Origin of the sequence: Labrenzia sp. THAF187b (assembly GCF_009363375.1) — a bacterium.
Lineage (GTDB): Bacteria > Pseudomonadota > Alphaproteobacteria > Rhizobiales > Stappiaceae > Roseibium > Roseibium algicola.
On the sequence record NZ_CP045344.1, the window covers coordinates 5,683,453 to 5,740,668 of the forward strand.

Consider the following 57,216-nt stretch of genomic DNA (forward strand, 5'->3'; position numbering starts at 1 on the left):
TAACGCCGACACGCTGGCGTTCACCGCCTGAAAGTTCGTCCGCGCGCTTGTTGGCGTAATGGGCGATCCCGACCCGCTCCATGAGCTCATAGGCCCGGCGGATGTCTTCCTTGGGGTAACGCCTCGAAAGCGCTGCCCAGGTCGAGATGTAACCGAGGCGCCCGCTCTGGACATTTTCCATGACGGTCAGGCGGTCGACCAGATTGAAGCTCTGGAACACCATGCCGATGCGGCGGCGGCCGACGCGCAGCTCGCGCTTGCCCAGGCTGGTGAAATCGGTGCCATTCAGGAAGATCTTGCCGGAGGTCGGCTCGACCAACCGGTTGATGCAGCGAAGCAGTGTACTCTTGCCCGCGCCCGAAGAGCCGATCACGGAGACGACTTCTTCACCGGGAACCTCGAGGTCCAGGTCTTTGAGCACAGGATCCCCGGCCCCGTAACGTTTCACAAGGCTTGTTATCTTTAGCATGTTTTACCTCGATTGAACCGGCCCGCCGGAGTTCGACTCACGGCGGGCCGTCAAAGCCAGTTGTCTTACTTGGCAAGACCTTGCGGTGTGTATTCAACACCGTTGCTGGCCTGGATCTGCCGGATGACAGCCCACTGATCCTTGTAGGTGATGGGGACGAACTTGCTTACGCCCTCGAATTCCTCACCCAGTTTGTTGCCCTTGAAGTCGAAGCTGAAGAACGCTTCCTTGATTTTTTCAACGAGGGCCGGGTCCAGGTCGTGGGCATAGTTGAAGGAGGTTGTCGGGAACGGATCGCTTTCCCAGACAATGCGCACTTCCTCCGGATCGTAAAGGCCACGTTCCGCCATGCGGTCAACAACTTCGGAAGCGACCGGTGCGGCGTCATAGTCGCCGGCAACCACACCCAGCATCGACTGGTCATGGGATCCGGAATAGATGACTTCATAGTCCTGATCCGGCACGACACCGAGGTCCGGGAACAGGGCACGTGGCGCCTGGTTGCCCGAGTTGGACGTCGGAGACGTGTGCGCGATGCGCTTGCCCTTCATATCGGCAGGCGTTTTGATATCGCTGTCGGCCTGGGTGTAGATCTGAAGGCGGTAGCCGAACTGACCATCTTCGCTGCCCATGATCGCAAACGGCACGGCACCGGCGAGATTGACGGCAAAAGGCGTCGGGCCGGTCGAGAAGCCCGCGATATGCAGACGGCCGGACCGCATGGCTTCCACTTCAGCCGAATTCGACTGCACGGCGAAGAACTGCACGTCCTTGCCGGTAACGGTTTCCAGATGCTCGATGAAAGGTGCCCAGATGTCGGCGTAAACGGCCGGATCTTCAACCGGTGTATAGGCGAAGACCAGCGTGTCCGGGTTGCTCAGTTTGGCCGGATCGGACGGAGCATCGGCGACAAGATCGCCATTGGCATCGCAATAGATGCTATCAAGTGCACCCTGGTTCGCGCATTCAGCTGCATAAGCGGACGAAAGGGCAAAACCGGTCACAAAAGCCACGGAACCGAGCCGGGCCAGCATATTTCTCATATTTTCCTCCCATTACAGATCACTCGCGCCTCACAGCGCATCGCACCGCAAGGCTCTTGAAAGATCGACTTCAGCCTAGCGGGATGTGGCGAGGGAAAACGAGCGGCGAAGTGTTAACAGAAGCCGTTGGACAGCCCTATTTTGTTAACAGTGTTACAACCACCCATGGGCGGGTGAAACAATTGTAACGAGATTCTGGTCTCGCAACCTGGTCCTTGTGTTAGACAGCTCATGAAGGTGCAAGAGAGCGACGGCATGGATGCAAGCGCGACAAGACCGGTGATTGCCATCATCGATGATGACGCGGATGTGCGCGAAACCCTGTCTGCTCTCATGGAGGCAAGCGGGTTCGAACCGGTTGCGTTTCAGGACAGCGACGGCTTCAAGGCGGCCGGCAGCCCCCAGGATTTCGATCTCGCGCTGATTGACCTGCGCCTCAAGGGCGAATCCGGTCTGACCCTTGCCATTCACATCCGCGAAACCAGCGAGCTTCCAATCGTCATGCTGACCGGTGTCGGCGACGAGATCGACAAGATCATCGGCCTTGAGACAGGCGCTGACGACTACCTGATGAAGCCGTTCAATCCGCGAGAACTCGTCGCCCGCATCCGCGCGGTTCTGCGACGCTACGGGCATGGCGTTTCAGCTGCGAAAGCCGGCAAGGATCAGGAAATCATCTTCGGCGACAAGAGGGTGAACCTGAAACGCAGGGAACTGCTTGACGGTAACGGCGACGAGATTCCGCTGACCAATGCGGAATATGTCCTCCTGGAATATTTCGTGAAGAACCCGGACCGGATCATTCCCCGTACGGACCTGATGCGCGAGATCGGCAGCGACATGCAGCGCTATGTGGACCGGACCATCGATGTCCTGATCCTGAGGCTGCGCCGCAAGATCGAGAATGTCCCGTCCAAGCCCGTTCATCTGCAGACCCGCCGGGCACAGGGATACATCTTCGTCCTTCAGGCGGACGGACCATGAGCACGTCCCGGCTCCGCCAGCCCAGCATCCGCTCGCTGCTGCTTTCCTCCATCGGCCTGCTTCTTGTCGTGGTCATGGTTGTCGGGGCCATTGCCCTCATCACACTCAACAGCGCCGAAGAGCAGCTCGGCACATTTCACGACCAGACCTTGAGCGACGTTTCCGACGCCCTGGAGCTTTCCGGCAACGCGTCGAAACTGGCCGCCTCCGCGCCCTTTCTGATGACACTCAGCCCCAGCTTCCAACTGGAAAGCGAGGCCGAACGAATTCTCGCAACGCTTGATCACATCGAGACACTGGGCGGCGGCGATCCCGACCTCATCAGGCCTCTTGCCCGCATCCGGGTCGCGATCACCGATCTGGCCCGCGCAATGGTTCCGCAAGGCAGGAACGCTGCAGAACTCGCACTGATCGATCAGGATCTGGAGCGCCTTCAAAAACGCTTTAGGAGGCTCGCACAATCTCGAGACCTGTCGCCTGTAGACCGTCAGAACTGGTCAGCCCTGCAGCAGCTGGTCATGGCGGCCATCGGTGCGTTGCGCAGTCAGGAGCTGATCAAGGTCGGTGAGCAGCAAAGCAGCTTCCGGCGTATCCGTCAGGACATTGCTTCCAATGCCCCTGCCGCCGTACGCACAGCCTTGGCAGAGGTCGATGACGCCGTAATGCGGCGGGGCGACCTGTTCTCACTGCGCTACGCCAGCCTCGCTGCCAAGCTCGATGCCGAAAACGCGCTCTTCCGCATTCGCACCGAGCTCGCGCAGGTGAACGCCTACGCCCTTCAGAAGGTGACGGACACAAAGCTGCGGCTTCGCGATTCACGCGACAAGACAACGACCAGCATTACCTTTGCAAAGGCCGTCATTCTTGTCCTGACCGGCATCAGTCTGATTGTTGCCATCGGCTCCGCCCTGTTTGTTTCCCGCTACGTGGTTCGCAACCTGCACCAGATCACCGCAGTCATGCGGCGGTTGGCGGCAGGAGATCTGAAGGCGCGGCTCCCAAAGAAGGCAAGTTCGTCGGACGAAATCGGGCAGTTGTCAGAGGCATTCCGCAAGTTCCGGTCCAACGCGCTGCGCCTGGAACGGAAAACCAGGGAAGTCTGGCGGCGGAACGAGCTTTTCATCACCGTTTTCCAGAACATAAGCGACGGTGTCGCGGTCCTGTCGCCAACCGGACAGATCCTGGCCGAAAATGATCGTGTCCGGGAGTTGTTGCGCCTTGAAAGGGCTGGCCGCGGCAAACGCATGACTTTGCCGGAACTTCTGGAAAAGTCACCGTTCGAACGCCGCGCCAATGAAAACGACCGCGCCGGATTTGGCGAATACGCAGACACCACCGGCCGGGTGCTGGAAGTGCGCCAGTCGGCCTTGCCCGACGGCGGCTCGGTTTGGCTGTTTTCCGAAACAACGGAACGCAAAAGGATCGACGAGCGGCTGGAAGAAATCCGGCGAGTGGAAAGCCTCGGCAAAGTAACAGGCGAAGTTGCCCATGACTTCGGCAACATTCTGTCCACGATCTCCGGAAATCTTCACATGCTGGAGGGCGAACTTACCCCCAGGGCCTCCGTGCTGAAGGCAAGGATCAATGACGCTGTCGAACTCGGTGTTTCACTGATCGAGAGGCTTCTGGCCTTCGCCCGCAAACAGCACCTCGCCCCCATCGAAACCGATATCGCCGTGATTGCGGAAGGCATGGAAGACCTGTTGTCGATGGCCCTGCCAGAAACCGTAACACTGACGATCAGGTGCGACGAAGGCCCGATGCATGCGCGGATCGACCCCGGCCAGTTGGAGAGCGCCATCTTGAACCTGTGCGTCAATGCAGGACAGGCCATCGAAGACGTAGGCCATATCGAAATTGCCGTGACGCGGCAGACAGACGGGACGATCTCGCTATCGGTGAAGGATGATGGCTGCGGTATGGATGCAGATACGTTGCGCCAGGCCGCAGAGCCTTTCTTCAGCGCCCGCGCGAATGGCGAAGGCACGGGCCTGGGGCTGTCCATGGTGCACGGGTTCGCGCACCAGTCAGGCGGCACCATCCACATTGCATCGCAGCCGGGGCACGGAACCTGCGTAACGTTGACCTTTCCCCGGCAGCCTGGCGGACAAACCACCCATTCTGTGGAGACCGTGGCCGGGAACGGAAACGGGAACGGGATCAGGCACGCTCTTGTGGTTGATGACGACCGGAGGTCGGCGGCTGCAATATCAGACCTCATGACAAGGTTCGGGTACAAGGTGACGACTGAGCATTGTTTTGAGGATGCCAATGTCAGGATTGGCCGCGACATGCCTTATTCGATCTTGGTGACGGACTTGCAGCTCGACAATGGTTACTCGGGCTGGGACCTTGTGGCGAAAGCTCTTGATGCGCACCCCGATTGCCGGGTCGTTGCCGTTTCGGGGCATCTGCCACAGGACGACCTGTTTTCAGACAGATTTCCGGAACGTTTTTCGAAGCTGCCCAAGCCGGTGGATGCGGAAGCACTGGCCGAAAAGATCGGGATGAAGCTGCACGTGCCTGCCTGAGCAAGGCGCGAACCGAAGCGAAGGATCGCTTCAGATCAAACGAAGACCCGTGCCAGTGTCGCGACCGCGAGCGCAGTTGCGGCCCGCTTCGGACCTGCAAGATCCGACGTGGTGCCGCCAGGCACCATCAGGTTGATCCGGTTGAGGTCCGTTGCATCCAGATGATCGAGATCGGCCGATTTGGCGGCTTCCTCGGCCGACAGGCGGATTTCGTCGAGCATGCGCACAAGGCCCTGCCAGATATGGATAGGAGGAGCCTCGCTCGTATTGCACCAGCGAAGAATTTCATCTTCAGATACATTGAGCACCATCGCAGCCTCACTCGTATCGAGACCGAGATATGTCATCATATCACTGAAGTTACTCATTCTTTTCCCCAAGACGCTCTGCGCCCCAAACACCAGAACTTACATTTTGCACTGCAATATGGCAAAAATCCAGTTCTTTACGGGAATTGAGTTAACCAATGCGCCGGCAAAGCAGGCGGGCAGCAATGCAATGCTGCGATTCTTGGCGGTTCTCTTGGTATTTTTGGCAAGAGGGGCCCATTGCAATTGACCAGCGCACTTGGTGGAAGAGCCAATTATCTGAAATATCTGATGAAAATTGATATCGGTGGAAAACGGTCGCCTGCCCGATTGTCCGGTTCGGTTAATGATAGGTTTATCCGACCAAATCAACCTGACCAATTGTGCCGCCGGACTCTTTGATGAAGTTCAAGGGAAAATCCTTCATTGCCATCGTTCTGAGCCCGGAGCCGCCCTTTGCGGACTGGTTCCGTGAAATCGATCGGATCATCGAACGCTCGCCGGGATTTTTCATCGACCGGCCCATCATACTGGACGTTCGGGGAACCAAGATTCCCATTGAAGAGCTGGAACAGCTTCTTGCCGAACTTGCCGAACGCTCGATCCGGGTGATGGGAATTGACGGTGTCGCCGGAACACGCCTGAAAGCCGGCATGCCGCCGAGCTTTTCCGGTGGCCGTCTGGCGTCCGATGTGGACGTCCCGACCCCTGCGAACGCTTCGGCCGTGGCTGGAAACGGTTCTGAAACCGAAGAGCGGGACACCAAGGACGCCGGTGGCTCGGCCAAGAACACAACTGCAAAGTCCAAGAAGACAGCCGCTGAACCCAAAACCAAGGTGAGCAAGGCAAACGGTGACAGCGATTTCGAACCAGAAGCGTGGGAAACCTCGCCGGCCAGCATCGCAAGCGGATCTTCCATCGTGATTACCGAACCGGTGCGCTCGGGCCAGAGCATCCTGCATCCAGAAGGCGACGTCACTGTCATCGGCTCCGTGAGTTCCGGCGCCGAAATAATCGCCGGTGGCTCGATACACGTTTACGGCGCCCTGCGCGGACGTGCATTGGCCGGTGTCGCAGGGAAAGACAGCGCCCGTATCTTCTGTTCCAAGCTGGATGCGGAGCTGGTTTCCATCAACGGGCTCTACAAGGTCGCGGACGATTTCGATGGCGCCCTGCGCAACGCACCTGCGCAGATCCGCTTCGAAAACGAGACCCTCGTCTTTGAAGAGCTGAACTAACCACAGGGCCGGCTGCAGAAGGCCGCCGGACTGACAACAAAAACAGGACGAACACCATGAGCAACGCTACTGTCGTTGTGGTCACGTCAGGCAAGGGCGGCGTGGGCAAAACCACCACCACCGCAGCTATCGCCTCGGCGCTTGCCAAAGAAGGCTACCAGGTCTGCGCCATCGACTTCGACGTCGGACTGCGCAACCTCGACCTGATCATGGGTGCGGAACGGCGGGTCGTGTTCGACCTCGTCAACGTGGTGCGCGGCGAAGCTTCGATCAAACAGGCGCTGGTGCGCGACAAGAAGCTGAACAACCTCTACCTGCTGCCGGCCTCCCAGACCCGGGACAAGGACGCATTGACCGAAGAGGGCGTTGCCAGCGTCATCAGCGAATTGCGGATGTATTTCGACTGGGTGATCTGCGACAGCCCTGCGGGCATCGAACGCGGCGCGACGCTGGCCATGCGCCATGCGGATGAGGCCATCATCGTGTCCAACCCGGAAGTGTCGTCGGTACGCGACTGCGACCGGATCATCGGCCTGCTCGACGCGAAGACAAAGATCGCCGAAGACGGCGGCCGGATGCCGAAGCACCTGATGATCACCCGTTACGACACCGAGCGTGCCAAGACCGGTGACATGCTGGCAACCGACGATGTCGTCGACATTCTCTCCGTTCCACTCATTGGCGTCGTGCCGGAAAGCAAGGACGTGCTGAAAGCGTCGAACGTCGGTCTGCCGATCACGCTGTCGGACGAAAATTCGCCAGCCGCAAAGGCCTATACCGAGGCCGTGCGCCGTCTGCTGGGTGAAAATATCCCGGTCACCATCCCCGAGGAAAAGAAGGGCCTGTTCGGCAAGTTCTTCAAGGGGAGGGCCGCATGAACATCCTGAGCCTCTTTGGCAAAAGAGGTGAAAGTGCCTCTGTTGCCAAGAACCGGCTGCAAATTCTGCTGGCGCACGAACGGGCCGACGACGGCTCCGACGCGGTCCTGATCTCAAGTCTGCGGGAAGACATCCTGGCCGTCGTGGCAAAGCGCGTTGCGATCGACCCGGACTCCGTACGTCTCGAAATGGACAGGACCGGTGACGTCACCACGCTCGGCATTGATATCGAATTGCCGCCGGCGAAAGCCTCCTGACGTTCAAGACCGGCCTTCTGGCCGGTCTTTTCCTGTCAGCCCGGCTGAGCTGCCGACTGAATGGGGACATGCCGGAAATCCAGCAGGTCGGAAGAATAGACCGCAACCTGTGCCCTGCCCCGCCGTTTCGCCGAATAAAGTGCAACATCCGCCTGGCGAAGCAGTTCCGAAGGCTTGTGCGAAAAAGCGACGCCGACACTGGCCCCGAACGTATAGGTGGCGCCGTCAAGGTTCACCGGCCGGCTGAGTTGTTCCACGATTGCCCGGCTTGCCGAAAGCACCCGCTCGCGCCGTGCCCTGCCGAACACAATGACGAACTCATCCCCGCCCAGCCGGACCACCGTGTCGTCCGCATTGACAAGGCCGGTCAAAGCTTCCGCGACATGCAAAAGCACCAGGTCCCCTGTTTCATGGCCGTAGGTGTCGTTTATTTCCTTGAACCGATCGAGGTCGACATAGAGCAGCGCGTGACCGTCCGCCAACGGTTTGACGTCCTGCAGGAGCGCCAGCTTTTCATCCAGCAATCGCCTGTTGCCCAGCCCCGTCAGAGGGTCGCTCCTGACCTGATTGGCCAGCAGTTCCTTGACCTTGTCCGCCTGATGCTTGGCTTCCGCAAGCGCCCGGACCGTATCTGTTGCACGGTGGAAGAACATGCGCGCGGACAGGTACATTCCGAGATAGACCACCAGCACCCCGATGGCCAGAAGAGGTAACATCCGGAACCCGGCCAGCTCCGGGTTCCACACGAAATAACCGAGGTGCCGCCTGTCCACGGTCTCGATGTCATATCCAGCCTGCCAGAAGGCCGGGGGGATTTGTGCCAATCCCAGACCGGGCAAGTGATATTTCTCCGCCATATCCGCCAGGACTGCGGCATTGATCGGCCGCGCGAAGACCAGCACGTGATCGGTACTGGTGTCGCTGTCCTCAGTGTATGACGTCAGCAAAACAGCGCTCGCGAGATAAAGCGTCTCAAGGTTTCCAACCAGACCCGTTGCCGGGACGGGCGATTCGTCCCGCGGCGTATTCCGGGCATCGGCAATCAGAACGCTCATCGAAGGCCCATAGCGAAGTCGCAAATCCGTATTGGCGACCTTGCCTTCCACCACATGAACCTTGGGCTGGTTGTTGCCATCCAGCAGGTGGATCCCGTCGATCTGCAGTTCTTCCTGCATGTAGTCGACAAAGGTTTCCCGTATCCAGGTCATGTCAAAGGATTCGACAAGGTTTTCGACCGCGTCGTTCCAATAGCCGTACTCAAGTGTGATGTCCGCCAGATGATCGGAGCGATCGCCAAGCATGGCCGTGAAAATATGTTCCGAAGATCGGATGGAATTTCGGTCGAGGGTCCAGGACAGGAAAGACACAAACGCCATCAGGCTCACCGCGCTGATGATCACGGTTATCCAGAACGGCTTGGACAGACGGCGGATTTCTACCGCTTGCGCTTCGCCCTTGGCCTTTTGAAGCGGCGGCGAACCATGCCCGACAGGCTCGTATCGCACTTGCTTATTCGCTCTCTTAGCTGCATTCCAGCTGGAATTACCTAAATTCCGGCAGCCACAAGTATCCTAGACAAGCGTTTCAGCACTATCAACACAAGAAATATTATTTAAAATCAATACTTAGCCAAATATTTCACAAATACTCGACCCGAAAGACAATCACCGTTAAAAATTACGATAAATTATCCTCAAAACAACTTTCATGAATACGCATTAGTCACGAGCCAACTTCTGAAACTCGAATTCGTTTCTTGTGAAAAACCCAAGCGAGATAACATCCCCCTGCGGACAGCGCGCGGCTCGTCGGGCGCGGCGAAAGAACTGGAAAAAGGCTGAGGCAAGCCAGGCGGCCCGGCTCTCATGCTCATTCCATCCAGCTCTTGAGTAACCTCATATCAAAGATACTGGGGCGCTCAGTGAACGGAGAAAGGCTGGAGCCGGGTTTTCCGGTTACGCCTCGTAGACGATCTCGCGGGTTTCGCGGAATTTCACGTCCGGGAACTTTTCGGTTACGTGACCGATTTCCCAGGCGTTCTTGAACAGGAACACCGGCTTGTCGTCACGGTCGTTGGCGATCGACATGCGGTGGCCTTCCAGCATATTCTGCAGGGTCTGGCTGTCGGTTTCGATCCAGCGGGCGGTGGTGTAAGGCACTGCTTCGAAGCCGATTTCAGTGCCATATTCCGCCTTCAGCCGATCCACCACGACATCAAGCTGCAGTGCGCCGACCACGCCGACGATCCAGTTGGAACCGAGATCCGGTTTGAAGATCTGAACAAGGCCTTCTTCGGCCAGGTCCTGAAGGCCCTGACGCATCTGTTTGACGCGCATGGTGTCGGACAGGCGTACGCGGCGCAGGATTTCCGGTGCGAACGCCGGCAGGCCGGTGACGTGGATGTTCTCGCCCTCGGTCAATGTGTCGCCAACACGCAACTGGCCATGGTTGGGAACACCGATGACATCGCCCGGATAGGCAAGGTCGGCGATTTCCCGTTCCTCGGCAAAGAAGAAGATCGGTGCGGAAACGGCAATCTGCTTGTCGGCGCGCACGTGCTTCAGCTTCATGCCGCGCTTGAAGGTGCCGGAGCACAGGCGCACGAAGGCAATGCGGTCGCGGTGCTTGGGGTCCATGTTTGCCTGCACCTTGAAGACGAAGCCGGTGACCTTGTCTTCCTGCGGCATGATTGTGCGCCCGCCGGTTGCCGGTTGCGAATGCGGCGGCGGGGCGAAGTCGGCGATGAAATCGAGCACTTCCTCGATGCCGTAGTCGCGCAGCGCCGAGCCAAAGAAAACCGGCGTCAGGTGCCCTTCCAGGAAGCTTTCCTTGTCGAATTCGGCGTAGCCTTCGGCGCCCAGTTCGACGTTCTCGGTCAGTTCATCCATGATCCGGTCGAACACGGTGCCGGTCAGGACCTCGTCATCAAGACCGGAAACGTCCTTGGTCTGGGTAAAGGCACCACCGCGCTCGCCATCGGAGGTGTGGAATTTCTTCTTCTGCCAGTCATAGACACCGAAAAAGTCCGAGCCCATGCCGACCGGCCAGGTCTGCGGAGAGACGTCGAGAGCCAGCGCCTCCTGTACCTCGTCCAGGATTTCAAGTGCATGCCGGCCTTCACGGTCGATCTTGTTGACGAAGGTGATGATCGGAATGTCACGCAGGCGGCAGACTTCGAACAGCTTGCGGGTCTGTGTTTCGATACCCTTTGCAGCGTCGATCACCATGATGGCCGCATCGACCGCGGTCAGCGTGCGATAGGTATCCTCGGAGAAGTCCTCGTGGCCAGGCGTGTCGAGCAGATTGTAGACGATGCCCTTGCGCTCGAACGTCATGACGGAGGACGAGACGGAAATGCCGCGTTCCTGCTCGATCTTCATCCAGTCGGACCTTGCGCGGCGGCGCTCGCCGCGAGCACGCACCTGACCGGCTGCCCGGATCGCGCCGCCTGAAAGCAGCAGCTTTTCGGTCAGGGTCGTCTTACCGGCATCCGGGTGTGAAATGATCGCAAAGGTGCGCCGGGACTGATAAGGCGCCGTGCCGTTTAGGCCAGTCATGAAGATCTCCTGATCCCAAATCCGGCGGGGCCGCGCAAACACGCCGGGAAAACCGGGGCGCAACCTTCCACTCAGGGCCGGACGGATTGATGTTTCGTTGGCGGAAGGTCATAGAGAGAATTCTTGAAGATTTCCAGCGCGAATATGACAAGTGGCATTGAAGGGAATAAAATCCTTTGTTTGGTATTTGGTTAGGGCAACAAATGAGATTTCACTTTGCTAGGTGTTCGGTCGCCATCTCAGTATTTTCGTTTGTTGTCGGACTATGGATAGCACTGGGCATTTTATCAAAACCTGCTTTCAGCCAAACGATCGCAAGTTCGACGTGCCCCTTAACGTGGATCAACACTATTGAAATGGTGGCAAAAGCCCGTGCGAGCCAACCGATTGCCTCCAAGGGTGTGCTTGTGTCCGGTATCGATGGCGAGGTTTACAACTGCCTTGACGAGAAAGTACCTGCAAGAGAATTGAAGGAAATAGCACGCGCTCAGAGGTCGCTTGCGCAGGTCATGGCAGAAACTCGTGCTGAAGATCCGAACGAGCACCTTGGGTTATGCGATTGCGGTTTATACAAAAGTCAAACGGGCTTCAAAATTAATATCTGTAACCTGCCGTATGACGAAATCGAACTCAAGACCGTACGTTGCACCAAGCGGCTCGAAATATATTTGAAAAATCTTCAATAGAAGCGAGCAAAGTTTCCGCTCTCCCAATCCCTCTTTTCATTCCGCCTAGGAACTCAGCCCTGTGAGCAAACGCAAATGCCTGATCGTCGGCATCGCGATGATCGCCGTCACCGCCGCCATCCTTCTCGCCATGGGGCGGATCCCGATCTGTGATTGCGGCTATGTCTTGTTGTGGACACCGGCCAGCGATGTCGCCGGTTCCTCGCAACATGTAGCCGACTGGTACACGCCCTCGCATATCATCCACGGCTTCCTGTTCTATCTGTTCCTGTGGCTGGTTTTCAGACGCTGTTCCGTCGGTGAGCGCGCGCTCGGAGCGATCTTCATCGAAGCAGCCTGGGAAATTGTCGAGAACAGCCCGTGGATCATCGACCGGTACCGTGAAGCGACCATTGCCGTTGGCTACACCGGCGACAGCGTCCTGAATTCCGTCTTCGATATTCTCTGGATGCTCGCCGGCTTCTTCTTTGCCTGGCGCATGCCGGTCTGGGTCACGATCCTGGTCGGGATTGCCTTCGAACTGCTTGCGCTCTGGGTGATAAAGGACAATCTCACGCTGAATGTTCTGATGCTGGTCTACCCGGTCGAGGCGATCAAGGTCTGGCAAGGCGGGTAAAAGCTTACGCTGCTGAACACTCCCGCTGCACCGACGAGCAAGGTCTACTGCTTCCGGGAAGGCTCAACCGTGCCTTCTTGATGGAGTTTCGTTGCCCCTCTCCTCATGAATTGGGGCGGCGCTTTGCGAATGCTCCAGCCCCCTCCGCAGAAGATGGTCACTTCAGCTTGCGGGAAATGCCACCACAGCTCTCGCGCACGATGAGATCCCCGTGGAGCAGATGAGTGCGCGTTTCCAACGACCGGTTCGCAAGGCGATCAAGCAGGATCGTCATGGCCTTTTCGCCGATATGTTGCCGGGGTTGGCGAATTGTCGTCAATCCGGGCGTGAAATTGTTGGCAAAGGGAATGTCGTCGAAACCAAGCACGGAGAAATCTTCCGGGACGCGGTAGCCACGCAGTTGAAGCGCCGAGATGACCCCGATGGCGGTGTTGTCGTTGAAACAGAAGAAAGCGGTTGGCAGGTCGTCCTTGATGAACAGCCGTTCGACGGCGGCGCGCCCGCTCTCGCTGGAGCCGTCGCCCTCCACGCGCCAGTCGCGCAGTGCCTCGGGTGATTCTCTCAACCCTTGCAGATATCCGGAATGGCGAAGATCGCTACGGATGTCGGCTGGCCCGCCGGAAATATAGGTGATCCGCCGGTGCCCCAGGGAGATCAGATATTCGGTCGCCACCTTGGAGGCCGCGACATCATCCACGCCGACGTAGCTGATTTCGGGGTTCGAGACCGGACGCTCGGTCGCAACGATCGGCGGCAGGTTGATGAGCGGTGTTTGTGGCTGCCCGGCAACCGGAATATGCCCTGTCAGCAAGACAAGCCCGTCGGCCATGCCCGTCGACAGGAAACGCAGGTAGTTCTGCTCCAGTCCGCTGGTACCTTCGGTGTTGCCGATGAGAACACCATAACCACGGTCGTTTGCCGCTTTTTCCAGCCCTGTCAGAATGCCGGCAAAGTTTGGATCAGCAATGGAAGACGCCAGCACCAGCACCATCTGCGAGCGCTGCATGCGCAGGTTCTGCGCCATGGCATTGGCGGTGTAACCGGTTCGGGCAATAGCGGCCGTAACCTTCTTGCGCGTGCTCTCGGCAACCTTCTCCGGCGAGCGCAAGGCCCTGCTGACGGTCGCGATGGAAACGCCCGCCAGTTTCGCAACGTCTTCAATGGTCGCCGGCCGCTCGCCCGGTTCGCTCATTTTCTATTTCCAGACATGCTGCGGTGCGGCCTCGTGGTAAGTCCATGAATCGCAACGCCATCTACGCTGTATAGAACGCATTGCACATAATGAAAAGGTTTACAGAGGCCAATGTAAAGGTTTACACGATCCATGAAAACGTTTACATCAAACGCATGGTGCCATTGAGGAAGAGGGCTTTGGCGCCTTGGGAGGAACAAGAATGAGCGTGGACACCACTGCTCCGGCAGCGGTCATCGAGGCCGTGAACATCAGCAAATCCTTTGGGCCGGTTCCCGTGCTGTTCAGTGTCAGCATGGACGTCCGCCCTGGCGAGGTTCATGCCCTGATCGGCGAGAACGGCGCCGGCAAGTCGACGCTGATGAAAATCCTCTCCGGTTTTCACGATCCGACCTCCGGCCAGATCCGTCTCGACGGCAAGCAGACCGACCTGCCCGCCAACGGCGGCGCAGAGAAACTCGGCGTCGTGCTGATCCACCAGGAGCTCAATCTCGCCGAACAGATGACGGTAGAGGAAAACGTGTTCCTCGGCCGCGAGATCAAATCCAACGGCTTTCTGGACAAGGCGGCCATGCAGGCAACCGTCCGGAAGTATCTGGACGAGATCGGCCTCGACATTTCCCCCACCGACCGCATTTCCGACCTTACCATCGCCCAGAAGCAGATGGTCGAGATCGTCAAGGCCGTCAGTCGGAACGCCCGCATCCTGATCATGGACGAACCAACCGCCGTTCTGACCGAGGAGGAAACACAGGTTTTCTTCCGTCAGGTGGAAAAGCTGAAAGAAAGCGGCGTCGGCATCGTTTTCGTTTCGCACAAGCTCAACGAGGTGAAGGAGATTGCCGACCGCGTCACCATCCTGCGTGACGGTCAGTGGATCGACACGCGTGCCTCCAGCGACCTGACCCCGGACATGATGGCCCAGATGATGGTTGGACGGGAGCTTTCCGATCTCTACCCGCCCATGCATGAGGCAGACGTCGATGCGGAGCTCGTTCTGGAAGTCCAGAACCTGTGTGCGCCGTCCGTCGACAACGTCAGCTTCAGCCTGCGCAAGGGCGAGATATTGGGCTTTTCGGGTCTGATCGGCTCCGGCAGGACCGCAGTCTTCGAGACGATTTGCGGCCTTGCGCCGTTTGAAGCAGGAACGATCAGGCTTTTTGGACGCGACACCGGCCCCATGACCGTCGCGCAGGCACGGGACCTTGGTTTGGCCTATCTCACCAAGGACCGGAAAGAAAAAGGACTGCTTCTCGAAAAGAAGATGCGGCCAAACCTGACCCTGTTCGCCCTGCCGAAATTCGTCCGCAATTTCGGTCTCGACAGCAAGGCGGAAGAAGACGCGCTCAACCGTGCGATCCGCCGCTTCGACGTTCGGGCCCGCGACAAGGAAATCACGGTCGGCAAGCTGTCGGGCGGCAACCAGCAGAAGCTGCTGCTCGCCAAGATCATGGAATGCGATCCGAAGATCGTCATCATCGATGAACCGACCCGGGGTATCGATGTCGGCACGAAACAACAGATCTACCACTTCATCGCAGCCCTTGCCGCCGAAGGGGTTTCGGTCGTGGTCATCTCTTCGGAGATGCCGGAAATCATCGGTATTTGCCATCGGGTGGTGGTTATGCGCGAAGGCCATATCACCGGCGTTCTGACCGGCGATCACATCAACGAAAACGAAATCATGCGCTACGCCGCCGGGCTGAAACGGGAGGAACTCCATTGACCATGATGACCGCGTCTGACGATACAGCGGCCAAGCCGGCCAAGAGGTCTTCCATAGACTTCAAGACGATTGGCCCCGCAGTTGCCCTTCTGATCCTTTGCATCATCGGCTTTCTGCTGAACCCTGCCTTCGTCAGCGAAGGCAATCTGACCAACCTTCTGACCCGCTCTGCCTTCATCGGCATAATTGCTGTCGGGGCGACCTTCGTCATCACCGCCGGCGGCATCGATCTGTCTGTAGGGTCCATGGCGGCAGCCATTTCTGGTGTCATGATCATCATCATGAACAACGCCGTCGAGACCATGGGCAGCGGCGTTCCGACAGTTCTGCTCGGCTGCGGCCTAGCCATCGTGCTGGGCATCGGGGCCGGCTGGGTGAACGGTGCCCTGACCACCAAGGGCAAGATTGAAGCCTTCATCGTAACGCTCGGCACCATGGGCATCTATCGCTCGCTGGTGACCTACTTTGCCGATGGCGGCACCCTGTCGCTCAACTTCGATATTCGCGGAACCTACAGGCCTGTCTATTACGACACGTTTCTGGGCCTGCCCTTCCCTGTCTGGGTGTTCATCGCGGTTGCCATCTGCGGCTGGCTGCTGCTGAACCGCACCGCGTTCGGCCGCTATTGCACGGCCATCGGTTCGAACGAGGCTGTCGCCAGATATTCGGCGATCAACGTGGACCGTGTGAAGACGCTTACCTATGTCATCCAAGGCCTGTGCGTTTCCTTTGCCACCATCATTTACGTGCCCCGACTCGGCTCGGCGTCCGCGTCCACCGGCGTGTTGTGGGAACTTGAGGCGATCGCCGCGGTCATCATCGGCGGTACGGTCCTGAAGGGTGGGTATGGCCGGATCGGTGGCACCATCCTTGGTGCGCTCATTCTCACCACCATCGGCAACATTTTGAACTTCACCGATGTGATCTCGAATTACCTGAATGGAACCATGCAGGGCCTGATCATCATCGTCGCAGTGTTTCTTCAGCGCAGTGACTGGAAGCTCCGCAAGAGCAAGTAAGCCCCTGAGCTGATTTCAACCGAACCGGGACCCGTCCCCAATTCAAATACCGGATCGCACCGGACGGGAGAGGTGCGTCCAGATGGCAGCATTGAAGGAGGAAGCAATGCTCATGAAGAAAGCTTTGGGAGTGATCGCGGTAACCGGTGCGCTGGCCTTTGCGGGCGCTGCGGTTGCACAGGAAAAAATCAAGATCGGCGTCAGCTATCCGACCCCGACCCATGCCTGGGCAGCCGGCATGAACTGGCACGCGGAACAAGCGGAAAAGCGGCTTGAGGCGCTTTATCCGGATGTCGATCTCATCCTGGTGAACTCGCCGGATCCGGAAGCACAGGCAAGTGCCCTGGAAGACCTGGTCTCCGTTCACCAGATCAAAGCCCTGGTGGTTCTGCCGTTCGAATCCGAACCGCTGACCGACCCGGTGCTGAACGTCAAGAAATCCGGTGCATGGATCACGGTCGTCGACCGCGGCCTCAGCCAGCCGGGCATCGAAGACCTTTATGTGGCCGGCAACAACCCGGAACTGGGCCGTGTTTCCGCCCAGTACATGAAGACCCGTCTGAAGGACGGCGACAACATCGTCATCCTGCGCGGTATTCCGACGGTCATCGACAATGAGCGCTTCGACGCGTTCATGGCCGAGATTGAAGGCTCCGGCATCAACGTGCTCGACCACAAGCACGCCAACTGGAACCGCGACGACGGCTTTGAAGTGATGCAGGACTTCCTGTCCCGCTTCCCGGACATCGACGCGGTCTGGGCCCAGGACGACGACATCGCCATTGGCGTGGTTGCCGCCCTGAAACAGGCTGGCCGTGACGGCGACGGCATGTTCGTCGTTGGCGGTGCCGGCATGAAGGAAACCATCAAGGCAATCATGGACGGCGACACCCTTATTCCGGTCGACGTTCTCTATCCGCCGGCGATGATCGCCACCGCAATGGACCAGACGGTTGCCGCCTTCAAGTCCAACGGTCCGGTTGCTGGCCGCTACATTCTCGGTGCGACGCTGATCACGCCGGAAAATGCTGAAAACTACTACTTCCCGGATTCGCCCTTCTAAGGCTTCGGGACGTAGCAGGCCGGGGTCTTTCGCGATGGGACCCCGGCCCTTTCCACCTCACCTTCCCCGATTTCTGGAGAATGTCATGAAAACAATAAAGGGTCCGGCGTTGTTTCTCGCCCAGTTTGCGGGGGACGAAGCGCCGTTCAATTCCTGGGCGTCGATCACGAAATGGGCCGCGGACTGCGGCTATCTTGGCGTTCAGGTACCCAGTTGGGACAGCAGGCTGATCGACCTTGAAAAGGCCGCCAGTTCCAAGACCTATTGCGACGAATTCATTGGAACGGCGCGCGAGAACGGTGTCGAGATCACCGAGCTTTCGACCCACTTGCAGGGCCAGCTCGTTGCCGCGCACCCGGCCTATGACACGGCTTTCGACGGCTTTGCCGCGCCGCATGTCCATGGCAATCCTGCTGCCCGTCAGGCCTGGGCGGTCGACCAGGTCAAACTGGCCCTGGCCGCAAGCCGCAATCTCGGCATTTCAGCCCACGCCACCTTTTCCGGCGCGCTTGCCTGGCCCTATGTCTATCCGTGGCCGCAGCGCCCTGCCGGACTGATCGAAACCGCATTTGACGAACTTGCCAGACGCTGGCGTCCGATCCTCGACTATGCCGAGGAAATGGGGGTTGATGTCTGTTACGAAATTCACCCGGGTGAGGATCTGCATGACGGCATCACCTTCGAGATGTTCCTGGAGCGCGTCAACGGTCACGACCGCTGCAAGATGCTCTACGATCCGTCCCATTATGTGCTGCAGTGCCTGGATTATCTGGACAATATCGACATCTACAAAGACCGGATCGGCATGTTCCACGTCAAGGATGCGGAGTTCAACCCGACCGGACGTCAGGGTGTTTATGGCGGCTACCAGTCGTGGGTTGACCGCGCCGGCCGCTTCCGCTCCCTTGGCGATGGTCAGGTCGATTTCGGAGCCGTCTTTTCCAAGATGGCCGCGAATGATTTCGATGGCTGGGCCGTGGTTGAGTGGGAATGCTGCCTGAAGCACCCTGAAGACGGGGCTCGGGAAGGCGCGGACTTCGTAAAGGCTCACATCATCCGCGTGACCGAAAAGGCCTTTGACGATTTTGCCGACGGCGGCAGTGACGAGGCAGCCAACCGGAAGATGCTGGGGATCAACTAGAGTTTTGACTTCGACGAGGCAACAATTGAACGGGTCGGCGACGACGCTCGCCACCTCTCACTCTCGTCATGAGGAGGACCGCCCGGTCCGTTTCGAAGGGTGGGCTGCAATTTTGAAAACAAGTGGCCCCTCCCTCGAAAAAGCGCATCCGCGCTTCCTCAGCATGGGGTTTCTATGTATGTAAACAACGCGTGTAATCGATTACAGCGCGCGGCACGATAGAACAGAAACAGTTTCAGGAGGAGCGATATGGCCATCGAAGGAAAAGACACCGTGCAGACGCGCCCGATCCGGCTCGGCATGGTCGGCGGCGGCAAGGATGCCTTTATCGGCGCCGTTCACCGAATTGCCGCGCGCATCGACGGCGCCTACGACCTGGTGGCGGGGGCCCTGTCTTCCACCCCGGAGAAAGCTCTTGAATCTGGCCGCGCGCTCGGCCTCAAGGAAGATCGCATCTATGGCTCTTTCGAGGAAATGGCCAAGCGTGAAGCCCGGCTGAAAGACGGCATAGAAGCCGTTGCGATCGTGACGCCGAACCACATGCACTATCCCGCGGCGAAGGAATTCCTGAAACGCGGGATCCATGTCATCTGCGACAAGCCTCTGACTTCGACCCTGGCCGATGCCAAGAAATTCGTGAAGGCTGCGGAAAGCTCCGATGCCCTCTTCTTCCTGACCCACAACTACACCGGTTATCCGATGGTTCGGCAGGCACGCGAGATGGTGGCCAGTGGCGACCTTGGCACGATCCGCGTCGTTCAGGTGGAGTATCCCCAGGACTGGCTGACGGTGGAACAGCACAACAAGCAGGCTGATTGGCGTACCGACCCTGCGCGCACGGGCCTTGGCGGCTCCACGGGCGATATCGGCACTCACGCCTATAATCTTGCCTGCTTCATCACAGGCCAGTCGGCGGAAAGCCTTGCAGCCGACCTGCAGTCCTTCGTTCCGGGCCGTCAGGTGGATGACAACGGCCACGTGATGCTGCGCTACGCCAGCGGCGCGCGCGGCATGCTGTGGTGTTCGCAGGTGGCACCGGGCAACGAGAACAATCTCAAGATCCGGATCTATGGCGACAAGGCCGGGCTCGAGTGGCACCAGGAAGACCCGAACTATCTCCACTACACGCCTTTCGGAAAGCCGAAGCAGCTGCTGACACGGGGTGGTGCGGGCATGCTCGACAGCATCGCCTCGGCCACACGTGTGCCGCCAGGACATCCGGAAGGCTATCTGGAAGGCTTCGCCAACCTCTACAAGGACGCTGCCGATGCCATCCGTGCCCACCAGTCCGGCAAGGACGCCAGCTCTCTGGTTCCGGGAATCACAGACGGGCTTGCCGGCGTGCGCTTTGTCGACGCCTGCGTCCGCTCTTCGGCGAAAAACGCTGCCTGGGTGAAGCTGGACGGATAGTCTTGCCCATCGTCGCACTTCACGAAGCCCGGGCCCTGTTGCCCGGGCTTTTGTCGTTTTCAGGGCAGCTCCCTCGAGAAAGCAGGGCCACAGAACAACATCCTTGCCGCTCTCGGCAATTCCACACGGTGGTGTGTACTGTACCCTGGATCTTGACTTGGAGCGGGAGGACCAATGGCGAGCCACATACCTTCCTCGTTGCCCCATGGCTTGACCGTGGTTTCCATGCCGATTCCTGACCTCTGTCACGCCTCCCGGAAATGGCCCCGCATCGGCGTGGATTGCCGGATCAGGTCCGGGAACGACGAAGGAAAGATGCAATCCAGATCGTTATTTTTTTCATTATTACAGATACTTACCTATCCCGTTCGCACCGCACAACGCTACTCGCTTTACAAAAGTAATAAAGTATTACTTAATGATTTTTGTGAGGAGAATATACCTTGTGGAGGAGACCCTATGAAACTCAAGGCAATGCTTATTGCCGGGGCAATGTCGTTTGTCCCGATGACCGCCATGGCTGCCGATCTGACCATCGGTTTTTCGCAGATCGGATCTGAATCCGGTTGGCGTGCAGCTGAAACAACTGTCACCAAGCAGGAAGCTGAAAAGCGCGGCATTGATCTGAAATTCGCCGATGCCCAGCAGAAGCAGGAAAACCAGATCAAGGCGATCCGGTCCTTCATCGCACAGGGTGTCGATGCGATCCTGCTCGCTCCTGTGGTTGCCACCGGTTGGGACGAAGTCCTGGAAGAAGCCAAGGATGCAGAGATCCCGGTCGTGCTGCTTGACCGGACTGTCGACGCACCGGAAGATCTCTACATGACCGCCGTCACGTCGGACCTTGTTCACGAAGGCAGCGTCGCCGGCCAGTGGCTGGTTGATGAAACTGCCGGCGAGAAGTGCGACATCGTCGAACTTCAGGGAACAACCGGTTCCAGCCCCGCCATCGACCGCAAGAAGGGTTTCGAGCAGGCGATTTCCGGTCATGACAATCTGAACATTGTCCGCAGCCAGACCGGCGACTTCACCCGAAGCCAGGGCAAGGTCGTCATGGAAAGCTTCCTGAAGGCCGTTGGCGGCGCCAACATCTGTGCCCTTTATGCTCACAACGACGACATGGCTGTCGGTGCCATCCAGGCGATCAAGGAAGCCGGCCTGAAGCCCGGTGAGGACATCAAGATCGTCTCGATCGACAGTGTTCCGGACATCCACCTGGCGATGGCAAACGGCGAAGCCAATGCCACGATCGAACTGACCCCGAACATGGCTGGCCCGGCGCTGGACGCGCTTGAAGCCTTCCTTGCAGATGGCACGATGCCGCCGAAGTGGATCCAGACCGAGTCCAAACTCTACACGCTCAAAGATGATAACATGGCCATCTACGAGATGAAGAAAGACCTGGGATACTAAGAACGATCCCGATGCCGGGTGGCCTGCCGCCCGGCATCTCAAGGTTCAGGAAGTCCGACTTCGGGGGAAGCCGATACATGGCGAGCGTAACCGACCCTGTGCTCGAATGCCGGGGCATATCCAAATTCTTTCCGGGAGCCATAGCGCTGGATGCAGTGGACCTGACCCTTTATCCGGGTGAAGTGCATGCGCTGCTCGGCGAAAACGGGGCCGGAAAATCCACCCTGATCAAATGCCTGACCGGCGCCTATCGGCGCGATGCCGGCACCATCCTCCTGAACAACCGGGAAATCTCGCCCAACAGCACTCAGGACAGCCAGAAACTGGGTATCGGCACCGTCTACCAGGAAGTGAACCTGCTACCGAACCTGACCGTTGCGGAGAACCTTTTTCTCGGCCGTCAGCCGATGTGGCACGGGTTCATTTCCCAGCGCAAGATGATGAAGATGGCGCGGGACCTGCTTGCCGAATTCGGCCTCTCCGTCAATCCGGCCGAACCGCTGTCGGCCTATTCCGTCGCCGTACAACAGGTGGTCGCGATTGCCCGCGCCGTCGAGCTTTCCGGCAAGGTTCTGATCCTTGACGAACCGACAGCCAGCCTCGACCGGGACGAAGTCGACCTTGTTTTTTCGGTCATTGAAAAACTGAAGGCGCGTGGCCTTGCCATTGTCTTCATCACGCATTTTCTCGACCAGGTGTTCGAGATCTCCGACCGGGCAACAGTGCTGAGAAACGGCCGTGTGGTTGGCACCCGTCAGCTTGCAGACGCAACCCAGACCGAGATCGTGACGCTGATGCTCGGCCGGCAGCTGGAAGATCGCATCCACGACCGCGCCCCGTCGGCAACCGGCGACACATTGATCGAGCTGACGAACTTCGGCAAACGCGGCATGATCACGCCGTTTGACCTGACCGTGCGCAAGGGCGAAGTCGTCGGCCTTGCCGGGCTTCTGGGGTCCGGACGTACCGAAACTGCCGAAATCATCTTTGGTGCCGTGCAGGCTGACCAGGGCGAAGCGCTGCTGGAAGGCAAGAAGGTCACCATCAAGAACCCGCGTGAGGCCGTCGCGCACCGGTTTGCGCTCTGTCCGGAAGACCGGAAGAGCGACGGTATCGTCGGCGATCTTTCCGTACGGGAGAACATCATTCTGGCTCTGCAGGCCCGCCAGGGCTGGTTCCGGCCACTACCGAAAGCAAAGGTCAATGAACTGGCGGAAGCCTATGTCAAGGCCCTCGACATTCGCCTCGCCAGCCTGGACATGCCAATCCGCCTGCTTTCTGGCGGTAACCAGCAGAAGGCACTGCTGGCAAGATGGCTGGCGACCAATCCGGCCTTCCTGATCCTGGATGAACCGACACGCGGCATTGATGTCGGCGCCCACGCGGAAATCATCGCCCTTATCGAGAAGCTGCGCGAAGACGGCATGGCGCTTCTTGTGGCCTCGTCCGAACTGGAGGAGCTCGTCGCCTATTCCACCAGGGTGATCGTGCTGCGTGACCGGCGTCAGGTTTGCGAACTTGCCGGTGACGACATCACGACTTCCAACATTGTCGCGGCCATTGCCGACGAACCCATGGCGGAGGCCGTTTGATGACCGCACATGTTCACAACACCCTCCGTCGGATCACCCCGCAGCTGATCATCCTGGCTGCCGTTCTGATGCTGAACTTCATGGTATTCCCGGATTTCTTCCGGATAGAATTCCAGAACGGGCGCCTCTTCGGCAATCTGATTGACGTGCTCAATCGTGCCGCGCCAACCGCCCTTCTGTGTATCGGCATGACACTGGTCATCGCGACCAGAGGCATCGATCTGTCGGTTGGTGCTGTCATGGCAATTGCCGGTGCGGTTGCCGCTTCCCTTGCCGTGGATGGACATGGCTGGCACGTCGCCCTTACCGGTGCGCTTGCCGTCGGTGCGATCTGCGGCCTGTGGAACGGCGTGCTGGTTGCTGTCCTGCGCATTCAGCCGATCGTCGCAACGCTTGTGCTGATGGTGGCCGGCCGGGGCATTGCCCAGTTGGTGACGGAGGGAACGATCCTGACCTTCCTGGATCCCGGCCTCATCCACCTGGGCGCCGGCACGATCCTGGGCATTCCGACCCCGATCCTGATCTGGATCGGGCTTGGGCTCGCGGTTGCGGCAGTCGTCCGCAAGACCGCGCTTGGCATGCTGATCGAGGCAATCGGCATCAACGAGAGCTCTTCGCGCCTTGCGGGCATCAACAGCCGTGTGCTGATCATCTCGGTCTATCTGATTTCCGGTGTCTGCGCGGCCCTGGCCGGTGTCATCGTCGCGGCGGACATCAAGGGGGCAGACGCCAACAATGCCGGTCTCTGGCTGGAACTTGATGCCATCCTTGCGGTGGTCATTGGTGGCAACTCGCTGCTTGGCGGGCGTTTTTCGATCATGGCGTCACTGCTCGGAGCCCTGATCATCCAGTCGGTCAATTCGGTGATCCTGCTGTCCGGCATGCCGCCTGAATTCAACCTGGTCATCAAGGCACTTATCATCATCGCGATCCTGGTCATCCAGTCTCCGACCGTGAAACACGCGCTTTACATCTTGCGGGCTTCCGCGGAGCCCCAGCCGTCCGACCCCATCAAGGAAGCGAAAGAAAGCCCGCAATGATCCGCTCCACTCATCTGCCGCTTCTGATCACCATCGCGACTTTCGTGCTGGCCTACACGCTGTGCGCGTCGCAATACCCGGCGATGCTGTCGACACGGGTCGTCGCGAACCTTCTGACAGACAACGCCTTTCTTGGAATAGCCGCCGTCGGCATGACCTTCGTGATCCTTTCGGGGGGTATCGATCTTTCGGTCGGCTCGGTGATCGCCTTTACCGGCGTCTTTCTGGCTGTGATCCTGAGGGATACCTCGATCCATCCGCTGGTCGCCTTTGTCCTGGTACTGGCGATCACCATTTCCTTCGGCGCGGCGATGGGGGCGATGATCCACTATCTGGAGATGCCGCCCTTCATCGTCACGCTGGCAGGCATGTTCCTGGCCCGCGGCGCGGCCTATGTGCTGTCGACCGACAGCGTGCCGATCACCCATGAGTTCTACGACACACTGCAGTCGCTTTACTGGAAGGCTCCGGGCGGTGGACGTTTCCGGCTCACCGGCATGATCATGCTGCTGACCTTCCTCGTCGGGATCATCGTCGCTCACCGCACCCGCTTCGGCCAGAATGTCTATGCACTTGGCGGCGGGCTGTCGACAGCCCGGCTGATGGGCGTGCCCCTGGCAAGAACCACCATCGGAATCTACGCCACGTCAGGCGGCCTTGCCGGACTAGCCGGGATCATCTTCTCTCTCTACACGTCCGCCGGCTATTCACTGGCAACGGTCGGGGTCGAACTCGACGCCATCGCGGCGGTGGTGATCGGCGGCACATTGCTTACCGGCGGCACTGGTTTTGTCGCAGGCACATTCTTTGGCATTTTGATCATGGGGTTGATACAAACCTTTATCGTGTTCGACGGAACGCTTTCGAGCTGGTGGACAAAGATCGTGATCGGCGGTTTGCTCTTCGGCTTCATCTTGCTTCAGAAGGGACTCACTTGGGCAACGACACTGCGCAGAAAACCAGCGACAGAGTTCGCCGCGCAATCATGACCTTCGTCGCCACCGGCGGGTTGGGAAGCCAGATCGGAAACCATACCGATCAGGTTGTCGAGCAACTGGGAAGAGCCATCGTTGCAGGTGAGTATCCGCCGGAAACGATGATCCCCCTGGACCCGGACATTTCGGAAATGTTCGACGTCTCGCGCACGGTGGTGCGGGAAGCGAAGAAGACGCTGATCGCAAAAGGCCTGATCCAGTCGAAAGCCAAGGTTGGAACCCATGTCCGGCCCGCATCCGAATGGAACATGTTCGATCCGGACGTCCTGCGCTGGCACGCTGCGCTCAACAACCAGCGTCCGTTTCTGGAAGACCTGTTCGAGATCCGCCTGATCTTCGAACCGGCGGCGGCAGGCAGCGCCGCCAAGCGCGCAACCGATGCGGAATGCGTGACCCTGTCCAAACTCTGCGACAACCTTGCCAGCGGCAAGGACAGGGCTGCCGTGGCCGTGGCCGATCTGGAGTTTCACAAGATGATTCTGAAGCTCTCCGGCAATCGCTTCCTGCAATCGCTTGGAGATCTTGTTCAGGCCGCGCTCTACTCCCTCTTCATTGCCGAGGCCAACGAGCGCAACGACCAGGAAACCTACGAGTTCGTCGAGCGTCACCGCGCCATCGTCACGGCCATCAAGGCCGGAGACGCGAAGGCCGCTCATGACGCCATGGTCGCCGTCATCCTGGCCGGCCGGAAGATCGAACTGAATATCTGAGGCTTCAAACTTGAAAAAACGCCTCATCCTGAGGAGCGCACTTGTGCGCGTCTCGAAGGATGGGCCACTTGTTCAGAGCAAGGTGCCCATCCTTCGAGACGGACCTGAAGGTCCTCCTCAGGATGAGGTCGTCATTTGATCGCCCACCCGGCTCAGCTGGCCGGCAGCAGGTCGTCCGGCAGGTTCTGGTAGCAGACCGGGCGCAGGAAGCGCCGGATAGCCATCGTGCCGACGGAGGTGGCGCCGAAGTTGGTCGATGCCGGGTAAGGCCCACCGTGAACCATGCTGTCGGCAACTTCCACACCGGTCGGGAAGCCGTTGGCAAGCACGCGGCCTGCCTTGCGCTCCAGCACCGGCATCAGCTTGCGGGCAAGGTCCTTGTCGCCGGCATCCATCTGCAACGTGCAGGTGAGCTGGCCTTCCAGGCTCTTGGCGATTTCCAGAAGCTGTGCTTCATCCTTCACGCGGACCACGATGCCGAGCGGGCCGAAGACTTCCTCGCCCAGTTCCTCGTTGGCCAGCCAGTTGTCGCCAGTGGTCTCGAAGACGTAAGGCGCGGCTTCACGGGTCTCGCAGGACGTGCCGATCAGTTCGCGGACACCGCTGGAAGCGGCAACCCGCTTGGAACCGGACCGGTAGGCGGCCGCAATTCCGTCTGTCAGCATGGTCTGCTTGCCAATGCCGCCGAGGGCTTCTGTTGCTGTCGCAACGAAGGCGTCCGCATCCGGACCTTCGAGCACCAGGATAACGCCCGGGTTGGTGCAGAACTGGCCAGCACCCATTGTCAGCGATCCGGCCCAGCCCTTTGCAATTGCCTCGCCGCGAGCGGAGAGCGCCTCGGGAAGCAGGAACATCGGGTTGACCGAACCAAGTTCACCAAAGAACGGGATCGGCACCGGGCGCTGTGCGCACATGTCGAACAGGGCACGGCCGCCACGCAGGGAGCCAGTGAAACCGACGGCGGTGATCAGCGGGTGCTGAACAAGCGCCTGGCCAACCTCGAAACCATTGCCCTGGATGAAGGAGAAGACACCCGGATGCAGGCCGCAGGACTTGATGGCTGCGGCGATCGCCTCGGCGACGATCTCACCGGTGCCCGGATGGGCCGGGTGGCCACGGACGACCACGGGGCAGCCGGCAGCCAGAGCCGATGCCGTATCTCCGCCGGCGGTCGAGAATGCCAGCGGGAAGTTGGAAGCACCAAAGACCGCGACCGGTCCGATCGGGCGCTGGACCAGCTTCAGGTCCGGGCGCGGCAGAGGCTGACGGTCCGGCAGAGCTTCGTCATGACGCTTGTCGAGATAATCGCCTTTCAGAATATGCGAGGCAAACAGGCGCAACTGGCCGGTGGTGCGACCACGCTCGCCCTGAAGACGCGCTTCCGGCAAACCGGTTTCGGAAGTGCCGATCTCGGTGATGGCGTCCGCACGGGCTTCAATCTCGTCTGCAATGGCATTGAGGAATTTCGCCCGCTCTTCACTGCTGGAATAACCATAGCTCCAGAAGGCTTCTTCCGCTGCGCGGCAGGCCGCGTCCACCTGGTCGGCGGTACCGACGGAAAAAGCGTGAGACGCGCCATGCGCCGGTTCGGAGGTGAATGTTGCATCGCCAGCAACCCATTGCCCTGCAACAAGCTGCTTTCCGTGAGGCATAAAAGTCATGTCAAACCTTCTGGTTTTGAAGATGGATCAGAATTCGAACGGATCAGTGATGACGCGCCGCCCAAGAGAAAAGGCGTCGCACACATGGATCAACGGCGAGAGATCGACGTCGCTCGTGCCCGATTTCACCAGATCCGCCATACGGACGTAGAGGTTGGCATATTCATGGTTCGCCCCCTGTATAACGGGCTCACCGTCGATTTCCAGCTTCTCACCGCCAAGTGACAGCTTTGCGGCGCCCCGGTCGGTTTCAACGTCGATGTCCCATGTCTGGGGTCCTTCCTGACGCCAGTCGAAATCGGCGGACATTTCCGCACCAACCGGATCTGCGAAGGTCAGCCCGGCGGCAATCGGCGTTGCCCGGTTCTCCGGAAACTCCAGCGTCGCACCGGTGAGGTGAACCGGATAGGGAAGAACTTCGGTCAGGATCGAGAGCGCATTGATGCCTGGATCGAAGACCCCCATGCCACCCGGCTCCCAGATCCATTCCTGGCCGGGATGCCAACGGCGAACATCTTCCTTCCAGGTGATCTTGAGCCGTTTCAACGTGCGTTCGGCAAGGAATGCCTTCAGCGCCGGCACGCTGTCGGCGTAGCGGGAGTGCCAGGTGGCGAACAACGTCACCCCGTGTTCCCTTGCAAGTGCCTCCAGCGCATAGCATTCGGCCAGGCTCTGACCCGGCGGCTTTTCCAGCATCACATGCTTGCCGGCCTTCAAGGCCTTGGCCGCATACTCGAACCGAGGTTGCGGCGGAATGGCGAGCGAGACCGTGGTGATATCCGGCCGCTTTTCCAGAAGCTCGTCGATCGTCTGGAAGTGATCGATCCCGTCAACGCCGGCGTGACGGCTGACCGCCGCCTCCAGCTGCCAGTCCGGATTACCGGCAATTGCCGGAATGTGCTGATCGCGGGCAATCTTGCCGATGCCCACCAGCGCCAGTTTTTCTGCCATCAATGTGAATCCTTCGGCACTGCGGAACCGCGACAGCCTTTCAGGAAGTCGAAATCGGCGCCGGTGTCGGCACCCTGGACGTGGTCATGGAACAGACGGGCGTAGCCGCTGTCCGGAACATGGTGCGACGGCTTCCATGCTGCAAGCCGTGCGGACAATTCCTGTTCGGAAATGTCGAGATGGATTGTCCGGTTCGCAACATCCAGTTCGATCATGTCGCCGTCTTTCACCACAGCCAGCGGTCCACCGGCAGCCGCCTCCGGAGAGGTATGCAGGACAACGGTGCCATAAGCCGTGCCGGACATGCGCGCATCCGAAATGCGGACCATGTCGGTAATGCCTTTCTTCAGCACCTTGGGCGGCAAGCCCATGTTGCCGACTTCCGACATGCCCGGATACCCCTTGGGGCCGCAGTTTTTCAGCACCATGACGCAGGTTTCGTCGATGTCGAGGGTGTCGTCGTTGATCTTGGCCTTGTAGTCATCGATATCCTCAAAGACCACTGCCCTGCCCTTGTGCTGCATCAGATGCGGCGACGCGGCAGACGGTTTCAGGACAGCGCCATTGGGTGCAAGGTTGCCCTTCAGAATCGCGATACCACCCTGGCTGGTCAGCGCCTTATCCGCCGGCAGGATGACATCCTCGTTCCAGTTCTTCACGTCCTTGACCTGGTCCCACATGGTCTCGCCGGAAACGGTGATGGCATCCTTGTTGAGCATGCCCGCCTCGCCGAGGCGCTTGATCACCACCGGCAGACCACCTGCATAGAAGAACTCTTCCATCAGGTATTTGCCGGAGGGCATCAGGTTGACGATGGTCGGAATGTCCCGACCTGCCTTGTCCCAATCATCAAGCGAGAGGTCTATGCCGACACGGCCGGCGATGGCCAGCAGGTGGATGACAGCATTCGTCGATCCGCCAATGGCGCCATTGGTGCGGATGGCGTTCTCGAAGGCTTCCCGGGTCAGGATATCGGACGGTTTCAGATCGTCCTTCACCATCTGCACGATCCGCCGGCCGGAGAGATGCGCCATCACCCGGCGGCGGCTGTCGACAGCCGGGATGGCGGCATTGCCGGACAGCGCCATGCCGAGCGCCTCGGCCATAGAGGCCATGGTGGATGCCGTGCCCATAGTGTTGCAGCTGCCTGGGGACCGGCTCATGGCGGCCTCGGCCTCCAGAAACTCCTCCTGGGTCATTTCCCCAGCCTTCACCGCCTCGGAGAATTTCCAGAGGTGCGTGCCGGATCCGACCCGTTCGCCCTGGAACCAGCCGTTCAGCATTGGGCCGCCGGTGACGACAATTGCCGGAATATCGACGGAGGCTGCGCCCATCAGCAAAGAAGGCGTGGTCTTGTCGCAGCCAACCAGCAAGACGACACCATCCAGTGGTGCTCCGCGGATCGCCTCTTCCACATCCATGCTGGCAAGGTTGCGAAACATCATCGCGGTCGGACGCAGCGTGCTCTCGCCGGTCGAGAACACGGGGAACTCCACCGGAAAGCCGCCGGCCTCGTAGATCCCGTGTTTGACGCGCTCCGCCAGATCGCGCAGATGCGCGTTGCAGGGCGTGAGTTGAGACCAGGTGTTGCAGATGCCAATAACCGGGCGACCATCGAAGAGGTCGTCCGGCAGACCCTGGTTCTTCATCCAGCTGCGGTGATAGATGTGGTCACGGCTGGTGCCGCCGAACCATTCGGTCGACCGCAGTTTGCGCGGCCATTTCGCCGGTTTGAATGCCATGATCTAAAGAACCTTCACTTGAGCCGCCCCGGCTTCCGCAGCCTTGAAAGCCAAGCGGTTTTTCAGGGGAACGCCGAACCCCGGCGCGGAAATCTCGACCTCGTCCCCTTCCCGGCAGCCAATGCCATCGGCGAAGGAAAGCGTTGCCGTGCCGAACATGTGTACGTGCAGATCGCCCGGCTGGCGGAAAACGTCATACTTGAAATGATGGTGTTCCAGGTTCGCCAGCGTGTGGGACATGTTGCCTTCGCCCGACAGGAATGGCTTTTCCCAAAGCACTGCGCCGTCACGGTAGATCCGGCTGGTACCTTCAACCTTCTCCGGAAGCGAACCGACCATCAGCTCCGGCCCGAAGGAGGCCGGACGCAGCTTGGAATGTGCCAGGTACAGATAGTTCTGGCGCTCCATCACGTGATCGGAGAACTCGTTGGCGAGCGCGAAGCCGACACGGAACGGCGTTCCGTCCTCGGCAATAACATATACCCCGGCAATCTCCGGTTCCTCGCCGCCATCCTCGCAGAAACCGGGACTGACAAGATCACCGCCCGGCGCCACCGCGCAGGAACCGTTGCCCTTGTAGAACCATTCCGGCTGGACGCCGACATGACCCGGCTGCGGCCGACCGCCTTCAAGGCCGAGCTGGAACATCTTCATGCTGTCCGTGACGTTGGCATCGTCGTTCTTCGCCTTGGCGTGCATGGCGTCACGAGTTGCCGCGGACCCCAGGTGCGTCAGCCCTGTGCCGGTCAGATGCATATGGGCTGCGTCCGGGTGATCGATCGGCAGCAGCAACCGGCCTTCGGAGGCCAGCTGTTCCAGGTCGACCGCCGCACCAAGTTCATGTCCTCGGATGCATTCGGTCAGGCTCTGGCCTTTTGCGATGGCTTCCTGAACCAGCTCGTAGGTGGAGGCAACTCCCTTCAGGACAGAAGCTTCGCTGCCGTTGCGGACGACCACGGCACGTTTGCCGGCATCATCCAGGATCTGGGAAATCAGCATAGCGTTACCCCTGTTTGTTCTTGTTGTAGACGTCGAAAATTACGGCTGCGAGCAGCACGAGGCCCTTGATCATCTGCTGGTAGTCGATACCGATGCCCATGATCGACATGCCGTTGTTGAGCACGCCCATGAGGAAAGCCCCGACAACCGCGCCAATGATGGTGCCGACCCCGCCGGACATGGACGCCCCGCCGATGAAGACGGCCGCAATCACGTCCAGTTCCAATGCGAAGCCGGCCTTGGGCGTTGCGGTGTTGAGACGTGCAGCGAATACGAGACCCGCGGCAGCAGCCAGAACGCCCATGTTGGTGAAAGCCAGGAAGGTCAGTCGTTCGGTCTTGATACCGGACAGTTTGGCAGCCTTCTGGTTGCCGCCGAGTGCGTAGATCCGACGGCCGACCGTCGTCGTTTCGGTGATGAAGGCATAGATGATCGTAAGGACGCCCATGGTGATGAGCACATTCGGCAGGCCGCGGAACAGGGACAGCTTGAACATCACGAACACCAGTGCGGCAGCAATGATCACGTTGCGGGCGACAAAGAAGCTCGTCGGCTCATCCTCGATGCCGTAGGCCTTGTTCTGTGCCCGCTGGCGCATGCCGATCCAGACCACAAGGGCTGCGGCCACAACACCGGTTGCGAGCGCAAGAACATTGACCTTGCGAGCTCCGAAGAGATCCGCCAGTGCTTCCCCCATGCCGGCCGGGAACATGTCCGGTACGAAACCGGTGGCAATGATCTGGAATTCCTTCGGGAACGGCCCCACCGACTGACCTTCGAGAAGCCAGAGCGACAGGCCGCGGAAGACGAGCATGCCTGCCAGCGTCACGATGAACGACGGTATCTTCCAATAGGCGACCCAATACCCCTGGGCAGCGCCGATCAGTCCGCCGATGGCCAGGCAGACGATCATCGTGATGTACGGCGATTGGCCGTAGTTGACGATCATGACCGCGGCGAGCGCCCCGATGAAGCCCATCACCGAACCGACCGACAGGTCGATGTTGCCCGAGACGATAACGATCAGCATGCCGAGCGCCATGATGATGATGTAGGAGTTCTGCAGCAGCAGGTTGGTGATGTTCACCGCACGCAGCAGCGTGCCGTCGGTAACCACCTCGAAGAAGGCCATCACCGCAATCAGCGCGAACAGCAGTCCGTATTGCCGCAAATGCGAGGAGATATACTCGCCGATGCCCTTGGTCTTCACGACCGGCGTCGCATTGGTGTCGCTATCAGCCAGTTCCATGGGTTTTTCTCTCACTCGTTGACAATGAGCGACATGATGCGCTCCTGGCTCGCATCGCCGGCGGCAAGTTCACCGACGAGAGCCCCTTCGTTCATGACGTAGACCCGGTCGCACATGCCGAGCAGTTCCGGCATTTCCGACGAGATCATGACCACGCCTTTGCCCTGCGCGGCGAGGTCGTTGATGATGGTGTAGATTTCGTATTTGGCGCCGACGTCGATGCCGCGGGTCGGCTCGTCCAGGATCAGCACTTCCGGCGCGGTGAACAGCCATTTGGCCAGCACCACCTTCTGCTGATTGCCTCCGGAAAGGTTGACCGTTTTCTGGAACACCGACGGCGTGCGGATCGCCAGCGCTTCCCGGTATCTCTCGGCAACGCGGGTTTCCTCGTTGCGCTTGAGGATGGGCCCGGAGGAAACGCCGTTCAGGTTGGCGAGCGTCGTGTTGAACCGGATCGTCTCGTCCAGAACCAGTCCGAGGGCCTTGCGGTCTTCGGTGACGTAGGAGATGCCGGCTGCAATTGCCCGATCCACGGTGCTGACATCAATCGGCTGGCCCTTGAGCTTCACCGATCCGCTGATGTTACGGCCATAGGACCGGCCGAAGATGGACATGGCCAGTTCGGTCCGACCCGATCCCATCAGTCCGGCAATGCCGACGACCTCGCCTGCCCGGACATTGAAGGAAGCGTTCTTGATCACGCGCCGTTCGGAATGCTCGGGATGCCAGACGGACCAGTCCGTGACTTCCATCAGGACATCGCCCGGGGTTCGGCTGTGCTCCGGGAACCGGTGCGTCATGTCCCGACCGACCATGTCGCGAACGATATCGTCCTCGCTCAAGCCTGCCTTGGCGTCGAGGTTCGACACGGTCATGCCGTCACGGATCACCGTAACGCTGTCCGCGACATATCGGACTTCGTTGAGCTTGTGCGAGATGATGATGCTGGTGACGCCCTGCGCCTTGAGTTCCAGCATGAGATCAAGCAGCTTGCGGCTGTCGTTTTCCTGCAGTGCCGCGGTCGGCTCGTCCAGGATCAACAGCTTGACGTCCTTCGACAAAGCCTTTGCAATTTCGACGAGCTGCTGCTTGCCGACGCCGATGGAGTCGACCTTGGTCGTCGGGGGCTCCGAAAGACCGACCTTGGCGAGCAGTTCTTCTGTCCGCTGGTTGGTTTTCCGCCAGTCGATCACGCCCTTGCTGGCGCATTCGTTGCCCAGGAAGATGTTTTCGGCAATCGAAAGCTGCGGCACCAGGGCAAGTTCCTGGTGAATGATGATGATGCCCTGCTTTTCACTGTCCGATATGCCGGAGAACCGGGCCGGTTCGCCTTCAAAAATAATCTCGCCGTCATATTGACCGTGCGGATAGACGCCGGACAGAACCTTCATCAGTGTGGATTTGCCTGCGCCATTCTCGCCGACGACGGCGTGAATTTCGCCCTTCTGGACATCCAGGTTGACCCGGTCCAGCGCCTTCACGCCGGGAAAGGTCTTGCTGATGTTCTGCATGGAAAGGAGTGCCATCGACCCCGTTCTCCGAATTCCGAGGAAAGACCCGCCCACCGAGCCGGACAATCAGGGTCCGGGTCCATTCCGCTCTTCCAGGACTGCGAGGAAGAGCGGAATTGCCGTGTCGATGGGTGGTAAGTGCTGCCGGACCAGCGGAAGATCAATCGGATGGGATCGATCCTCCTGAAGCTGATCACGTCCAAAGTGCCGGAGCATCCGGTGGTGAGCGCTCAGTTGAACGCAGGATGCTCCGGGGTGTTGTCGTTCTTATTTGACCTGGTCTGCAGTGTAGTAACCGCTGCCGATCAGGATCTCTTCCCAGTTGCTGGCGTCGACGGAAACCGGCTCCAGCAGGTAGGACGGAACAACCTTCACACCGTTGTCGTAGGTGGTGGTGTCGTTGATTTCCGGCTCGCCGCCACCCAGCAGGGCATCAACCATGCCGACAGTGACACGGGCAAGTTCACGGGTATCCTTGAAAACGGTCGAGTACTGCTCGCCGGCCAGGATCGACTTCACGGACGGGACTTCGGCGTCCTGACCGGTGACGATCGGCATCTTCAGATCGCCGGAACCGTAGCCGACACCCTTGAGAGAAGACAGGATGCCGATGGACAGGCCGTCATACGGGCTGAGAGCGCCGTGCAGCTGCTTGTCGGTGTAGTGAGCGGACAACAGGTTATCCATGCGAGACTGTGCAACTGCACCGTCCCAACGCAGCGTGCCGACGGTATCCATCCCCATCTGGCCGGACTGGATGACGATCGTGCCATCGTCGATCAGCGGCTGCAGAACGGACATCGCACCGTCGTAGAAGAAATAGGCGTTGTTATCGTCCGGAGAACCGCCAAAGAGTTCGACATTGTAGGGGCCGTCGCCGAACCGCTCTTTCAGGCCGTTCACGAGAGACGTTGCCTGCTGCACGCCGACCTTGAAGTTGTCGAAAGTCGCGTAATAGTCGACGTCGCCGCTGTCACGGATCAGGCGGTCGTAGGCGATGACCTTGATGCCGGATGCTGCCGCATTTTCAAGAGCGTTGGAAAGCGTGGTGCCGTCGATGGCGGCGATCACCAGAACGTCCACACCCTTGGTGATCATGTTTTCGATCTGGGCGAGCTGGTTCGGAATATCGTCTTCTGCGTACTGCAGGTCTGCTTCATAGCCGGCTTCGGTGAACTGCTCGACCATGGAATTGCCGTCGGAGATCCAGCGTGCCGAAGATTTCGTCGGCATGGCGATGCCGATGGAGCCTTTGTCCTGGGCCATTGCCGCGCCGGTCAGCGCCACGCCGGACATAAGGGTTGCTGCTGCCGCTACCGCGACAAGCGCCTTGGAAACAAATTTCATATCGTCCTCCCGGACCGGATCCCAGCCGGCCCAATTCAGTCACAGGCATTCACGGGTTGATGCCGGGGAGTACAAAATGGAAAAGTAACATGACGGTCAAATTATTATTCATTATCATTACATACCTTAATTGATATGAAATAACGGAAATCGGCCATGAGCTTGGACTTGCTGCGGCGGGGAATGAAAATCTCCCACTTGCGATTGCTCGCGGAGCTTGCAAAACACACTCGCCTCACCGACGCCGCAAGCGCTCTTGGCATGTCGCAACCGGCCGCTTCGCGTCTGATTTCCGAGGTTGAGCGCGTGGCAGAAGCCGACATTTACGTGCGATCGGGCCGCGGAATCGAGTTGACCGAGATCGGCAACAAACTGGCCGAACGCTGTGTGCGCATCCTGCAGGAGTTTGCCGATGCGGGGCGCGATATCGAACAGCACAAGTCCGGCCAGAGCGGACACGTCAGCATCGGGTCTGTGACAGGCCCTGCAATCGAATATGTCCTGCCCGCAATACGTCACGTGCGCCTCAGCTACCCGGATATTTCCATTTCGGTGGAAGTCGGTCCCAGTCTCGATCTGGCACCGATGCTGGAGGACGGGCGGCTCGACTTTTCCCTCAGCCGCGTGCCGGTGGATGAAGATCCGGACCTGTTCGAGGAACGCCCTCTCCTGCGCGAACCTGCCTGCTTGGTCGCCCGGACGGATCATCCGCTGACCCGCCTCGCAGCCCCTGTGCCTGCAGAAGCCCTCCTGGGTTTTGACTGGGTGCTTCCGCCTGTTGGCGCCCCGATCCGCACCACGACGGAACAGGCATTGCGCGACAAGGGGCTTGGTCTGCCCACCAAGGTGCTGACGACGTCTTCGTTCCTGTTCACGGTCGCGACTGTTCAGCGTACCAACGCGATTGCCGCTGTCGCTCAATCGGTTGCCTCAAGTTTTGCTGAAAATGCAGACGGAAGCCCGGGCACGATCACAGCCCTTGAAAGCGATCTCACCTTGTCGGTTGAGACCTACTCCTTCCTGACCCGAAAAGGTCAGGTTTTGACGCCTGTCGCCCGTATCGTGGCGCGCGAAGTCCTGCGGGCAATCACGGGCGAAACGATACTCGCGTGATTGCAGATCGCAAGCCGAAGCGATGCAACGTCTTGAAAAACTTGGCAAACTATAGAGGGAGAGTGGTGCCCAGAGCCGGAATCGAACCAGCGACACGCGGATTTTCAATCCGCTGCTCTACCAACTGAGCTATCTGGGCGTGCCTTGCAAGTGGTCCGGGGCGAGCCCCGTTCGCTGAAAGCCCGGTCCTTATAGAGGCTCCCTGAAACCTTGTCCAGCACCCCGGCAAAGTTTTTTGCCGAACGGCCTCACCTCACCTGTTGAAAACTTTCAGACCCACTAACCTTCTGAAAAACAATATCTTTCCCGTGGCTGAGTAAAATCGTTTCGTTCTGTGTCACTTATATCTGGGCTTCTGTCCCAACAAGGCACGTGGTCGGAGGCCCTCTGATCCACAGTCAAGTCATCCCCTCTATGCTGCGGTACGCACCCGACCTCCTCCAAATACCGACATGCAAACGAAAGAAGCGCGCCACGGATGGCGCGCTTCTGACAGTCATCAACGATCCTGAAGATCTTATTTCACGGTGATCCGGTCGTCCGTGTAGGCCGAGTAACCGTTCTTGCCGGCAAGATACTCGGAAACCACATCGGCCAGGTCCGGGCCGAAGTCATAGGCGTTCATGCCGTTGGTTGCGAAGATCTTGTAGCCGTCGCCGCCACCGCGCATGTAGTTGTTGGACACCACGCCGTAGACCTTTTCCGGATCCAGCGGAACGTAGCTGTCGCCTTCCATCACCATGACATCGGAGATCCGCTCACCGGCGGGCTTGGTCTTGTCGAAGGAATACTTAAGACCGGCGACTTGCGGGAAACGGCCTGCCCCCTCTTCCACCTGGCTGACGCCGTTTTCAAGAGCCGCGATCACGTCGGACCCCTTGAGTTCGAAAGTGGACAGCGTGTTCTGGAACGGCAGCACTGTCAGGACTTCGCCCTTGGTGATCTCACCGGCGTCGATGGAGGCACGCAGACCACCGCCGTTCTGGATGGCAATCTGGACACCCTGGCCCTTGACGCGATCAAGCATGGCATCCGCGACCAGGATCCCCATTTCGCAAGCCTGGGCCCGGCAGACTTCCCGGTCGGCGCCGATGGGAGCATCGGCCTGGGCAACGACTTCCTTGCGGATTTCGTCGAGCGGTTCGGCGAGTTCCTTGATGCGGGAAACAAGTTCCGGATTTTCGACGATGGTGTTGTCGATGATGATCGGCTCGCCGGCAGCTTCCGTGATGACGCCATTGTCGTCAAAGGTCACGTTCAGCTCGCCCAGGAACTTGCCATAGGCGTAGGCCTGAACGACAGCGGTCGGCGTTCCGTCCGGACCGTCGATCATGGTCGGATACGGGCCTTCGGCATCGTCCGACGTGTTGGACAGGTAAGTGTTGGAGTGGCCGCCGACAATCACGTCGATGCCCGGTGCCTTGGCAGCAACTTCCTTGTCGACGTTATAGCCGGAGTGGCTGAGGACGATGATCTTGTTGACGCCTTCGGCAGCAAGTTTTTCCGCTTCGCGGGTTACGGCCGCAACCGGATCGGTGAAGGAAATATTCGCGCCGGGGCTGGCCAGTTCATCTGTATCTTCCGGCGTCAGGCCGATCAGGCCGATCTTCTCACCGCCGCGTTCGATAACGATCGAAGGCTTCAGCACATCGGCAAGCTGAGGCTCCTTCGAGACATCCGCGTTGGACATCAGGACCGGAAACTCGACCGCATCCATGAACCCGCGCAGGACTTCAGGTCCATCATCAAATTCATGGTTGCCGACGGTCATACCGTCGTAGCCGAGCTTGTTCATGAACTCGGCGGCAGCCTTGCCCTTGTAATAGGTATAGAACAGCGTGCCCTGGAACTGGTCACCACCGTCGACGAGGATCGTGTTGTTGCTGGCCGCGCGGCGATCCTTGATGATCGTGTCGAGGCGCGCCGTGCCACCGAAGCATTTGCCTTCCGCATTGTCCTCTTCACCGCAGGTCGAATCGTACTTGTTGATCGGCTCGATGCGGCTGTGGAAGTCGTTGGTATGCAAGATCGTCAGCGAATAATCGGCATAGGCTGCCGTCGACAGTGCCGTGGTCACGGACAGCACTGCGGCGCTCAGAAAACGTTTTTTCATCGGACCCTCGCCCTTGGATAGGTTGGTTATGCCGTATCAGGAACGAGACGCCTGACGCCGGCTTCCCGGTGTTCTTAAAAACCCCGTACGCCCCTCAACAAAAGGCATCAACCCTACCGGACAAAACCGGAATTCAGGGCGTCAGGATCGCCGGTATAAAAAGATCTTGGTGCAGTTTTATGACAGCTGCAAGTGTTTGGCGGCACGAAACTGAAAAAAATTTTGCTGGATAAATATTTTTGCAGCGCTGCCTAAAAATAGCTCAATCCCGCCAACTCTGCCGAGCCAAGTTCCGTGACAGCCGGCTGAACAGGCAAATGGCAAGCCTTCCCGAAAACTCCGGTGGCCGGCGGTTTTCAGGGACTTTTGAGAAGATTTTCAGGAAAGGAGCACTGAAGCTCCGAATTCTGCCTGGAATACCGGCAAGGCCTTCGCGCCTGCTTCGCCGGCAAACGAACCGGTGGATCACATGACGCGCCAAGGCCTGTCAGGAGCGGTCTTCGTCCGGGAAATTGCTCTCGTCGATATCGTCGGTCTCCACCACGGGTATGGTGTACCCCTCGGAGAACCAGCGGTTCAGATCGATCTTGGCGCAGCGATCCGAGCAGAACGGATAATCGTCCGGCGTCGACAATTTCGAGCAGATCGGACAGGGGCGCATGCGCCGTTCGGGTTTCTGGCTTTCGGCCATTTCACTCTCCGGATTTCAGCTTCGCGCCAACTGCTGAAAAGGCAGCCGGTGATGGTTCATCGGCTTGCCGAACACGATCTCGACAGCCTCAGGCCGCCGCTGTCGCCCAGCCCTGATGAACAGGGTAGCCGGCCGAACTCAGCAGGTTCGCGGTTTCCACCAGGGGCAGTCCGACCACCGCCGGGTAGGACCCGACCAGTTTGACGACAAAACTTCCCGCGAGCCCCTGAATGGCATATCCGCCTGCCTTGCCACGCCACTCGCCGGAGGAAATATAGTCGTCCATGTCCTTGCGCGTCAGGCGTTTGAACCGCACGCGGGTTTCGACAAGCTTGGAACGGACCTTGCCGTTTGCCTCTGCAACGGCCACCCCGGTGAACACCCGGTGGCCACGGCCCGACAGGAGAGACAGGCACATGAGCGCCTGATCGGTCAGCTCCGCCTTGGGCAAGGCCCGGCGGCCGACCGCAACCACGGTATCGGCAGCCAGCACCACACTGTCCTGCATCGCTTCGGACGCATCGGCCATCTGACGAACGGCTTCAGCCTTTGCACGCGCCAGGCGCAGCGCAAGACTGCGCGGTGTTTCATGCTTCTTCGGCGTTTCGTCGATATCGGCCGGCAGGAGGTGATCCGGCTCCAGTCCGATCTGCTGCAGCAGCGCGAGGCGGCGCGGCGAAGCGGAGGCCAGGATCAACTGAGGGGCATTGGTCATCTAAGAGCGAGCCTTGCAGCCGGGGTCACCTTGAAGGATCCGCTTACTTGAAGCGGTAGGTGATCCGCCCCTTGGTAAGATCATACGGGGTCATTTCGACAAGAACCTTGTCGCCCGCCAGTACGCGGATACGGTTCTTGCGCATACGCCCTGCCGTGTGGGCAATAATTTCGTGATCATTTTCCAGTTTTACGCGGAACGTCGCGTTCGGCAACAGTTCTGTTACGACGCCCGGAAACTCCAGAGCTTCTTCTTTGGCCATTTGATATCCTGAATAAAGCGGGCCCTGCCCGCGGGTGCCGGGGAAACTAACGGATTAGCGGCAGAAAGTGAACCTTTCTTTCCACCGCTATGCAAAGAAACTGCCAGAACCTATGCATCACCCCCTGCGATCACCATTTCCTGCCGGATTTACGCCGGAAAACCCGGCATTTTCCTGCTGTTCACGCCACTCATCTTCAAGAATTGCATAATAGAACTCTTCGTCCCAGCCGCCCTTGAACAAGGCATGCTCGCGAAAATGAGCCTCCCTGCGCATGCCCAGGCGTTCCATCACCCCCCAGGACGCGTTGTTGCGGGCATCGCAGCTGGCGAAGATGCGGTGCAGTCCGAGATCCTCGAACCCCATGCGCAGCAGAGCGCGGCCGGCTTCCGTGGCAAAGCCCCTACCCTGATATTGAGGGTTCAAAGTAAACCCGATCGTGCCCTGGCGCGCCTCCACGTTCGTCACCCTCAGCGAAACGTCACCGATGACACCACCGTCCTTCCTTTCCTCTACCGCGAAGGCCAGTGTCCCTTCACCATCCAGGCACTTCATGTCCGCCCATTTGGGCAGTTTCGACCGGATTTCCTCCAGGCTCCGTGGTTCCCAGAACTGGAAACGAGCAACCTCCGGCAGAGACTGGTAGGCATGAAGTGCCTCCGCATCGCCTGGTTCCATAGGACGCAGTACCAGCCGGTCCGTCAGGACCGGGGACGTGATCTCGAATTTCATCTTGTTCCTTCAGGTTCAGCCGCTTGGCGGCGGCGCCCAGTCCAGGCGCTTCTTGATGCGCATCATGAGCTGATCGCGCACTGCCCGGTATTCGCCCAGGATCTGCTCCCGGCTGCCGGTGGCAAGGGTGGGGTCGAGTGTCGGCCAGTATTCGACTTCGACCGATTCCGTTCTCGTCATGTCGAGCGCCTTGTGGTGCGCCTCGGGAGCGAGAGTGACCACAAGATCGAACCCGGATTCGTCAAGATCCTCGAATGTCTTCGGCGTGTGCCGGCTCATGTCGACGCCTATTTCGGCCATGACCGCGTCCACGAACGGGTCAACCTTGCCGGAACGGACACCGGCGGAACGCACATAAATCTGACCGGGAAAGAGTTTGGCCGTCAGAGCCTCGGCCATGGGCGAGCGTACGGAGTTCATTCCGCAGGCAAAAAGCACCGCAGTCGGACGCATGCCCGGCCCGGCCATATCCGTCAGCCCTTCCAGTGCAAGGCGTAAACGAGGGTAAACAGCCGTCGTGCCGTCTGCATGTCGACTTCTATCTTCCCTTCCAGCCGCTCCATCAAAATGGCAGAACCTTCGTTGTGGACCCCGCGCCGCCCCATGTCGATCGCCTCGATCTGGCTCGGTGTCGCGTGGCGGATCGCCTCGTAATAGCTCTCGCAGATCAGGTCGTAGTCCTTGACGATCTTGCGCAGCGGAGACAGTGACAAAACATGAGTGACGACTTCCCTGTCGTCATCGGTCCTGATCCGGAAAACCAGCTTCTTTTCGATTACCGACAGGTTGAGAACATAGCTCGCCGGCGGATGTCCGACGGGCTGAAACGCGTTTTCCTCAATCAGGTCGTAGATCGCAACAGCACGGTCATGCTCCACTTCCGGTGTGGACCGGGCGATAGAGGCTTCGTCCAAAACCACATCAACCAGCTTTCCGCCGGTTTGCTGCGGTTCGGGATCCGGGTGCGGTTCGCTCATCTGGTCGAAGCCTCTTCTTCAAATCGGGAGCTATAAATTCAGTCTGATGGAAACAGAGCGCGCGTGCGCCGACAACCCCTCTGATTCACCAAGAGCGATTGCCGCCGGTCCGAGCTGACGCAGGTTATCCGCATTGCATTTCAGGATCGAGGTGCGTTTGACGAATTCCAGCACGCTCAAACCCGACGAAAAGCGAGCCGACCGCGCGGTCGGCAACACATGATTGGACCCGCCGACATAGTCGCCAATGGCTTCAGGCGTATAATGGCCCAGGAACACGGCGCCTGCGTTGCGCACCTTTTTCAGCAGCGCTTCCGGATCGGCAACGGCAAGTTCCAGGTGTTCAGGAGCAATACGGTTGGCTAGCGGCATTGCCGCCTCCAGATCGTCCACCAGGATGATTGCTCCGTAATCCTGCCAGCTGGCACGGGCAACATCTTCACGCGGCAACGTTTTCAACTGCGCTTCGACCGCAGCTTCCACCTGGTTTGCAAGATCTTCGCTGTCGGTGATCAGGATCGACTGCGCAGCGGTATCGTGTTCGGCCTGTGCCAGCAGATCGGCAGCAAGCCAGTCGGCATTGTTGCCGCTGTCGGCCAGGATCAGCACTTCGGATGGGCCCGCGATCATGTCGATGCCGACCGTGCCGAAGACACGTCGCTTGGCAGCCGCCACAAAGGCATTGCCCGGACCGACGATCTTGGCGACCGGGGCAATGGTCTGCGTTCCATAGGCGAGAGCAGCAACGGCCTGTGCACCGCCAATGCGATAGATTTCCGTGACACCGGCAATTCTGGCGGCAGCCAGCACCAGCGGGTTCAACACCCCGTCCGGGCTCGGCACCACCATGACGATGCGTTCAACGCCAGCAACCTTGGCCGGCACGGCATTCATCAGAACCGAACTCGGGTAGCTGGCGGTACCACCGGGCACATAAATGCCGACAGCCTCTACCGCGGTCCAGAGTGAACCGAGTTCCACGCCGATTGGATCGGTATAGCGGTCGTCCTTCGGCATCTGGCGGGCATGGTGGGCATGAATGCGGTCGTGGGCAAGCTGCAGGGCGTCCAGCGTCTCCTGCGGCACCTTTGCAAGCGCGGCGTCAATTTCTGCGGCGGACACCGTCAGTTCGGCCATGCTCTCGGCCTGCAGCCGGTCGAACCTTGCCGTATAGTCGAGGACTGCCTTGTCGCCTTCGGTGCGAACACGCTCGAGAATGTCCCGGACGATCTGGTCGACATCCTCCGACACTTCCCGTTTGCCGGAAAGGAGAGCCTTGAACTGGTCTTCGAAGCGGGCGTCGTTGATGTTAAGGCGTAGAACCACGCAATTCTCCATCATGTGCGGTGCCGTGCACCGTCTGTCATTCCGTGCGAGCGGTCAGCTGAGGTCGTGTTGCGGCAGGTTCGGCGTGGACCATGCGGCGCCCAGGTCCGACAGTTGCGCCTCGATGCAATCCACCTCAAGCGCAAGGCTGCCACCACCGGCAAAGGCGAGCTGGATCGTGCCGGCCGGCTCTTCGCCCGGCTCGAATGTCACGGCGAGCAGTTCCAGGACGGCACCCTTGGCCTTCTGGTTGATGTTCTGCGCCTTCATGGCCCTGACTTGCGCAAAGGCCAGCGCCGTGCGGCGGCGCTCATGTTCCTTCGATCGCTTGTCGGCTTCCTTGTCCCACACGAACCGGTTCAACACGAACACGGCCTTCTGCTCCTTCGGCAGATAGCGGATATCCGCGATGGTGATCACCGCGTCCTGCAGATGGGCGGAAAGAACCTGAAGGTCTTCCTGGTCAAGGGCGGCAAGTTTCAGCTGGTCCATTTGCTCTTGTTCTGATCCGGTCATGCGTTGTCTGGCAGGACGCATATAAGCGACTTCCTGCCCGGTCCCAAGGCTGTTGCCTAATGGGGAATAACGGTTTTGGCAATCTCCAATGCCCTGAAACATGCCTTGCGGCACCGTGGAGCCCTCAAGGGCCTTCATCCACCCGCTGGCGCAGATCCGCCTTGACCTCGTCCAGCGATGCAATCCGCCGGAAGATCCGCCGGCCCAGCCAGAGCCCGAACACAAGCAGGAAGAAGCCCAGAGACGGCCCGTAGGGCGCCGGAACAAGGACAACAGCGAACAGTGCTGCGAAGGCAAAGGCCAGCTGGACCAAAAACCGGATTGTCTGTGCATTCATGCAGTCGCTCCAATATCGTCCCGCAGGTTATCCAAGCGTCGATTTGTAATCACCTGCCATCTGCCTTCCGTCTTGCAATCAGGGCACGCATTCTGGAAAGTGACGCCAGTACCATCAGGGCGACACCCTACCATCACACGAACGCATGGGCACGTAATGCTGAAACGATCCACCTGCCTCGGCCTGCTGGCAGGCAGCCTGCTTCTTTTCCAGACGCCGATGGATGTCCAGTCACAGGATTTTACCGAGAAGGTTCTGGGTGAGACCATATATGTCCCGGCCTATTCGCGGGTCTTTTCCCATCCGAACAGGTCCGACCTTCTGGCGGCAACACTTGCCGTCCACAATGTCGACCCTGAGGCCACCATAACGTTGCAGCAGGTCGATTATCACAACGAGGATGGCAGTTTGCTGCGCACTCTGCTTGATGCGCCGGTGGACCTTGCACCCCTGCAGTCGAAAACAGTGCTGATCCCGATCAACGACACCACTGGCGGGGTCGGGGCGAATTTCCTGCTCGTGTGGTCGTCGGATAGCGGTGCCCTCAGCCCCATCGCAGAAGCCATCATGACCAGTGGCAGCGGCGGTCCCGGCCCCTCTTTCACGTCACGAGGCCGGGTGATCAAGCGGCAAACGGCGGAGTAGATTTCGCGAAAAATGCATTACATGGGGTGCGGCGCAGTCCACGCCGCCCATGTTTTTACACTGTAATCCAATGGCTTTATCAGGCCGAGATGCGCTCGATCTTCGCGCCGCAGCGGGTCAGCTTGTCTTCCAGACGCTCAAACCCGCGGTCGAGGTGATAGACACGACTGACCGTCGTTTCGCCTTCTGCTGCCAGACCGGCAATAACCAGCGAGACGGACGCCCGCAGATCCGTTGCCATGACCGGAGCACCGCGCAGGGTCGAGACGCCGTCGATCATTGCCGTGCGGCCGTCCACATGGATCTGGGCACCAAGGCGAGCCAGTTCCTGCACGTGCATGAAACGATTTTCAAAGATGGTTTCGGTAATCCGGCTCGTGCCGCCGGCCTTCGTCATCAGGGCCATGAACTGGGCCTGCAGGTCGGTCGGAAAGCCCGGGAACGGTTCGGTGGTGATATCTACCGGCTGGATGCCGTTGCCGTTGCGGTAAACCTTGATGCCGTCGGCGGTCTGCGTAATGTCCGCGCCAGTCTGGCGAAGTGTTTCGAGCGCCGTTTCCAGAAGGTCCGAACGGGCGCCTTGCAACAGAACGTCACCGCCGGTCATGGCAACAGCCATGGCATAGGTGCCCGTTTCAATCCGGTCCGGAACAACCGCGTGATGCGCACCATGAAGGCGCGGCACACCCTGGATGCGGATGGTCGATGTGCCTTCACCCTCGATCTTCGCGCCCATGGCCTTCAGACATTTGGCAAGATCGACGACTTCCGGCTCACGCGCGGCATTGACGATTTCCGTCTCGCCACTGGCCAGCGTCGCCGCCATCATGATGGTGTGGGTTGCGCCGACGGAAACCTTCGGAAACTCGACGCGAGCACCTTTCAGCCCACCCGGGGCCTTGACGATGACATAGCCGCCGTCGATCTCGATCTCGGCGCCGAGCGCTGCCAGACCGTCGATGAAGAAGTCTACCGGCCGCGTACCGATCGCACAGCCGCCAGGCAGCGAGACCCGCGCCTCATGGCTGCGGGCAACCAGCGGGCCGATAACCCAGAAGCTGGCACGCATCTTGGAAACAAGCTCATAAGGAGCGGTCGTGTCGACGATTTCACGGGCGGTCAGGTTCAGCGTCTGTCCGGCAAGGTCATCCTGGCCACTGCGCTTGCCGTTCACCGAGTAATCGACCCCGTGATTGGACAGGATCTGCATAAGCTGGGCAACGTCGCGAAGGCGCGGCACATTCGACAGCGTCAGGGTCTCATCCGTCAGGAGCGATGCGATCATCAGCGGCAGTGCCGCATTCTTCGCGCCGGAAATCGGAATGACACCATTCAGTTCCGCACCGCCAACGACCTTGATACTGTCCATGTTTTTCCCCGAACAGGACCGTGCTCACCGCACGGCCATCCCTTTGCATACGTCAAGAAACTCACATCAAACGTGCGGTCTACACGCAAGTTATGGCCCATGCAAGGCGCGCAACCGGCTGCGACCGGGCAATTTTGGGGCGACACAGTCCTGCCGAACATCCGGCCGTTGGTCCTCAGTCGGCATCCCGTGTCTTGGCAGCAGACTTGCGGCGGCGCAGATTGGCTCTCAGGGCTTCGGCCAGCCGGTCTTCGCGGGATTTCGCCCCGGCTTTGTCCGACGCCTTTTCGCCTGTCTGCTTGCCGGATTTTCCGCCGCCGCTTTCAGCGGACTTGTGCTGCTGGTCTTTTTCGCCCATGGCGCGCCTGTTTGATGATCCTGTGATTCATTTGTCTAGCAAGCTGCCCGTAGCTTGCCTAGGCATCTTGTGTCTTCTGCATGGTTTGCCGACTACCCTGCCAGCTTCAGCAGCATTCGGTTTTCCCATCGCTGCCGTAAACGTGTCCGCGGCCAGGCTGCACCCCATCAGACATAACCCTCATCGCGCCAAGAAGCCTGCACACGGTGCTGTGTCCCGCCTTCAGTCTTCCCTGTTTCCAATCGTCCCAATTCCCCGGAGGCTGCTTCCACCTGCCTTTCGGCGAGGGCCCGTCTCCCCTCTCCCGAAAACGCCAATCTGCTCTGCGCCTCGACCGGAAGGATTGTTTAATATCCACAGGCGAAACAGGGCCGAAAGCACCAGCTTTGCCGCACCAACCCTTCAATCGTCCCGGCTTTGACGAGAGGGAGCAAATGACTGCGGAAAAAAATCCCAAAACACTGCTTGCGTCCCCGAAGGTCTTATGGCAAAAGCCCCCTCATTCCGGTCGGCACCGCTGATCGGCACCAGCACTTGCGTCTTGCAACTCAAGCTTTTCAAGCAAAAAAGTTCGACGCCGCGCCTGTCCCAAAGACAAGCCAGATGCTGCCGTAGCTCAGGGGTAGAGCACTCCCTTGGTAAGGGAGAGGTCGAGAGTTCAAATCTCTCCGGCAGCACCATTTCACATTTCTTCCCGCAAAAGACGCTAACACCTTGAATGGTAAGGTGATTTCTGGCGCTCTATAATCCTTGTTCCGGGTGTTTTCCAAGCGCTCATCAAAAGCCAATCTGAAGACTGTTTTCTGCAACGCGACGGCGCATGGGCCCTCAAGGTTCTTCCTCGCGCTCCATTGCCGGAATAACGCCGCAATGCTTGGTTTTATGGGGTAAAGCCCTAGCTAAGCTGCTTGCGAGCTTGTGAGGAAATGCGATGAATGAGAGCCAGACGAAATTGACTGCTGCGGAAGCAAAGGGCCTTCGCACTGCCAAGGAGCTTGAAGCTCATCTTGCTTGGCTGGAAACCTTCACACCTGCGGCGCTCGGCGTTCTGGCAATCGCTTCCGGTATCTACACCTACCTGGGTGTGTCCTCTCTGCTGGAGGATACGGGTGCGATGAGTTTCTTCGCGGCCGTGGCCTATTCCGTCGCCGTGTCAGTGGGGATATTCGTATTCTGGAGCTACATGCTTCGGCTCATGCCAGCGATGCGCAGTGCGGCGGGTTTCATCGGACTTTCGGTTTCAATGCTTGTCGGGTCGGCTGCAATCATTGCCATGTCTAGCTGGCTCAACGCGGCCGCGCTTGCGGGATCGGCGGCTGTCGAACAGCACCTGGATACGACAGTCCGCGACTACCAGGCGGCTTTGGAGCAGGCACATGAGATCGCCCTTTCGGGCCAGGCTCTCGGGCGCGAGGTTCAACGTGCAAAGGAAGCATTCGAAGCACTCGCCCAACAGGAACGCTCCGGCGAGCTCTCAGGCACAGCGGGTGAAGGCGCAGTCTTTCGAGTTCTGACGCAAAAAACAGAAGAGCTCCAGAACCTTGAGGAGCAGATTTCAGAACAAAAGCCACTGATCGACTCCGCCTTTGCCCGGGGCAACGAAATCCTTGGGCGCATGCGAGCCCTGACGGTTGCCCCCGGGCCGGTTGAACAAAGGTCGGTCGCGTTTTCGGAAGAAAGCGTGCGTCTTGCCGGCGTTATTGCAAACCTGAACCAGTACTCCGTTGCACCGCTCGTCGCTCGAGCAGCCGAGGACCTGCCTGCATCTGTTGTTCTTCCCGAACTTGATGGCCGAAACAGCAGCGTTCGGGACGCTCAATCAAGCACCATCGCATCGGTATTGAACGCCCTCGACCAACGCAGCCAGACCCTGCGGCGCGCAGCCGATGAAGTGCTGGCGTTGGAGCCACCACAGGAGACGGCCTATAATCCGATCTCAAGCGCCGACGCTGTGATCAGGTACGCAGGCAACTTTGTCCCCTCATGGGCTGGTGCTATCGCGATCGACCTCCTGCCCGCCGTTCTGGTCTTTGTGGTCGCAATCACCCAGGCATCGATCCGTAGCGGCCGGGATGGGCTGAGCATCGAGGAAACCCTGACGCTCGCAGATCTCAAGGCAGCAATCAATGCGATGAAGGACGTCGAGGCTTCGATGGGGGCGGCAGACAAGGAAGTCTTGCGCCGTGTCGCAAATGCGGAAACTTCCGAGCCCGCAAACCTGAATGCCGCGGAGTAGCACGACGTGTTTTCCGAGCGCCTTGATACGTCGCAGATAACCATTCAGCGCAGCCTGAAGTGGGTTTTGGTCGCCCAGGCGATCCTGGCAGCCTTGTTGGTGCTTTCGCATCTGCAGGCTCAATGGACCCCGGGGGGTGGCGGCAACGATGCACTGCCGTCCGGACCCACGACACCCGGCGATCAGGTGAGACACTACGATCCATCTCGAAGCTTTCCCGACTTCATGCGGACACCCGCCCCGTCGACTGTCAAAATTCCGGGTGACATGCCTCCCAGGCTTCAGTTTGAAGTGATCGAGAGGGGCGAATTGGGGGAAGCGATTTTCCTGAAGGGCCGGATCTCATCTGGAGACGCCGAACGCTTTACGAGCTTCCTGGCTAGCCTGGAAGAAGCCCCCAAAGTGGTTTCACTCCATAGCCCCGGTGGCAATGTGAGTGAAGCATTTGAAATTGGTCGTAGCCTGCGCGCAGCTGAGCTGGATACCACCATGCTGCCTGGTCTGGTGTGCCTTTCGTCGTGTCCTTACATTTTTGCAGCCGGTGTCAATCGTTCAGCCTCCAAGGATGCTGCCGTAGGCATGCATCAGCACTACTATGACACCCCCGGCTACATGCCTGTTTTCCTGGCGGTGGAAGAGATTCAGTACGGCCAGGGGGAAACGATGGAATACCTGATCGAGATGGGTATCGATCCAGGCCTGATGGTCCATTCTCTCAATACGCCCCCCAAGGAAATCTACATCCTGGTTGAAGATGAGCTTCTCGGCACCCGGCTCGCGACGGAAATCCTGGACTGAGCGCCGTTCAGCAGAGGTCGGGTCTGAGCCCGCTCCAAAAGCTACAGATGCAATTGGCCCGTTGCAGTGAGCACAGCGGAACCGGTCAGTTCAACAGCGTCGGGGCACACGAGAAGCCGAATATGGCTTTCCCTACCCATAGAAACTCCCTGTACGACCGTGAACGTTTCTTGTCCCCCAGCACCGCTGCGGTTGGCCAATAGCCACCCCAGTGGGCCTGCGGCACTTCCTGTTGCCGGGTCTTCCCGAATGCCTACGGTTGGATTGAAGAAGCGAGCATAGGCTTCCCCACTCTTTTCACCAGATGTCGTGAATACATAACATCCTTGCGCACCGGCACGCTCCAACAGCAGAAGAAGCATGGAGGCGTTAGGCTCCGCGCGGTCAACTTCGTCGCGGGAAACGAGCCTGACGAGCATATGCGCCGCACCAGTGGAGACCACGACCGCTTCCTGCGGCCCAAGGGCCGGTTCAGTCTTGTCGAGCCCCAGTGCTTCGGCAAGCGCCTGCAAGTCCCCGACGTCGCCAATATGGCGCGGCATGGCCTGAGCCAGGGAGACAGTGGCCCGTCCATTTTCCCGCCCGATCGAAACTGGAAGAAGCTCGTCCCCCAATTGCTGAACAAACGAGGTGCGTTCACCTAGTTGGCCCGTTTCTGCCAACCACCACCAGACACCTAGTGCGTTATGGCCGACACCAAACACTTCGTCTCCGGTCGGCGTAAACGATCTAATTCGAAAGTCCGCAGAAGCCTCTGTAGGCGCCAGGACAAATGATGTCTCCGATAAATTGAATTCGACGGCGATCGCGCGCATCGTGTGCTCGTCCAGGTCATCCGCGTCTGGAACCACAGCAAGAGGATTGCCGCGCAGCGGCCTCTCGGCAAACACATCAATGATCGCATACTGTTGAATTTTATTCGTTATATTCATTTGAATTCCTCTCTGTTTCGCGAATAATTCTCTTGAATACGCGGGATTTAGCAATCTAATCTATTTCAACAGTATTGAGAAAAATTGCACACCAGATGCCACAACCGTCTCTAAAGTCACTGCAAGCAGCGGAAGCTGTAGGCCGTTTAGGCAGTTTGTCGCGGGCGGCATCCAGCCTCAATGTGACGCCAAGTGCGGTGAGCCACCAACTACGTCTGCTTGAGGCGCAACTCGAGGTAACGCTGTTCGACAGGACGGATACGGGCTTGGTTCCCACCGCGAAGGGCAGGTTGCTTTTGCCAAAACTCACGGAAGGGTTTCAGGTGATTTCGGACGGGTTGGCCGAGATAAGCGCCAAGCCTCGCCCCTTGCTTACCGTTTCGTGCGGTCTCGCTTTTGCTGCGCGATTTCTGGTGCCACGCCTGGTGAACTGGAACGCGGAACATCCGGATACAGAGATCAGGCTCGTCACCACCAGCCGACTGGTCGATTTCGATCGGGAAGACATCGACATAGCCATCAGATTTGGCAAAGGCGAGTGGCCGGATGTGAAAACCGAAAAGATCGTCGACCAGTCGATCGAACTCGTCTGCACTCCTGGCCTCAGCAAAGCACTCCTGACCCAGGCAACAGCCTCCGAGGTTCCGCTCATAGTTGATGAGCAAAGCCTTGTTTCCTGGACCCAATGGTCTTCCAGTGTAGGCGGTAAGCATCTCGACCCTTCCCGACACCCGGTGGTCCGTGTGCCTGACGCGTCACTATCGTACGAGGCTGCTGTTTCCGGTCAGGGCCTGTGGCTGGCATGGCCCGTTCTGACGCGTGACGCCGTTGCCTCCGGCATTCTGGTGAGACCAGACATTCCGAGATGGGATGCTAATCTCGGATACTGGGCTGTTTCGACAGCGTCGAGATGGCGCCGGCCTCAAGTCAGGAAATTTCGTGCCTGGCTGCACCAAACCTGCGCAGCGGCTGTCTGAGGCAGCGGGCATTTCGACAAACTGAAAATATCGCTGATCTCAATGTGCAGTGCCGATCAGCAAAAACGCGCAGGACACCATTCCGGATGCGGTCATGGCGCGCCTCATGTCGCAAGACCACTGTTCGGAGAGGCAATGACAAGAATGTCCACTTTGCTGACTGGCACTTGCATTGGCAAAAAACGCGTCGGCTGACAGAGACTGTCCAGGGACTGCCGTCAGCTTTCCGATAGGCACCCTGAAGCTGGCACCAGCCAGAGCAGCCAGCGCTATTTGCCGGAAGATACGTCGGCGACGCAGCGATGGAGATGTCGTGCCAGCGTCGTCGCTGCTGCTTTCGCCTCCTTGTGTTTCGGTCGAACCAGATGGAATGCGCCATCTGGAAACAGCGGCTGGTCCCGGAACACTGCGAGCTGCCCCTGCCGCAGCAGGTCGCTTGAATTTGAAACCCATCCCAGCATCACTCCCATCCCGGCAATCGCAGCCTGGGTGGCCTGAACGTAGTTGCTGAACGTCCGGTTGCCCTGCCCGCTTCCGGAAAGGCCCATAGCATCGAAATATTGATCCCACCTCGGCCAGCATTCATCCTCAGCCTCGACATGCAATAAAGTCGCCTTTGCCAAATCACCGTTGCCTGCGACCTTACCCAGGCAACCACCGAGGTGCTGGACAGCGGCCTTCTCCATTTCGCCGTGCGCGCGAGCAACTCTCCGGCCGGCATTTTTCCACCGACCTTGAAACGGGGGCATTTGCTGGTGGATGGAGCGATTTTGAACAACGTCCCGGTCGACGCGATGCGGGACCGTGTCGGGTCGGGCGAGGTGATCGCGGTCGACGTCAATCCCCGCGAAGACCTGGTCGTCGATGCCGCCCTGGAACGGTTCGGCCCACTTGATGTGTTGACCCGCCTGTTTTCACGCCGGACGGAGAAGCTGCCAACCCTGCCTGAAATCCTGGTGCGTGCCGGCATTGTCGGCGGCATCGCCCACCGGGACCAAACCAAGGCGATGGCAGACCTCTTGATTGAACCCCCGGTGGGTCGCTTTCCCCTTATCGGCTATGGCCAGGCTCATACCATCGCCCAGGTCGGTCAGGATGCCGCGAGAGCGCGATTGAGCTGAACCGTTTCCATACGGAAACGAGCCCCGGAGAACAGGAAAAAAGCTTCGGGATAGTGTAAGTCTATTTCTCATGCCGCAGGGATTTCAGAACGATCTGGAGCGACGATATCGAGGGTCGCTCCCCCGTGCCTATTGAACGTCATCCAGCCTTTGTCCGGATGAGGGTCTCGAGCGTCGATCTGTTGTGAAACGCAAGTGAGTTCCACCGCCAGACACCAGGTAACAAGCGACGCGGCGCTTCTTCCAGCAAGACTTTCTTGCGCCTCGAGATCAGCCTTCCAGGATACGTCTCAGTGAAACGACCGCGGCCGAGGTCCGGTTTTCAACGCCCAGCTTGCCGAAGATCCGGTCCAGATGCTTGTTTACCGTGCGTGGGCTCATGTCCAGAATGGAGGCGATTTCCTTGTTGGACTTTCCGTTGGCAATCCAGATCAGGACTTCGGCTTCGCGTTCCGTGAGGTCGAAGGCATCCTTCAGGATTTCGGAAGGCACGCTGTCCGAGACATCCGACACACGCAGCAGATGCTCACCCGCACTGATGTTGCCGGCATAAGTGAACCGCAACTCCCGACCCTTGATACGGGCAACAATGTCCTCTTCCTTCTGGGCAGCCTTTCCCTGTGGCAGCAGGTAATGGCGCAGCCAGTCGACGGCAGCTTCCGGCAACTGCCCGGCTGCCGCTGCGTCCTCGGCCGTGCCCGTACCAAGCAGCGCGGAGGCCTGCGGTGTCGCCCAGCATACGGCGCCCGACAGGTCGACCGACATCAAGTAACGCCCGGATGCATCAAGTGCGACATGGGCGCTGCGCGAATTCCGGGCGTTGGAAATATGCACGCGCAGACGGGCGATCAGTTCGTCCGGGTTGACCGGCTTGGTGACATAGTCGACGCCACCTGATTCCAGGCCCCTGACAATATGTTCCGTCTCGCTCAGTCCGGTCATGAAGAGAACCGGTACATCCCGAAGGCCTTCCAGCGCCTTCAGGCGCTTGCTGGTTTCGAATCCGTCGAGCTCGGGCATGATCGCGTCCATGAGGATCGCATTGGGGATCACGCGGGCTGCGATTTCTATCGCCTTTCGACCGCTTTGAGCCACCAGAACGGTGAAACCGGCTTCCTCCAGAGCGTCCGAAAGCATGCCCAGGGAAGAAGGTGTGTCATCGACCAGCAGCACCGTCTCGGCCTGACTAGGAGCATTCATGATCATGTCCGAGCCTTTCCAGAAGCTTGTCGTATTGGGTGAGATCGAATTCCTTGATGAGACGCCGCATGTGATGGACAAAGTCCGCCGCATGCGGCTCATGCGCCTCGATGTCGTCGAGCTTTGCCTTGATTCCTCGCACATAGCCGATGTCGCTCAGCTGTTTTAGAATCCCGAGACTCTCCTCCGACGGCAGGCAGGCCTTCTCGAATATCGCCCTGCCCGACGATCGCAGGCCCTCTACAGGCGGTGCTGCCGCGGGGTCGTCCGTGCGCCAGACGAGTTTCAATGCCAGCTGAAGCTTGTCCTGCAATTCCTGCAGTCTCACGGGCTTCACCAGGTAGTCGTCATGATAGATCCGGTGCACCGGGTCCCGGCCACTGTCATCCGCATTGGCCGAAATCATGATGATGACCGCATCGCCAAATCCGCTTTCCCGCAGCTTGCAGGCAAGGTCCCAGCCACTCATGCCCGGCATGCTTATGTCGAGCAGAAAGGCATCGGGACGTTCGTCCTGTACCATCGCCAGACACGAGCGGCCGCTTGCCGCGGCAAGAACCTTGAAACCGAGCGGCGACAGGAAATCCCTGACCAGCGTCCTTTGGGCGGGGTCGTCATCCACAACCATGACCGTCTGGATCGGACCGTGATACCCGCGAATGCGTTTTTCCGCCCGCCCCGCCTGGATTGGCGCTTCCGCAGCGCTCAGCAGCATGCGAACCTTGAACGTGCTGCCGGCACCAACCGTGCTTGAAACCTGGATGTCACCGCCCATCACTTCGCTCAGAAGTTTGGTGATCGTCAGACCGAGCCCCGTCCCGGGAACGGCCTCCTTGCCGTCTTCCTCTATGCGTTCGAACGGATTGAAGATCCGCTCGAGATTTTCCGGAGCTATGCCGATGCCGGTATCGACCACTGCAAATTCGGCAACCTGGCTGTGATAGGACACCTTCAGTTTGACGCTTCCTGTATCTGTCCATTTGATGGCGTTCGACAACAGGTTGATCAGGACCTGCCGCAAGCGCTTCTCGTCGCCGAACACAAAGACCGGAAGGTTTTCCGCAGGCTCGAACAGAAAACGCAATTCCTTGGCGTCGGTCTGAAGGCGGAACATGTCGACGGTCTGTGCCAGGAATTCATGCAGGTTGAACCGTTCCCGGTAAATTGTGAGATGCCCGGCCTCGATCTTGGAGATGTCCAGCAGGCCCTCGATCAGCCCGGCCAGGTGATCGGCCGAATGCTGGATCACCTTCACGGCGTCACGTCTGTGGGCGGGGATTGCCGGGTCCTTGCGCATCAGCTGGGCGTAGCCGGAGATCGCATTTAGCGGCGAGCGCAATTCGTGGCTGATGCCGACCACATAACGGCTCTTGGCTTCGTTGGCGGCCTCCGCGGCTTCCTTGGCTTTCTGCAGCTTGGCGTCGGTACGTTTGTGCGCGCGGATTTCCTTCATCAGAAGGCTGGTCTGGCGCCTTGTTTCCTCATTGGCGAACTTCCTGCTTTCGTGAACAAGAACGAACAGCCAGGCCATAACACCCGAGGTGACCAGCAGAATGAAGAAGACCTGGGTCAGCGCCCTGCCGACCCCTTCGCTGCCCGCCCCCGGCGAAATGGTTTCCGCCTCGACATAGACAAGCGACAGGATCGCCCCGAGCGAAGCGGTGATCAGGATCATGACACTGAAATAAAGCCCGATCCGGGAGCTCATCCATCCGGCGATCCGGTCTGGAAGGATCGAATGAAGCAGCACGGTGACCTGGTCGCCGATGCGTGCTTCCTGTTTACAGTCATCCTCGCAGCGCGCGTCGAGCGAGCAGCATAGCGAGCAGATCGGCCCCGAATAGACCGGGCAATGCGCCATGTCCTCATGCTCAAACGTATGCTCGCAAATACAGCATTGAATGTCGGGGGGACGTTCGCCGTCGGAGGTTACAGCCCGTACCGGTTCACGGGCGATATAATATTTGCCGCCGGTCGCATAGGCGATCAGCGGGGCAAGGAGAATGGCGGTAAAGAGGGCAATGTAGCTTGCCAGCGCATGAGCGGTCTGGCCGAACACCCCGGAATAGGCAATGAGGGCGATCAGGCTCGCCGCGCCCATAGAGCCAAGGCCGACCGGATTGATGTCGTACAGATGGGCACGCTTGAACTCGATATGTTTCGGGCTCAGCCCAAGCGGCTTGTTGATGACAAGATCGGCAAAGATCGCGCCGATCCAGGCAACGGCAACCACGGAATAAAGACCGAGCGTGCGTTCCAGCGCCTTGTAGACACCAAGCTCCATGAGCGCGAGTGCAATCGACACGTTGAAGACCAGCCACACCACCCGGCCCGGGTGGCTGTGGGTGAGACGGGAGAAGAAGTTCGACCAGGCAATGGAGCCGGCGTAGGAGTTGGTCACGTTGATCTTGACCTGGCAGACAATCACGAAGAGCCCTGTCAGGGCGACTGCCACCTCCGGCGTCGTGGCCTTGGTGAAGGCGACCAGATACATGTGCGTCGGTTCGATTGCCTTGTCCGGACTGAGGCCGCTCTGCAGGGCCAGAACCACCAGGAACGACCCCAGCAGCAGTTTCACCGCGCCGATAAGGATCCAGCCTGGACCTGCCGCCAGAAGGGCGAACCACCATTTCAGCCTGTGCCCGCGCCGTTGGCGCGGCAAAAAGCGCAGGAAATCGACCTGTTCGCCGATCTGTGCGATCAGCGAGAACAGAACGGCGCTTGAAGCACCGAAAAGCAGGAGGCTGAACTGGCCGCCCTCGTCGCCCAGCCGGCCAGAGAAGTTCTGCCAGTCGTCCAGCGGAGCCACGCCCTGCCAGGCCAGGAAAGCAAACGGCAGGATCTGCAACACGATCCAGAGCGGCTGAGTGTAGATCTGCAGCCGGCTGATCAGGGTGATGCCGTAGATCACCAGCGGAATGACCACAAGCGTGCACAGAAGGTAGCCGATGTTGAGCGGCACACCGAGGTACAGCTCCAGCGCCGTTGCCATGATGGCCGCCTCGAGAGCGAAGAAGATGAAGGTGAAACTTGCGTAGATCAGCGAGGTTACTGTCGAGCCGATATAACCGAACCCGGCTCCGCGGGTGAGCAGGTCGATATCCACGCCGTATTTCACGGCATGATAGGCAATCGGAAGGCCGGTAATGAAGATGAGCAGGCAGACGACGGCAATCGACGAGACGGCATTCGTGAAACCGTAGTTGTAGGTGACGGCAGCCCCGATCGCTTCAAGGGCCAGGAAGGAAATTGCGCCCAGCGCGGTGTTGGCAACCCAGACCGGAGACCAGCGGCGAGCGCTTTTGGCGGTGAAACGGAGCGCAAAGTCCTCCAGGGTCTGGTTTGCGACCCATTGATTGTATGTTCTCCGCAGGCGCACAACCCGCTGATGACTACCCATTGCCCATCACCATCCCGCCCGCCGGAACCGGCGCGCCAGCCCACTCATTGTGCATTGCATCTATTTTTCA

At 59.2% G+C, this 57,216-nt stretch carries 52 protein-coding genes and 2 tRNA genes (1 of these 54 only partly in view); 24 read left to right on the forward strand and 30 right to left on the reverse strand.

Annotation, left to right across the window (positions count from 1 at the left end; all coding sequences use genetic code 11):
- Window positions 1–469, reverse strand: partial view of a phosphonate ABC transporter ATP-binding protein gene (gene phnC, locus FIV03_RS26090; RefSeq protein WP_006939395.1) — the 5' portion only. It extends 305 nt beyond the left edge of the window; the window shows 469 of its 774 coding nt (coding positions 1–469); the start codon lies at window positions 467–469; its stop codon lies beyond the left edge, outside the window.
- A gap of 65 nt (window positions 470–534) precedes the next feature.
- Window positions 535–1,512 (reverse strand): phosphate/phosphite/phosphonate ABC transporter substrate-binding protein, encoded by a 978-nt coding sequence (gene phnD, locus FIV03_RS26095; RefSeq protein ID WP_208984471.1) that lies wholly within the window; start codon window positions 1,510–1,512, stop codon window positions 535–537.
- A 231-nt stretch (window positions 1,513–1,743) separates the two neighbouring features.
- On the opposite strand from phnD, the gene FIV03_RS26100 reads away from it, so the two are divergent.
- Both FIV03_RS26100 and FIV03_RS26105 read left to right on the forward strand, forming a co-directional pair.
- On the forward strand, window positions 1,744–2,496 hold the full coding sequence (locus FIV03_RS26100; RefSeq protein WP_023000016.1) for a response regulator transcription factor: 753 nt from the start codon (window positions 1,744–1,746) through the stop codon (window positions 2,494–2,496).
- Entirely contained in the window at window positions 2,493–5,027 is a 2,535-nt protein-coding gene (locus FIV03_RS26105) for an ATP-binding protein (RefSeq protein WP_152511519.1), read from the forward strand. The genes FIV03_RS26100 and FIV03_RS26105 overlap by 4 nt, the downstream gene beginning before the upstream one ends.
- A 35-nt stretch (window positions 5,028–5,062) precedes the next feature.
- On the opposite strand, the gene FIV03_RS26110 is transcribed toward FIV03_RS26105, so the two are convergent.
- The gene (locus FIV03_RS26110) at window positions 5,063–5,395 is read right to left on the reverse strand and encodes a hypothetical protein (RefSeq protein ID WP_139314017.1); all 333 of its coding nucleotides are present in this window, start codon (window positions 5,393–5,395) and stop codon (window positions 5,063–5,065) included.
- A 341-nt stretch (window positions 5,396–5,736) separates the two neighbouring features.
- Here FIV03_RS26110 and minC point away from each other — a divergent pair, with 341 nt between their 5' ends.
- From minC to minE, 3 genes are read left to right on the forward strand one after another with little or no spacing between them, the layout of a single operon-like run.
- Window positions 5,737–6,573, forward strand: coding sequence for a septum site-determining protein MinC (gene minC, locus FIV03_RS26115; protein WP_152511520.1), 837 nt, complete (start codon window positions 5,737–5,739; stop codon window positions 6,571–6,573).
- 56 nt (window positions 6,574–6,629) lie between these two features.
- Window positions 6,630–7,451 (forward strand): septum site-determining protein MinD, encoded by an 822-nt coding sequence (minD, locus tag FIV03_RS26120; RefSeq protein ID WP_006939389.1) that lies wholly within the window; start codon window positions 6,630–6,632, stop codon window positions 7,449–7,451.
- A complete protein-coding gene (minE, locus tag FIV03_RS26125; RefSeq protein ID WP_023000012.1) occupies window positions 7,448–7,708 on the forward strand; it encodes a cell division topological specificity factor MinE in 261 nt (86 codons plus the stop codon). Before minD ends, minE begins: the two co-directional genes overlap by 4 nt.
- Window positions 7,709–7,743: 35 nt before the next feature.
- On the opposite strand, the gene FIV03_RS26130 is transcribed toward minE, so the two are convergent.
- Together FIV03_RS26130 and FIV03_RS26135 are read right to left on the reverse strand one after the other, a co-directional pair.
- Window positions 7,744–9,213 carry a diguanylate cyclase gene (locus tag FIV03_RS26130; RefSeq protein WP_152511521.1) on the reverse strand — a complete coding sequence of 490 codons (1,470 nt, stop codon included), beginning with the start codon at window positions 9,211–9,213 and terminating at the stop codon, window positions 7,744–7,746.
- Between the two features lie 450 nt (window positions 9,214–9,663).
- Window positions 9,664–11,265, reverse strand: a complete 1,602-nt coding sequence (locus FIV03_RS26135; RefSeq protein WP_152511522.1) for a peptide chain release factor 3 — start codon at window positions 11,263–11,265, stop codon at window positions 9,664–9,666.
- 176 nt (window positions 11,266–11,441) lie between these two features.
- Between FIV03_RS26135 and FIV03_RS26140 the strand changes: the two genes are divergently transcribed.
- Complete coding sequence (locus tag FIV03_RS26140; protein WP_209010552.1) at window positions 11,442–11,951, forward strand: hypothetical protein; 510 nt, start codon at window positions 11,442–11,444, stop codon at window positions 11,949–11,951.
- A gap of 97 nt (window positions 11,952–12,048) precedes the next feature.
- The gene (locus tag FIV03_RS26145; protein ID WP_209010113.1) at window positions 12,049–12,567 is read left to right on the forward strand and encodes a DUF2585 domain-containing protein; all 519 of its coding nucleotides are present in this window, start codon (window positions 12,049–12,051) and stop codon (window positions 12,565–12,567) included.
- Window positions 12,568–12,724: 157 nt separating this feature from the next.
- Here FIV03_RS26145 and FIV03_RS26150 read toward each other — a convergent pair whose 3' ends face one another.
- The gene (locus FIV03_RS26150) at window positions 12,725–13,759 is read right to left on the reverse strand and encodes a LacI family DNA-binding transcriptional regulator (protein WP_152511525.1); all 1,035 of its coding nucleotides are present in this window, start codon (window positions 13,757–13,759) and stop codon (window positions 12,725–12,727) included.
- Window positions 13,760–13,961: 202 nt separating this feature from the next.
- Here FIV03_RS26150 and FIV03_RS26155 point away from each other — a divergent pair, with 202 nt between their 5' ends.
- The 10 genes from FIV03_RS26155 to FIV03_RS26200 all read left to right on the forward strand — a co-directional run bounded on the left by FIV03_RS26155 (window position 13,962) and on the right by FIV03_RS26200 (window position 25,868).
- Complete coding sequence (locus FIV03_RS26155) at window positions 13,962–15,485, forward strand: sugar ABC transporter ATP-binding protein (RefSeq protein WP_152511526.1); 1,524 nt, start codon at window positions 13,962–13,964, stop codon at window positions 15,483–15,485.
- 2 nt (window positions 15,486–15,487) lie between these two features.
- Window positions 15,488–16,504: an ABC transporter permease gene (locus FIV03_RS26160; RefSeq protein ID WP_022999996.1), complete on the forward strand. Its 1,017-nt coding sequence runs from the start codon at window positions 15,488–15,490 to the stop codon at window positions 16,502–16,504.
- Window positions 16,505–16,610: 106 nt separating this feature from the next.
- The gene (locus tag FIV03_RS26165; protein ID WP_031268970.1) at window positions 16,611–17,567 is read left to right on the forward strand and encodes a substrate-binding domain-containing protein; all 957 of its coding nucleotides are present in this window, start codon (window positions 16,611–16,613) and stop codon (window positions 17,565–17,567) included.
- An 85-nt stretch (window positions 17,568–17,652) separates the two neighbouring features.
- A complete protein-coding gene (locus tag FIV03_RS26170; protein WP_152511527.1) occupies window positions 17,653–18,708 on the forward strand; it encodes a sugar phosphate isomerase/epimerase in 1,056 nt (351 codons plus the stop codon).
- 249 nt (window positions 18,709–18,957) lie between these two features.
- Window positions 18,958–20,118, forward strand: coding sequence for a Gfo/Idh/MocA family oxidoreductase (locus FIV03_RS26175; protein WP_022999993.1), 1,161 nt, complete (start codon window positions 18,958–18,960; stop codon window positions 20,116–20,118).
- 459 nt (window positions 20,119–20,577) lie between these two features.
- Complete coding sequence (gene ytfQ / locus FIV03_RS26180; protein WP_152511528.1) at window positions 20,578–21,531, forward strand: galactofuranose ABC transporter, galactofuranose-binding protein YtfQ; 954 nt, start codon at window positions 20,578–20,580, stop codon at window positions 21,529–21,531.
- A gap of 77 nt (window positions 21,532–21,608) precedes the next feature.
- Entirely contained in the window at window positions 21,609–23,123 is a 1,515-nt protein-coding gene (locus tag FIV03_RS26185) for a sugar ABC transporter ATP-binding protein (RefSeq protein ID WP_152511529.1), read from the forward strand.
- The gene (locus tag FIV03_RS26190) at window positions 23,123–24,163 is read left to right on the forward strand and encodes an ABC transporter permease (protein ID WP_152511530.1); all 1,041 of its coding nucleotides are present in this window, start codon (window positions 23,123–23,125) and stop codon (window positions 24,161–24,163) included. The genes FIV03_RS26185 and FIV03_RS26190 overlap by 1 nt, the downstream gene beginning before the upstream one ends.
- Window positions 24,163–25,152, forward strand: a complete 990-nt coding sequence (yjfF, locus tag FIV03_RS26195; protein ID WP_055659490.1) for a galactofuranose ABC transporter, permease protein YjfF — start codon at window positions 24,163–24,165, stop codon at window positions 25,150–25,152. Before FIV03_RS26190 ends, yjfF begins: the two co-directional genes overlap by 1 nt.
- On the forward strand, window positions 25,098–25,868 hold the full coding sequence (locus tag FIV03_RS26200) for a FadR/GntR family transcriptional regulator (protein WP_209009797.1): 771 nt from the start codon (window positions 25,098–25,100) through the stop codon (window positions 25,866–25,868). Before yjfF ends, FIV03_RS26200 begins: the two co-directional genes overlap by 55 nt.
- Window positions 25,869–26,020: 152 nt before the next feature.
- On the opposite strand, the gene FIV03_RS26205 is transcribed toward FIV03_RS26200, so the two are convergent.
- From FIV03_RS26205 to chvE, 7 genes are all read right to left on the reverse strand, one after another.
- Window positions 26,021–27,529, reverse strand: a complete 1,509-nt coding sequence (locus FIV03_RS26205) for an aldehyde dehydrogenase (NADP(+)) (RefSeq protein ID WP_152511531.1) — start codon at window positions 27,527–27,529, stop codon at window positions 26,021–26,023.
- A 27-nt stretch (window positions 27,530–27,556) separates the two neighbouring features.
- A complete protein-coding gene (locus tag FIV03_RS26210) occupies window positions 27,557–28,480 on the reverse strand; it encodes a Gfo/Idh/MocA family oxidoreductase (protein WP_152511532.1) in 924 nt (307 codons plus the stop codon).
- The gene (gene araD, locus FIV03_RS26215; RefSeq protein ID WP_152511533.1) at window positions 28,480–30,222 is read right to left on the reverse strand and encodes an L-arabinonate dehydratase; all 1,743 of its coding nucleotides are present in this window, start codon (window positions 30,220–30,222) and stop codon (window positions 28,480–28,482) included. Before araD ends, FIV03_RS26210 begins: the two co-directional genes overlap by 1 nt.
- Window positions 30,223–30,225: 3 nt before the next feature.
- Window positions 30,226–31,221, reverse strand: a complete 996-nt coding sequence (gene araD1, locus FIV03_RS26220) for an AraD1 family protein (protein ID WP_152511534.1) — start codon at window positions 31,219–31,221, stop codon at window positions 30,226–30,228.
- A gap of 4 nt (window positions 31,222–31,225) precedes the next feature.
- Window positions 31,226–32,470 (reverse strand): multiple monosaccharide ABC transporter permease, encoded by a 1,245-nt coding sequence (gene mmsB / locus FIV03_RS26225; protein WP_152511535.1) that lies wholly within the window; start codon window positions 32,468–32,470, stop codon window positions 31,226–31,228.
- A gap of 11 nt (window positions 32,471–32,481) precedes the next feature.
- On the reverse strand, window positions 32,482–33,996 hold the full coding sequence (gene mmsA / locus FIV03_RS26230; RefSeq protein WP_152511536.1) for a multiple monosaccharide ABC transporter ATP-binding protein: 1,515 nt from the start codon (window positions 33,994–33,996) through the stop codon (window positions 32,482–32,484).
- A 252-nt stretch (window positions 33,997–34,248) separates the two neighbouring features.
- On the reverse strand, window positions 34,249–35,328 hold the full coding sequence (chvE, locus tag FIV03_RS26235) for a multiple monosaccharide ABC transporter substrate-binding protein (protein WP_022999981.1): 1,080 nt from the start codon (window positions 35,326–35,328) through the stop codon (window positions 34,249–34,251).
- Window positions 35,329–35,484: 156 nt separating this feature from the next.
- Between chvE and FIV03_RS26240 the strand changes: the two genes are divergently transcribed.
- Complete coding sequence (locus FIV03_RS26240) at window positions 35,485–36,441, forward strand: LysR substrate-binding domain-containing protein (RefSeq protein WP_152511537.1); 957 nt, start codon at window positions 35,485–35,487, stop codon at window positions 36,439–36,441.
- A 63-nt stretch (window positions 36,442–36,504) separates the two neighbouring features.
- On the opposite strand, the gene FIV03_RS26245 is transcribed toward FIV03_RS26240, so the two are convergent.
- The 11 genes from FIV03_RS26245 to FIV03_RS26295 form a co-directional block, all read right to left on the reverse strand.
- Window positions 36,505–36,580, reverse strand: a tRNA-Phe gene (locus FIV03_RS26245).
- Window positions 36,581–36,958: 378 nt separating this feature from the next.
- Complete coding sequence (locus FIV03_RS26250; RefSeq protein WP_152511538.1) at window positions 36,959–38,554, reverse strand: bifunctional metallophosphatase/5'-nucleotidase; 1,596 nt, start codon at window positions 38,552–38,554, stop codon at window positions 36,959–36,961.
- A 487-nt stretch (window positions 38,555–39,041) separates the two neighbouring features.
- Window positions 39,042–39,245 (reverse strand): DNA gyrase inhibitor YacG, encoded by a 204-nt coding sequence (gene yacG, locus FIV03_RS26255; RefSeq protein WP_031268946.1) that lies wholly within the window; start codon window positions 39,243–39,245, stop codon window positions 39,042–39,044.
- An 88-nt stretch (window positions 39,246–39,333) separates the two neighbouring features.
- On the reverse strand, window positions 39,334–39,960 hold the full coding sequence (locus FIV03_RS26260; protein ID WP_006939342.1) for a Maf-like protein: 627 nt from the start codon (window positions 39,958–39,960) through the stop codon (window positions 39,334–39,336).
- A gap of 43 nt (window positions 39,961–40,003) precedes the next feature.
- On the reverse strand, window positions 40,004–40,222 hold the full coding sequence (gene infA, locus FIV03_RS26265; protein WP_006939340.1) for a translation initiation factor IF-1: 219 nt from the start codon (window positions 40,220–40,222) through the stop codon (window positions 40,004–40,006).
- 117 nt (window positions 40,223–40,339) lie between these two features.
- Window positions 40,340–40,954 (reverse strand): GNAT family protein, encoded by a 615-nt coding sequence (locus FIV03_RS26270; protein WP_152511539.1) that lies wholly within the window; start codon window positions 40,952–40,954, stop codon window positions 40,340–40,342.
- Between the two features lie 15 nt (window positions 40,955–40,969).
- The gene (locus FIV03_RS26275) at window positions 40,970–41,422 is read right to left on the reverse strand and encodes an arsenate reductase ArsC (RefSeq protein WP_022999902.1); all 453 of its coding nucleotides are present in this window, start codon (window positions 41,420–41,422) and stop codon (window positions 40,970–40,972) included.
- A gap of 5 nt (window positions 41,423–41,427) precedes the next feature.
- The gene (locus FIV03_RS26280; protein ID WP_152507233.1) at window positions 41,428–41,931 is read right to left on the reverse strand and encodes a UPF0262 family protein; all 504 of its coding nucleotides are present in this window, start codon (window positions 41,929–41,931) and stop codon (window positions 41,428–41,430) included.
- 30 nt (window positions 41,932–41,961) lie between these two features.
- The gene (gene hisD / locus FIV03_RS26285; RefSeq protein WP_077293138.1) at window positions 41,962–43,269 is read right to left on the reverse strand and encodes a histidinol dehydrogenase; all 1,308 of its coding nucleotides are present in this window, start codon (window positions 43,267–43,269) and stop codon (window positions 41,962–41,964) included.
- A gap of 42 nt (window positions 43,270–43,311) precedes the next feature.
- A complete protein-coding gene (locus FIV03_RS26290) occupies window positions 43,312–43,749 on the reverse strand; it encodes a DUF2948 family protein (protein WP_152511540.1) in 438 nt (145 codons plus the stop codon).
- Between the two features lie 148 nt (window positions 43,750–43,897).
- Window positions 43,898–44,110, reverse strand: coding sequence for a hypothetical protein (locus tag FIV03_RS26295; RefSeq protein ID WP_022999898.1), 213 nt, complete (start codon window positions 44,108–44,110; stop codon window positions 43,898–43,900).
- 156 nt (window positions 44,111–44,266) lie between these two features.
- On the opposite strand from FIV03_RS26295, the gene FIV03_RS26300 reads away from it, so the two are divergent.
- The gene (locus tag FIV03_RS26300) at window positions 44,267–44,755 is read left to right on the forward strand and encodes a DUF3124 domain-containing protein (protein WP_152511541.1); all 489 of its coding nucleotides are present in this window, start codon (window positions 44,267–44,269) and stop codon (window positions 44,753–44,755) included.
- Window positions 44,756–44,834: 79 nt separating this feature from the next.
- On the opposite strand, the gene murA is transcribed toward FIV03_RS26300, so the two are convergent.
- On the reverse strand, window positions 44,835–46,124 hold the full coding sequence (murA, locus tag FIV03_RS26305; RefSeq protein ID WP_062489663.1) for a UDP-N-acetylglucosamine 1-carboxyvinyltransferase: 1,290 nt from the start codon (window positions 46,122–46,124) through the stop codon (window positions 44,835–44,837).
- Window positions 46,125–46,299: 175 nt separating this feature from the next.
- Complete coding sequence (locus FIV03_RS26310) at window positions 46,300–46,482, reverse strand: hypothetical protein (RefSeq protein ID WP_152511542.1); 183 nt, start codon at window positions 46,480–46,482, stop codon at window positions 46,300–46,302.
- 605 nt (window positions 46,483–47,087) lie between these two features.
- Between FIV03_RS26310 and FIV03_RS26315 the strand changes: the two genes are divergently transcribed.
- The 3 genes from FIV03_RS26315 (at window position 47,088) to FIV03_RS26325 (ending at window position 49,516) form a co-directional block, all read left to right on the forward strand.
- A tRNA-Thr gene (locus tag FIV03_RS26315) sits at window positions 47,088–47,162 on the forward strand.
- A 251-nt stretch (window positions 47,163–47,413) separates the two neighbouring features.
- On the forward strand, window positions 47,414–48,718 hold the full coding sequence (locus FIV03_RS26320) for a hypothetical protein (RefSeq protein ID WP_055658446.1): 1,305 nt from the start codon (window positions 47,414–47,416) through the stop codon (window positions 48,716–48,718).
- Between the two features lie 6 nt (window positions 48,719–48,724).
- A complete protein-coding gene (locus FIV03_RS26325; protein WP_152511543.1) occupies window positions 48,725–49,516 on the forward strand; it encodes a hypothetical protein in 792 nt (263 codons plus the stop codon).
- A 41-nt stretch (window positions 49,517–49,557) separates the two neighbouring features.
- Here the strand turns inward: FIV03_RS26325 and FIV03_RS26330 are convergent, their stop codons facing one another.
- Complete coding sequence (locus FIV03_RS26330) at window positions 49,558–50,448, reverse strand: PhzF family phenazine biosynthesis protein (RefSeq protein ID WP_152511544.1); 891 nt, start codon at window positions 50,446–50,448, stop codon at window positions 49,558–49,560.
- Between the two features lie 95 nt (window positions 50,449–50,543).
- Between FIV03_RS26330 and FIV03_RS26335 the strand changes: the two genes are divergently transcribed.
- Window positions 50,544–51,425 (forward strand): LysR substrate-binding domain-containing protein, encoded by an 882-nt coding sequence (locus FIV03_RS26335; protein ID WP_152511545.1) that lies wholly within the window; start codon window positions 50,544–50,546, stop codon window positions 51,423–51,425.
- A 269-nt stretch (window positions 51,426–51,694) separates the two neighbouring features.
- On the opposite strand, the gene FIV03_RS26340 is transcribed toward FIV03_RS26335, so the two are convergent.
- The gene (locus tag FIV03_RS26340; RefSeq protein WP_173013952.1) at window positions 51,695–52,111 is read right to left on the reverse strand and encodes a LysR substrate-binding domain-containing protein; all 417 of its coding nucleotides are present in this window, start codon (window positions 52,109–52,111) and stop codon (window positions 51,695–51,697) included.
- 84 nt (window positions 52,112–52,195) lie between these two features.
- Here FIV03_RS26340 and FIV03_RS26345 point away from each other — a divergent pair, with 84 nt between their 5' ends.
- The gene (locus FIV03_RS26345; protein WP_152511547.1) at window positions 52,196–52,546 is read left to right on the forward strand and encodes a hypothetical protein; all 351 of its coding nucleotides are present in this window, start codon (window positions 52,196–52,198) and stop codon (window positions 52,544–52,546) included.
- Window positions 52,547–52,816: 270 nt separating this feature from the next.
- Here the strand turns inward: FIV03_RS26345 and FIV03_RS26350 are convergent, their stop codons facing one another.
- Window positions 52,817–53,746: a DNA-binding response regulator gene (locus tag FIV03_RS26350; protein ID WP_152511548.1), complete on the reverse strand. Its 930-nt coding sequence runs from the start codon at window positions 53,744–53,746 to the stop codon at window positions 52,817–52,819.
- Window positions 53,733–57,146, reverse strand: a complete 3,414-nt coding sequence (locus tag FIV03_RS26355; protein ID WP_152511549.1) for an ATP-binding protein — start codon at window positions 57,144–57,146, stop codon at window positions 53,733–53,735. The genes FIV03_RS26350 and FIV03_RS26355 overlap by 14 nt, the downstream gene beginning before the upstream one ends.
- Window positions 57,147–57,216: the final 70 nt, after the last annotated feature.

Bases quoted from the DNA above. Each gene is read 5' to 3' on its own strand.
- FIV03_RS26275 (WP_022999902.1), bottom strand. From the start codon at position 41,422: ATGGCCGGGCCGGGCATGCGTCCGACTGCGGTGCTTTTTGCCTGCGGA.
- FIV03_RS26170 (WP_152511527.1), top strand. From the start codon at position 17,653: ATGAAAACAATAAAGGGTCCGGCGTTGTTTCTCGCCCAGTTTGCGGGG.
- FIV03_RS26355 (WP_152511549.1), bottom strand. From the start codon at position 57,146: ATGGGTAGTCATCAGCGGGTTGTGCGCCTGCGGAGAACATACAATCAA.
- minC (WP_152511520.1), top strand. From the start codon at position 5,737: ATGAAGTTCAAGGGAAAATCCTTCATTGCCATCGTTCTGAGCCCGGAG.
- FIV03_RS26145 (WP_209010113.1), top strand. From the start codon at position 12,049: ATGATCGCCGTCACCGCCGCCATCCTTCTCGCCATGGGGCGGATCCCG.
- FIV03_RS26185 (WP_152511529.1), top strand. From the start codon at position 21,609: ATGGCGAGCGTAACCGACCCTGTGCTCGAATGCCGGGGCATATCCAAA.
- FIV03_RS26240 (WP_152511537.1), top strand. From the start codon at position 35,485: ATGAGCTTGGACTTGCTGCGGCGGGGAATGAAAATCTCCCACTTGCGA.
- FIV03_RS26155 (WP_152511526.1), top strand. From the start codon at position 13,962: ATGAGCGTGGACACCACTGCTCCGGCAGCGGTCATCGAGGCCGTGAAC.
- araD1 (WP_152511534.1), bottom strand. From the start codon at position 31,221: ATGCTGATTTCCCAGATCCTGGATGATGCCGGCAAACGTGCCGTGGTC.
- FIV03_RS26260 (WP_006939342.1), bottom strand. From the start codon at position 39,960: ATGACCAATGCCCCTCAGTTGATCCTGGCCTCCGCTTCGCCGCGCCGC.
- araD (WP_152511533.1), bottom strand. From the start codon at position 30,222: ATGGCATTCAAACCGGCGAAATGGCCGCGCAAACTGCGGTCGACCGAA.
- yacG (WP_031268946.1), bottom strand. From the start codon at position 39,245: ATGGCCGAAAGCCAGAAACCCGAACGGCGCATGCGCCCCTGTCCGATC.
- minE (WP_023000012.1), top strand. From the start codon at position 7,448: ATGAACATCCTGAGCCTCTTTGGCAAAAGAGGTGAAAGTGCCTCTGTT.
- FIV03_RS26105 (WP_152511519.1), top strand. From the start codon at position 2,493: ATGAGCACGTCCCGGCTCCGCCAGCCCAGCATCCGCTCGCTGCTGCTT.
- FIV03_RS26250 (WP_152511538.1), bottom strand. From the start codon at position 38,554: ATGAAAAAACGTTTTCTGAGCGCCGCAGTGCTGTCCGTGACCACGGCA.
- FIV03_RS26330 (WP_152511544.1), bottom strand. From the start codon at position 50,448: ATGAATATAACGAATAAAATTCAACAGTATGCGATCATTGATGTGTTT.
- mmsB (WP_152511535.1), bottom strand. From the start codon at position 32,470: ATGGAACTGGCTGATAGCGACACCAATGCGACGCCGGTCGTGAAGACC.
- FIV03_RS26205 (WP_152511531.1), bottom strand. From the start codon at position 27,529: ATGACTTTTATGCCTCACGGAAAGCAGCTTGTTGCAGGGCAATGGGTT.
- FIV03_RS26110 (WP_139314017.1), bottom strand. From the start codon at position 5,395: ATGAGTAACTTCAGTGATATGATGACATATCTCGGTCTCGATACGAGT.
- FIV03_RS26190 (WP_152511530.1), top strand. From the start codon at position 23,123: ATGACCGCACATGTTCACAACACCCTCCGTCGGATCACCCCGCAGCTG.
- FIV03_RS26335 (WP_152511545.1), top strand. From the start codon at position 50,544: ATGCCACAACCGTCTCTAAAGTCACTGCAAGCAGCGGAAGCTGTAGGC.
- murA (WP_062489663.1), bottom strand. From the start codon at position 46,124: ATGGACAGTATCAAGGTCGTTGGCGGTGCGGAACTGAATGGTGTCATT.
- infA (WP_006939340.1), bottom strand. From the start codon at position 40,222: ATGGCCAAAGAAGAAGCTCTGGAGTTTCCGGGCGTCGTAACAGAACTG.
- ytfQ (WP_152511528.1), top strand. From the start codon at position 20,578: ATGAAACTCAAGGCAATGCTTATTGCCGGGGCAATGTCGTTTGTCCCG.
- FIV03_RS26160 (WP_022999996.1), top strand. From the start codon at position 15,488: ATGATGACCGCGTCTGACGATACAGCGGCCAAGCCGGCCAAGAGGTCT.
- hisD (WP_077293138.1), bottom strand. From the start codon at position 43,269: ATGGAGAATTGCGTGGTTCTACGCCTTAACATCAACGACGCCCGCTTC.
- FIV03_RS26290 (WP_152511540.1), bottom strand. From the start codon at position 43,749: ATGGACCAGCTGAAACTTGCCGCCCTTGACCAGGAAGACCTTCAGGTT.
- FIV03_RS26150 (WP_152511525.1), bottom strand. From the start codon at position 13,759: ATGAGCGAACCGGGCGAGCGGCCGGCGACCATTGAAGACGTTGCGAAA.
- FIV03_RS26340 (WP_173013952.1), bottom strand. From the start codon at position 52,111: ATGGAGAAGGCCGCTGTCCAGCACCTCGGTGGTTGCCTGGGTAAGGTC.
- FIV03_RS26100 (WP_023000016.1), top strand. From the start codon at position 1,744: ATGAAGGTGCAAGAGAGCGACGGCATGGATGCAAGCGCGACAAGACCG.
- minD (WP_006939389.1), top strand. From the start codon at position 6,630: ATGAGCAACGCTACTGTCGTTGTGGTCACGTCAGGCAAGGGCGGCGTG.
- FIV03_RS26350 (WP_152511548.1), bottom strand. From the start codon at position 53,746: ATGAATGCTCCTAGTCAGGCCGAGACGGTGCTGCTGGTCGATGACACA.
- FIV03_RS26270 (WP_152511539.1), bottom strand. From the start codon at position 40,954: ATGAAATTCGAGATCACGTCCCCGGTCCTGACGGACCGGCTGGTACTG.
- mmsA (WP_152511536.1), bottom strand. From the start codon at position 33,996: ATGGCACTCCTTTCCATGCAGAACATCAGCAAGACCTTTCCCGGCGTG.
- FIV03_RS26280 (WP_152507233.1), bottom strand. From the start codon at position 41,931: ATGAGCGAACCGCACCCGGATCCCGAACCGCAGCAAACCGGCGGAAAG.
- FIV03_RS26300 (WP_152511541.1), top strand. From the start codon at position 44,267: ATGCTGAAACGATCCACCTGCCTCGGCCTGCTGGCAGGCAGCCTGCTT.
- FIV03_RS26320 (WP_055658446.1), top strand. From the start codon at position 47,414: ATGAATGAGAGCCAGACGAAATTGACTGCTGCGGAAGCAAAGGGCCTT.
- phnD (WP_208984471.1), bottom strand. From the start codon at position 1,512: ATGAGAAATATGCTGGCCCGGCTCGGTTCCGTGGCTTTTGTGACCGGT.
- FIV03_RS26175 (WP_022999993.1), top strand. From the start codon at position 18,958: ATGGCCATCGAAGGAAAAGACACCGTGCAGACGCGCCCGATCCGGCTC.
- FIV03_RS26295 (WP_022999898.1), bottom strand. From the start codon at position 44,110: ATGAATGCACAGACAATCCGGTTTTTGGTCCAGCTGGCCTTTGCCTTC.
- chvE (WP_022999981.1), bottom strand. From the start codon at position 35,328: ATGAAATTTGTTTCCAAGGCGCTTGTCGCGGTAGCGGCAGCAGCAACC.
- FIV03_RS26310 (WP_152511542.1), bottom strand. From the start codon at position 46,482: ATGGGCGAAAAAGACCAGCAGCACAAGTCCGCTGAAAGCGGCGGCGGA.
- FIV03_RS26135 (WP_152511522.1), bottom strand. From the start codon at position 11,265: ATGACTGGCCTAAACGGCACGGCGCCTTATCAGTCCCGGCGCACCTTT.
- FIV03_RS26165 (WP_031268970.1), top strand. From the start codon at position 16,611: ATGCTCATGAAGAAAGCTTTGGGAGTGATCGCGGTAACCGGTGCGCTG.
- FIV03_RS26210 (WP_152511532.1), bottom strand. From the start codon at position 28,480: ATGGCAGAAAAACTGGCGCTGGTGGGCATCGGCAAGATTGCCCGCGAT.